Here is a 56,825-nt window from a genome sequence, read left to right on the forward strand (position 1 = left end):
CGCGGTGCCGGTCACGTTGTTCACACCGTCGGTCAGGGTGATGTCGGCCGGGCAGGCGGCGATGCCGGACCCGCCGACATCCGTGCAGGTGAAGTCGACTTTCACGAAGCTCGTGTACCAGCCGTCGGCGTTCGCGTCGGCCGGGTCGAGCGTGTACGAAATCGTCGGGTCGACGGTGTCGACGGTGATCCCGGACACCGTCACGGACGCGGTATTACCGGCATTATCGGTCGCGGTACCCGTCACCGACTGGTCCGCACCGTCCATCAGGATCACGTCGGCCGGGCACGTGGCGATGCCGGATCCTCCGACGTCTTCACACGCGAAGTGGACCAGGACGCCCGAGTCCGTCGTGTACCAGCCATTGGTACCGTCGGGGTCTACCGGGTTGAGCGTGTATCCGATGGTCGGGTCGACCGTGTCGACGACCGTGTAGGTCACCGTCGCCGTTGGGGCGTTGAGCCCGCCGGCGTCGGTGTAGTCGCAGGTCGTGGTCTGGGTGCCGAGTCCATTCAGCAGCGCCCCGGTGGTCACGGAGGCGGCCGTGGGGTTGACGTCTTCGGCGTCGACCACCAGGCAGGTGGCGGTCGGCACGGTACCGATTTCATAGCTGGCCCCGTTGCTCACCCCGTTGACCGAGACCGAAGGCGCGGTGTTCGTCGGGACCGGCTGGGTGATGATGATGGGGATACCGACCTGGTTCTTGAATTCTCCGCCGCCGGCCGGCTGCGCCAGGATGAGGACCGTCACGGTACCGCTCTGGGCAGCGGTGCCCGCTGTGAAGCTGACCGGGAAATCGTCGGTGCAGTTCGTGATGACCACGGGGTTGGGGCTGGCCGTGACGCCGGAGGGTGCGACCACGGTGAGTTTCAGCGGGCTCTCCCCCGCATCAATGTTGCATCCGATGTCGCCGTCACTCTTGCCGTTGGCGTTGAGCCTCATCGTGGCGCTTCCGGCCGTTTCCGATCCCGCAACGAGGGTGACACTGGCCGAACCCACGATGCTGTCCTGAATGATGTCCGCGTAGGCAACCCCACCGAAGGCCAGGACGCTCACCGCCGTGATGGCGGTGATCGTTGTTGCGATGCCCGTTCGCTTCAATACTCGTTTCATGGTGGCTGCCCCTGCGCTCGGCGGGAAGACCCTCGGGTGGGCCATCCCTCCAACGAAGGTATGTCTGCGCCGGATCCTCGGGAACGGCGGGTGCGTTCAAACAGCTAAACGCATGGTCCCTGGAGCGTTTGAATCCCTAAACGCGTCCGAACCTCGGCGCATATACCCGGTCAGGGGCGCCCGCACCATAATGGTGCCATGGCCGAAATGAAGACGCAGCCGACGGATGCCTCCGTCGAGGACTTCCTGGAGGCCGCGACGCCCGCCCGCCGCCGCGCGGACGGCATGGCCCTCGACGCGCTCTTCCGCGAGGTGACGGGCGCCGACCCTGTCCTGTGGGGTCCATCAATCGTGGGCTACGGCAGCTACCGCTACGTGTCGCCCGCGAACCCGCGCAACCGCGGGGACTGGCCGAAGACGGGGTTCTCTCCGCGCAAGGCGCAACTGTCGATCTACGGGCTCAAAGACCTCCCCGAGGGCGCCGAGTTCCTGCCACGGCTCGGCGCGTACACGGAGGGGGCGGGGTGCGTCTACGTGAAGAAGCTCGACGACATCGACCTCGGTGTTCTGCGCCGGCTGGTCGCGATCGCCTGGTCCCGGGGCGACGACCCCGCGCCGCCGGCGGCCAAGGAGTAGGCCCCCGGCCCGCACCCCGCCGAAACAGACAGTTCCGGTCGAGTTCGCCCGGCATAGCGGGCGATCTCGACCGGAACTGTCGACGTCGGCGGTGCGGTCACACGACCGGGACTAGAAGTCCCAGTCGGCGTCTTCCGTGTTGACGGCCTTGCCGATGACGTAGGACGAGCCCGACCCGGAGAAGAAGTCGTGGTTCTCGTCGGCGTTCGGCGAGAGCGCGGCCAGGATGGCCGGGTTCACGTCGGTGACGGTCTTCGGGAACATGGCCTCGTAGCCGAGGTTCATCAGCGCCTTGTTGGCGTTGTAGTGCAGGAACTTCTTGACGTCCTCGGTCAGCCCGTGTTCGTCGTAGAGGTCCTGGGTGTACTGGATCTCGTTCTCGTAGAGCTCGAACATGAGATTGAAGGTGTAGTCCTTGATCTCATCGCGGCGCTCCTGCGAGGCGGCCTCGAGCCCCTTCTGGAACTTGTAGCCGATGTAGTAACCGTGCACGGCTTCATCCCGGATGATCAGACGGATGAGGTCGGCCGTGTTGGTGAGGCGGGCGCGGCTGGAGAAGTACATCGGCAGGTAGAAGCCCGAGTAGAACAGGAACGACTCGAGCAGCACCGAGGCGACCTTGCGCTTGAGCGGGTCGTCGCCCTGGTAGTACTTCATGATGATCTCGGCCTTGCGCTGCAGGTTGACGTTCTCCGTCGACCAGCGGAACGCCTCGTCGATCTCCTTCGTCGACGCGAGGGTCGAGAAGATCGACGAGTAGCTCTTGGCGTGCACGGACTCCATGAACGCGATGTTCGTGTAGACGGCCTCTTCGTGGGGCGTGATCGCATCCGGAATCAGCGACACGGCACCCACTGTGCCCTGGATCGTGTCGAGCAGGGTCAGCCCGGTGAACACCCGCAGGGTGAGCAGCTGCTCCGCCGGGGTGAGCGTGGCCCAGGACTGCACGTCGTTGGACAGCGGCACCTTCTCCGGCAGCCAGAAGTTGTTCGTGAGGCGGTTCCACACCTCGACGTCTTTTTCGTCTTCGATCTTGTTCCAGTTGATCGCGTCAACGTGGGAGACGAGCTTGAGCTTGTCAATCATTGGTTGTTCCTTAGTCGGCAGTGCACAGGCGGTTCAGTAGTCGAGAGGCTCAGCACGAACTCACTCAGAGAGCGCAGGAAACACAACCCTCGACCTCGGTGCCCTCGAGGGCCATCTGGCGCAGACGGATGTAGTAGATGGTCTTGATGCCCTTTTTCCACGCGTAGATCTGCGCGCGGTTGATGTCGCGGGTGGTGGCGGTGTCCTTGAAGAACAGCGTCAGCGACAGGCCCTGGTCGACGTGCTGCGTGGCGGCGGCGTAGGTGTCGATGACCTTCTCGTAGCCGATCTCGTAGGCATCCTGGTAGAACCCGGTGTTGTCGTTCGTCATGAACGGCGCCGGGTAGTAGACGCGGCCGAGCTTGCCTTCCTTGCGGATCTCGATCTTCGACGCGATCGGGTGGATCGATGCGGTCGAGTTGTTGATGTAGGAGATCGACCCGGTCGGCGGCACGGCCTGCAGGTTCTGGTTGTAGATGCCGTGCTCCACAACGGATGCCTTGAGCTCGGCCCACTCGGCCTGCGTGGGAATGTGCACGTCGGCCTGCGCGAACAGCTCGGCGCCGCGCGCGGTGGCCGGCTCCCAGATCTGGTCGGTGTACTTGTCGAAGAACGTCCCGGAGGCGTAGGTGGAGTCCTCGAAGCCGACGAACGCGTGGCCGCGCTCGATGGCCAGCTTGTTCGAGGCGCGGAGGGCGTGGAACAGCACCGTGTAAAAGTAGATGTTGGTGAAGTCGATGCCCTCGTCACTGCCGTAGTAGATGCGCTCCCGGGCGAGATAACCGTGCAGGTTCATCTGGCCCAGGCCGATGGCGTGCGACTTGTCGTTGCCGTCTTCGATCGAGCGCACGGAGGAGATGTGGCTCTGTTCCGACACCGAGCTGAGGCCGCGGATGGCGGTCTCCACGGTCTTGCCGAAGTCGGGCGAGTCCATCGACAGGGCGATGTTCATCGACCCGAGGTTGCAGGAGATGTCTTTACCGATCTGGTCGTACGACAGGTCCTCGTTGTACGTGGTCGGGGTGTTGACCTGGAGGATCTCCGAGCAGAGGTTCGACATGTTGACGCGACCCTTGATCGGGTTCGCCGCGTTGACGGTGTCCTCGAACATGATGTACGGGTAGCCGGACTCGAACTGGATCTCGGCGAGCGTCTGGAAGAAGTCACGGGCCTTCATCTTGGACTTTTTGATGCGCGGGTCGTCGACCATCTCGTGGTACTTCTCGCTGACGGAGATGTCGGCGAACGGCACCCCGTAGACGCGCTCGACGTCGTAGGGCGAGAACAGGTACATGTCCTCGTCTTTCTTCGCCAGCTCGAACGTGATGTCGGGCACGACCACGCCGAGGGACAGCGTCTTGATGCGCACCTTCTCGTCGGCGTTCTCCCGCTTGGTGTCGAGGAAGCGCATGATGTCGGGGTGGTGCGCGTGCAGGTAGACCGCGCCGGCACCCTGACGGGCACCGAGCTGGTTGGCGTAGCTGAAGGAGTCTTCAAGCAGCTTCATCACGGGGATGATGCCGCTGGACTGGTTCTCGATCTGCTTGATCGGTGCACCGGACTCACGGATGTTGCTGAGCAGCAACGCGACGCCGCCGCCCCGCTTCGACAGCTGCAGCGACGAGTTGATGCCGCGGGAGATCGACTCCATGTTGTCTTCGATACGGAGCAGAAAGCAGGAGACGAGCTCGCCGCGCTGCGCCTTGCCGGAGTTCAGGAAGGTGGGGGTGGCCGGTTGGAAACGCCCGGCGATGATCTCCTCAACGAGGGAGATCGCGAGCTGCTCGTCACCCTGAGCGAGGCCCAGCGCGGTCATCACGACTCGGTCTTCGAAACGCTCGAGGTACCGTTTTCCGTCAAACGTCTTCAGCGTGTACGAGGTGTAGTACTTGAACGCGCCGAGGAAGGTCTGGAAGCGGAATTTCTTCGAGTACGCCAGCTTGTTGAGGTCGGTGATGAACTCGAACGAGTACTGGTCGAGCACGGCCTGCTCGTAGTATTCCTTCTCGACGAGGTAGTCGAGGCGTTCGCGCAACGTGTGGAAGAACACCGTGTTCTGGTTGACGTGCTGCAGGAAGAACTCCCGCGCAGCCTCGCGGTCCTTCTCGAACTGGATTTCCCCGTTCGGGCCGTACAGGTTGAGCATGGCGTTGAGGGAGTGATAATCCATCGCCAGGCCGGGAGCCGGGTGAGCCATAGTCTTCACGGCTGTTGCTTCCAAAATGATTCCAATCCGTCGTGGACGATGCGCACATCATCCGGAGTTCCAAATACTTCAAAGCGAAACATGTGGGGCACCTTGCACTTCTGGGCGATGATGTCCCCGGCGAGGCAGTAGCCGGTGCCGAAATTCGTGTTGCCCGCGCCGATGACGCCGCGGATGAGCGAGCGATTCTGCTCGTCGTTCAGGAACGTGATGACCTGTTTGGGCACCGCGCCCTTGCTGTCGCCGCCGCCATACGTCGGCACGACCAGCACGTAGGGTTCGCTGACCCGGAGCGGCTCATCGCGTGCGTAGAGCGGGATGCGAGCGGCCGGGCGACCCAACTTCTCAATGAAGCGGTGCGTGTTGCCCGAGGTGCTGGAGAAATACACGATATCGGTCATGGAACACCTCCTGTTGCTGAGAAGTCGGCACGCCAAACGACGCTTTTTTACGGTCTGTTGCGACGCCACCCCCTGGCGCCGCGGCGCTACGCGAGGCGCTGCGCGAGTTCGTTGATCTTGTCGGGGCGGAAGCCCGACCAGTGGTCCTCGTCGGTGATAACGACGGGAGCCTGCAGGTAGCCCAGGGCCTTGACGGCCTCCAGGGCGTTCTCGTCGAGCGAGAGGTCGAGGATTTCGTATTCGATGCCCTTGTTGTCCAGGGCGCGGTACGTCGCAGTGCACTGCACGCAGGAGGGCTTGGTGTAGACCGTGATTGCCATGGAGGGCCTTTCTCGTCGTTCAGGGATCAGTATTCAAAATCGGTTCAAACATCAGTGCTCAAAATCGGTTTTCATGTGAAATCTGAAGTTCAAGACGTGCTGTGTGTTGAACTTCAATACTACATCTAGTGATGCTCGAAGGGAATGGCCACTACATACAGTAGTTACAAGTATGTAGTTATCCACCGACATTCCACCGGTTGTGCACAGCCCCCCGGATGCGAGTCGAGCCGAATCACGCGGAATGCGTCAAAGTTATCCACAGGCAGCGCAGGGAGCAGAACTCAAGCCTGTGGAAACCCTGTCGGCGTGTCGCTCGCCGCGACGCGGACGCTCGTGCCCCCTTCGGGGCGGCCGGGCGGCGAGGCGGCCGGCGGCCGGGCGGCCGGCACGTCACCCGGGGCGCACCCCGTGGAAGCGCTGCGGCGAGAGCGCGGTCGCCCAATCCCAGCGGTCGAAGCTGTTGGAGTGGTGACGTAGCGCATCCTCCCGGCGCTTCTCCTCCCAGACGACCTCCCCCGGATCCCGATCGCCGAGCACCGCGCCGCGCGTGCACTTGTGCTTGCCGTCGAACTCCCCGATCTTGCGGATGCGGCGCCAGTAGAAGTCCACCCAGTAGTCGTGGCCGTCGATGGCGGGAAAACCGACCTGCAGTTCGGGCACCTCGAAGCCGAGCTGGAACATCCGCACCCGACTGAGGGACTCGCCGCCGTTGGCCGACAGCCCGTTCCCGAAGGCGATGGCCCGCTCGGCTAGCCGCGCGCCGGCCCGCGGGTTCACCGCCACAAGCTCTGCGAACAGGTCCTCCCTGGTGAGGGCACGGCGACCACGGATGCCCCGCCGCGCCTCGGCCGCGGCCCGCTCCCGCTCGACCCGCAACGCATGGTCGATCATGGTGACGCCCACGAGAAAGCTGGTGCTCGCCGCGACGTCGACCAGGGTGCGCGGCAGCAAGGTCACCGCGATCCCGCCGAGGAGCGCCGGCTCCGAGGCCGGAGCCCCACGATGGCTGGTCGTGAACCGTGCGGTGCTGCCACCGAAGGCATCCGGATCGATCGTGTGCACCGTGCGGGGCCAGGTGCCGATGTGCGGCAGCCCGTGCATCACCGCCGCGGACGCATGCGACAGCACGAGCGGCCGGCCCGAGGCCAGGGCCGTCGAGAGCACGAACAGGCGGTAGCACTGATCGGGATCGGCGGCGCGCCACAGCTCCCCCGACACGTAGATGCCGCGGCGCGTACGCACGAGTTCGCCACGACGGATCAGGGCATCCACGGAGTGCGAGTCGAGGCCGCGCTCCCGGAGCGTGGCATAGGCGATGAGCCCGTCGTGGCGGGCGCTGACGAGGTCCAGGAGTTCGCTCATGCCTCACCCTGTGGGCGGCGGGCCGGCCGGGGCAGGTGCGCCCGGGCATCCGTGGATAAACCCGGGAGTCCCTGCCCCTGGGGACGACACGGCGCGGCGGCCCCCCACACCCGACCGGACACACGAGAGGGCCGGCTCCGTGAGGAGCCGGCCCTGGTGTCGAGATGCTGTGATGCAGGTGTACTGCCGGGTTGTTACTCGGTCAGCGGGGCGAGGTTCGGGTCGTTCGCGTATGCCTCGGCCGCGTTTTCCTTGGTCACGATGACCGGGGGCAGCAGGTAGGCCGGGACGACGATCTTGCCGTTGTCGTAGGACTCGGTGTCGTTGACCTCGGGGGTGTCGCCCTTCTGGAGAACGTTGACCATCTCGATGGCCTTGTCAACGAGCACGCGGGTGTCCTTGTTGATGGTGGAGTACTGCTCGCCGGCCATGATCGACTTGACCGACTCGACCTCGGAGTCCTGCCCGGTGACGATCGGGATGTCCTTACCGGCGGCCTTCACCGAGGTGATGATCGCACGGGCGAGGGTGTCATTCGGGGAAAGAACGCCATCGAGCGTCTTGTCGCTGTACGTGCTGGTAAGCAGCGCGTCCATGCGGCTCTGAGCGTTCTCGGCCTTCCAGCCGGCGGTTGCCGTCTGCTTGATGTCGGTCTGGTCGGAGGCGACGACGAGGGTTCCGTCGTCGATCTTCGGCTGCAGGACGCTCATCGCGCCGCCGAAGAAGACGGCGGAGTTGGCGTCATCCGAGGAACCGGAGAACAGCTCGATGTTGTACGGGCCTTCCGGCTTCTTCGTGGCCAGTCCGTCCAGGAGCGCCTGGCCCTGGAGCTCGCCGACATTGAAGTTGTCGTAGGCGACGTAGTAGTCCACGGCCTCGGTGTTCAGGATGAGGCGGTCGTAGGCGATCACGATGGCGCCGGCGTCGCGGGCCGACTGCACCTGGGTGGCGAGCTGGCCACCGTCAGCGGCACCGATGATGATGACCTTGGCACCGTTGGTGACCATGGCCGAGATCTGGTCCTGCTGGTCCTTGACCGTGGTCGAGGCACCGGCGTACTGCACGTCGCCCTTGTAGCCGGCCTCCTTGAGGCCGTCTTCGAAGAGCCCGCCGGCGAGGACCCAGTTCTCAGAGGTCTTCGAGGGGAGGGCGATGCCGATGACCGAATCCTGGGCGAAGCCGGCAGCAGCGCCGTCTTCGCCGGCGGTGTCCGTGCGGGTGGAGCAACCTGAGAGTGCCATCAAGGCCACTGCGGCGATCGCAGTTGTCGCAAGAATCTTTCGCATTGTCGATTACTTTCTGTTCGTTGTGGTTTGGTGAAGGGGAAATCTGGGCTAGTTGGGCCGCGTGGCCTGCGGCCGCGCGCTCTCCGGGGTGCCCGCGTCGGGCACGACCAGAGGTGGCTCCGCCGGGAATTCGGCAGTCTTCTTCTTCCGGGTCAAGAGGCCGATGATGGAGGGTCGACCCTGGCTCTTGTTCCACACGTCGACACCCACGGCCACCAGGAGCACCATGCCCTTGATGATCTGAACCCAGTCGGAGCCGACGCCCAGCAGCTGCAGGCCGTTGTTCAGCACCGCCATGACGAGACCACCGATGATGGAGCCGACGACGGTTCCGATTCCGCCGGACACGGCCGCGCCACCGATGAACACGGCGGCGATCGCGTCGAGCTCCCAGCTGAGGCCGTCCTGCGGGCCGGACGCCACCGAGCGGGCCACGAAGATCATGCCGGCCAGGGCCGAGAGGATCGACATGTTCATCATGACGAGGAAGTTCACGCGACGGGACTTGACCCCCGAGAGTTCGGCGGCGAGCTTGTTGCCGCCGACCGCGTAGACGTGACGGCCGAAGATCGTGTTCCGAGTGACGAACGCGTAGAAGAGAACGAGCACGCCGAGGATGATTCCGGAGACCGGGAAGCTAGTGCCGACACGGCCACCGGCGAAGAGGACGGATGCGTAGACGATGACGGCACAGAGAAGGGCGACTTTCACGATGCTTACCCAGAGCGGTGCTGGCGTCGAACCCATGATCTTCTGAACCCGGCGGGCCCGCCATTCGGAGTAGACGACCGCGACCACGATGATGAGCCCCAGCAGCAGGGTCAGGTTGTTGTAGCCCGTGTTCGGGCCGACCTCGGGAAGGTAGCCGGAGCCGATGATCGTGAAGCCGTCAGGAACGGGGACCGTGTTGGCGTTGCCGATGACCTGGTTGCCGCCGCGGAAGATGAGCATGCCGGCCAGGGTGACGATGAAGGCGGGAACCCCGACATAGGCAACCCACGCACCTTGCCAGGCGCCGATCAGCATTCCCACGAACAGCCCAAGCAGGATTGCCAGCGGCCACGGGAAGTTCCAGTCCCGCATCGCGGTGGCCACCACGATGCCGACGAAAGCGGCAACGGATCCGACCGACAGGTCGATGTGGCCGGCGATGATTACCATGACCATGCCGATGGCGAGGATGAGGATATAGGAGTACTGGCTGACCAGGTTGATCAGGTTGCCGGACGACAGCGTCAGCCCGTCGGTCAGGTACTGGAAGAGCAGAATGATGGCGATCAGGCTGAAGAGGATGCCGAACTGCCGCAGGTTCGAGCTGCCGCTGCCGAAGATCCTTTTCAGATCACCGAGAGCGCCTTTGCGGGTACTCGTGTCTTCACTCATATGCTCTGAACCTTCTTCCGTGCGGAGGTCATACTTTTCATCAGGGTTTCGGGATCGGCGGACTCCGCCGGGATGCAGTCGGTGATCGCTCCCTCGAAGACCGTGTAGATCCGGTCGGCGAGGCCGAGGAGCTCCGGGAGCTCAGAAGAGATCAGGATGACTCCCTTGCCCTGTTCGGCGAGCTGCTGGATGATGCCGTAAATCTCGTATTTCGCGCCGACGTCGATGCCACGGGTCGGCTCGTCCAGGATCAGCAGGTCAGGGTCCGTGAACATCCACTTGGCCAGAACGACCTTCTGCTGGTTGCCGCCGGAGAGTTTGGAGACGCCCGCATTGACGCTGGGTGTCTTGATCCGCAGGCTTTTGCGGTACTCCTCTGCGATTCCGAATTCTTTGGAGTCGTTCACGACCTGCCCGGCCGAGATCTTCGAGAGCTTGGCCGAGACGACGGAACGCTTGATGTCGTCGAGCAGGTTCAGGCCGAGTGCCTTGCGGTCCTCGCTCACGTAGGCGAGGCCGTTATCGATCGCGTCGGCCACGCTTTTCAGGACGATTTCCTGTCCGTCCTTGTAGAGGTGGCCGGAGAGGAAGTTGCCGTAAGAGCGCCCGAAGATGCTCATCGCCAGTTCGGTGCGCCCGGCGCCCATCAGGCCGGCAATGCCCACGATCTCACCCTTGCGTACGTTCAGGCTGGAACCCTTCACGACCATGCGCTCGGCGACCTGCGGGTGCTGCACGGTCCAGTCACGCACCTCGAAGAAGACCTCGCCGATGTGCGGTGTGCGGTCCGGGAAACGGCTCTCCAGGCTGCGCCCGACCATGCCCCGGATGATCCGGTCTTCGTTGACTCCGTCGGCCACGACATTCAGGGTTTCGATCGTCTTGCCGTCGCGGATGATTGTGATCGAGTCTGCGACCTGTTCGATCTCGTTGAGCTTGTGGGAGATCATGATCGAGCTGATTCCCTTGCCCTTGAGCCCGCGGATCAGGTCCAGCAGATGCATGGAGTCCGACTCGTTCAGGGCCGCGGTCGGCTCATCGAGGATGAGCACCTTGACCGACTTGTTGAGGGCCTTGGCGATCTCGACCAGCTGCTGCTTGCCGACGCCGATGTTCTTGATCAGGGTGTCGGGGTCGTCCCGCAGCCCGACGCGCGCCAACAGCTCGAGTGCCGTCTTCTTGGCGGTGATCCAGTCGATTGCACCCCACTTGGTCGGCTCGTTGCCGAGGAAGATGTTCTCGGTGATGGAGAGTTCCGGGATGAGCGCCAGTTCCTGGTGGATGATGACGATGCCCGCTTCTTCGCTCGAGCGGATGTCCTTGAAGTGCACGTTCTGACCTTGGTAGATGATGTCGCCCGTGTATGTGCCGGAGGGGTAGACCCCGGAGAGCACTTTCATCAGGGTGGATTTGCCGGCACCGTTCTCACCGCAGATCGCGTGGATCTCGCCGTGATTCACCGTGATGGAGACGTCAGACAGGGCCTTGACCCCGGGAAACTCCTTGGTGATGGAACGCATCTCCAGGATTACGTGGTCAGTGGACATCGTTGGACTCCTCACGCCCGGGGCCGCTGCCGGTATCCCCTATCGACAACGAGATGGACGCGCGAAGGCTCATCCCGCTCCCGCTCAGCAGGGCGGCAGCGGAGCTGCCGGGCAGGTGAAAAAGTGTGCTCACAAGCTTGACCTCAATGTCATGCGTTTGAAAAAAAGTGTTGGATTCGGGTCCATGTGACCGATCACATTGACACTATAGACCCGGTGACAGTCCCGGTGTCAAGTTTCGTTTTGTCACGCTTGCGTAACAGGCTGTTGCTCCGATGAGCGGGGTCGGAGGTCAGGACATTCCGCCGAGCCCAGCCGGCTCACGGACGGTCCCGGCGGTGCGGCATACGGCTTCTGTAACGCTGGGCGGAAACAGGGAAATGCTCGAGAATGCGCTCACAGAACTCCGGGGAAAGATGCGGAGGCAGGCGAACCAGTCACCGGTGATCGCGGCGAAGTCGCGCATGTTCCGAATTCAGAACGCGGGCGGTGCGGTCGAGCCGCGCACGATGAGCTCGGGAACGATCGGGTCGCTCCGCTCGATCGGCACGCCGCCGCTAAGGTTGCTGAGCAAGAGGGCGATGCACCGCCGCCCGAGTTCGGCGAAGTCTTGGCGCACTGTCGTGAGCGGTGGCCAGAAGTGTGCCGCTTCGGGAATATCGTCGTAGCCGACGATACTCATGTCGCGGGGCAGGTCGAGGCCCGCCTCCCGGCAGGCGTGCATGAACCCGAGCGCCATCAGATCATTCGACGCGAAGATGGCCGTGAAGTCCCGCCTCCGGAGCAATTCCCGTCCGGCACGGTATCCGAAGTCGGCGGTCCAGTCGCCCAGAATCGGCGCCATGGTCGGCACATCCATTTCCCACATCTCGTCGAGAAAACCACGCATTCGGGCCTCGGCCTCGATCCAGTCCTGGGGTCCGGCAAGGTGGTAGATACTCCGATGACCGAGGTCGATCAGGTGCCGCGTGGCCTGTCTGGCACCGGTCATCTGGTCGACGGACAGGGAATTATCGAAGCGGCCGGTGGACTGCAGGGTAACGAACGGCACGTCGATGGACAGCTGTTCCAGGGCGTCGAAAACCCGCACCTGCGGCGCGATCACGACGATGCCCTCCACGGACTGGTTCATCAGATGCTCCAGCGCCGCCTCGATCGACTCCGTGTCGACGGATGTGAGGTTCGCGGTGTTGACGTAATAGCCGGCTTCCTGGGCAGCGTCCTGAATGGCGGCGATGCTGCTGGCCGGCCCGTAGGCACTCTCCGCCGAGAGCAAGCCGATGGTGCGCGAACGCCCGCGCGACAGCGCGCGGGCCGCCCGGTTCGGCCGGTACTGCAGGTCTTCCATGACCTGCAACACCTTCGCCTTGGTGGAATCACGGATGCTGGGATGGTCGTTGAGCACGCGCGAAACGGTCTGATGCGAGACCCCCGCGAGGCGCGCCACATCACGGATGCTCGGGGCACGCCCCTTGGGCAGATCGATAGTCACAGGAAGACCTCGTCGGCATGTGCACGGTCACAATTGTGAACGCAGATCAAGTATGCACTCCGAAGAGGCTGCGCGAGGCACCTCACTGCGGCCCCCTACCGCGCCCCCTGCGACGGGGTGACCGGGCAAACGCACCGGATCGACGACGAATGCCAGTGGGGGCATGGTGGGCCGGGATTGATTCATCCAGCGGAATACGATGCCTTGCGCGCCGACGGTCACCGGTCCTCATCATCCCCGGCAGCCAGGGCCGCCGCGGCTGTACGGACCTGTCCGCCTAAACGGCCGCGAGCGCCCGGTCGATGTCGTCGATGAGGTCGGCGACGTCTTCGATGCCCACGGACAACCGGATGATGTTGTCCGCCACTTCGAGTTCGGTGCCGCGCACCGACGCGTGAGTCATCTCGGAGGGATAGTTGACCAGCGATTCCACGCCGCCGAGCGATTCGGCCAGCTGGAACAGCTGCGTGGCCTCGGCGAAGGAACGCGCCGCGGCCGCGCCGCCCACGAAGGAGATCGACAGCATGCCGCCGAAGCCGCTCATCTGCTTTTTCGCCAGCTCGTGGCCCGGGTGCGTCGGCAGGCCGGGGTAGTAGACCCGGTCGATCGCCGGGTGGCCCTGCAGGTGCTCGGCGATCGCCTGGGCATTGCTGCAGTGGCGGTCCATCCGCACCGAGAGGGTCTTGATTCCGCGCACGGTGAGCCAGGCATCCATCGGGGCCGAGACGGGACCGGCGGCGAACTGCAGGAACTGGGCCTTCTCGGCGAGCTCGTCGTCGTTGATGATCAGGGCGCCGCCGAGCACGTCGGAGTGGCCACCGAGGTACTTCGTGGTGGAGTGCACGACGACGTCGGCCCCCAAGGCCAACGGCTGCTGCAGCGCGGGCGAGGCGAACGTGTTGTCCACGATCACGGTCACGCCGAAACGGTGGCCGATCCGGGCCAGAGCGGCGATGTCGCAGACCTTCATCAGCGGGTTGCTGGGCGTCTCCACCCAGAGGATCTTCGTCTCGCCCGGAATGATGGCCTGTTCGACGGCGGCGAGGTCGCTCATCTCCACGGTGGAGTTGAGGATGCCCCAGGCACCGTGCACCCGGTTGATCAGCCGGTGCGTGCCGCCATAGACGTCGTTGCCGAGCACGATGTGGTCGCCCGGTGCGAGCAGCGCGCGCAGGATGGTGTCCTCCGCGGCGAGCCCGCTGGCGAAGGAGAGGCCGTGCTTTCCGCCCTCCAACGCGGCCAGCAGGGTCTCAAGCACGGTGCGGGTCGGGTTGCCACCGCGGCTGTACTCGTAGCCGCCGCGCAGGTGACCGATGCTCTCCTGCACATACGTGGACGTCTGGTAGATGGGCGGGATCACGGCGCCGGTCGTCGGGTCGAATTCCTGCCCGGCGTGGATGGCGAGGGTGTCGAAGTTTCGTGTGCGAGCCATTGATTCGTCCTTAGTCATGCTGTTCAGGCGCTCAGGTAGGTGAGCAGGTCGTGGCGGGTGATGACGCCGAGAGGTTTGCCACCGTCGGTGACGAGCAGCGCATCGTGGCCGGCGAAGGCGGCGCGCGCGGCCACGACGGGCTCGTTCACCCCGATCAGCGGGAGGGAGTCGCCGACGAACTCGCCGACGCGGTCCGCCAGTTTCGCTTCGCCGGAGAAGACGAGTTCCATCAGCCGGCGTTCGTCGATCGCACCGACGACCTCACCCATCACCACCGGGGGCTTTTCGGTGAGCACCAGCACCTGGGAGACGCTGGCCTCGGTCATGACTCCGATGGCGTCGTGCACCGTGGCGCTGGGGTGCACGTAGACGAACGGCGGCAGGGCGCCGGTCTTGGACGAGAGCAGGTCACCGACCGTGTGCCCGGCGGGCGCGTTGCTGAAACCGTAGCTGCGCATCCAGCCGTCATTGAAGATCTTGCCCAGGTAGCCACGCCCGCCGTCGGGCAGCAGCACGACGATGGTGTCGTCGGCGCCGAGGGTTCTCGCCGCGCGCAGGGCGGCGACGACGGCCATGCCGCTCGAACCGCCGACCAGAATGCCCTCTTCGAGGGCGAGCCGGCGGGTCATCGCGAAGGAGTCGGCGTCGGAGACGGCGATCACCTCGTGCACGACCTCCGGGTCGTAGGCGCCCGGCCAGAAGTCCTCGCCCACGCCCTCGACCAGATACGGCCGGCCGGTGCCGCCGGAGTACACCGAGCCCTCCGGATCGGCGCCGATGATGCGCACGCTCTCTCCCGAGACCTCGCGCAGGTACCGTCCGGTACCCGTGATGGTGCCGCCGGTGCCGACGCCCGCGACGAAGTGGGTGACCGTGCCGTCGGTGTCCCGCCAGATCTCGGGCCCGGTCGTCTCGTAGTGGCTGAGCGGGCCGTTCGGGTTGAAGTACTGGTTGGGCTTGAAAGCCCCCGGGATCTCCCGGGCCAGCCGGTCGGACACGCTGTAATAGGAGTCCGGGTGGTCGGGGGCGACGGATGTCGGGGTCACCACAATCTCCGCGCCGTAGGCCGTGAGCACGTTGCGCTTGTCCTCGCCCACCTTTTCCGGCAGCACGAACACGCACTTGTAGCCGCGTTGCTGGGCAACGAGAGCGAGGCCGACGCCCGTGTTGCCCGAGGTCGGCTCGACGATGGTGCCGCCGGGGAGCAGGAGGCCGTCCCGCTCGGCGGCATCGATGATGCGCACCGCGATGCGGTCCTTCGCTGAGCCGCCCGGGTTCAGGTACTCCAGCTTGACCAGCACGGTGGCGCTGATGTCAGCCGTCACCTTGTGCAGCCTGACCAGGGGGGTGTCACCGATGAGGTCGAGAACGGTGTCGGCAATTTTCATCGAGAGTCCTTCATCGAGGGTTCTTCGTCACGGATTCGAGCCGTGTCAACTCTATCGGCGTGGGCGGCGTGGGCACCGGCGACGTGACCTGCTTCGAGTACAGCCGCGCGTAGACGCCGTCGTCGGCGAGCAGTTCGGCGTGGGTGCCCCTCTCTACGATCCGGCCGGCGTCGACGACGAAGATGACGTCGGCGGACACGATGGTCGACAGCCGGTGCGCGATGGCGATTGTCGTGCGCCCGCGGGAGGCGGTGTCCAGGGCGGCCTGAACGACGCGCTCGGAGATGGCGTCGAGGGCGCTGGTGGCCTCGTCGAGGATCAGCACCTCGGGGTCTTTGAGCAGCACCCGCGCGATGGCGATGCGCTGCTTCTCGCCGCCGGAGAGCCGGTAGCCGCGCTCCCCCACCAGGGTGTCGTAGCCGGCGGGGAAGGATGCGATCGTGTCGTGGATGCTCGCCGATCGGGCGGCGGCCTCGAGCTCGGCATCCGTCGCGTCCGGTTTCGCGTAGCGGAGGTTCTCGGCGATGGTCGCGTGGAAGAGGTAGGTCTCCTGGCTGACGATGCCGATGTGGGAGACGAGGGACTGCTGCTGGAGGCCCTGCACGTCGACGCCGGAGAAGAGTACCCGCCCGGCCGAGGCCTCGTAGAAGCGCGGGATCAGATAGGACACGGTGGTCTTGCCTGCCCCGGACGGGCCGACGAAAGCCGCGAACTGGCCGGGCTCGATCGTGAAGGAGACGTCGTCCAGGGTGGGGCGCGATTCCGCGCCGGCATCCGGGTAGGCGAAGGTGACCCCGTCGAAGGCGACCCGGCCGACGGCCTCGCCGCGGGCCGGCACGGGAGCGGCGTCGGGGGCGTCGCGGATCGCGGGCCGGAGGTCGAGGTACTGGAAGATGCGGGCGAACAGGGCGCTCGAGGTCTGCAGGTCGAGGGCGACGCGCATCAGGCCGAGCAGCGGGAACAGCAGCCGTGACTGCACGGTCGTGAAGGCCACGATCGTGCCCGCCGTGATGTCGGTCGTTCCGCTGCCCATCAGCAGACCGGCCACGAGGTAGACGATCGCCGGGATGCTGGAGAGGAAGATGCTCACCATGGCGAAAAACCATTGTCCGCTCATCTGCTGGCTGATCTGCAACGTGACCTGGTTGGCGTTTTCGTCGGCATACCGATGGATCTCGGTCTTCTGGCGGGTGAAGCTTTTCGAGAGGAGAATGCCGGACACGCTCAGCGTCTCCTGCGTGATCGCCGTCATATCCGAGAGCGACTCCTGCGTCCTGGACGCGATGCGGGCCCGCACCTGGCCGACCCGGCGCTGGGCAAAGACGAGCACGGGCATCAGAATGATGGCGACGATCGCCAGCTGCCAGCTCAGCAGGAGCATCGCGACGAGCGCCGCGATCACGGTCACGGCGTTGCCGAGCAGACTGGAGATGGTGTTGGTGAGCACGCTCGCGACGCCGCCGACATCGTTCTGCAGCCTGGATTGGATGACGCCCGTCTTCGTTCGCGTGAAGAAGCTCAGCTCCATCGCCTGCAAGTGGGTGAACAGGCGCACCCGGAGGGCACCCATCACCGAGTTGCCGACCGTGGCGGTGAGCCAGGTCTGCCAGACACCGAGCAACTGCGTCCCCAGGTAGATGGCGATCATCACCCCCACGAGCACGGCGAGACGCTGCACGTCCGGGCTGCCGCCGGGCGGGAAGAGCCCCTCGTCGAAGGCCCGCTGCACGAGCAGGGGCGGCACGACGGAGAGCGCCGCGCTGATGAACACGAGAACCACGGTGACCGTGAGCTTCGCGCGGTGCGGCGCGAACAGGCCGATGATCCGGCGCAGCAGATTCGGGATGCGCGGGGCCTCGGCGTTCTCGGCCCGCTGAGCCACGACATCCGCGCCGCTGACCCGCCCCCGTCGGCCGCCGCCACCGTGCATTCCACTCATGAATTCACTCTAAACTCCCGCGCGGCACACAAATGTGCCCGTTCCGGACGGCAACGGCCCGGGTGGGCGCCAGCGGCGGAACGGGCACAGTCGCTGATGCGGCTAGCCCTTCGTCGAACCGGCCAACAGGCCGCGCACGAAGTAGCGCTGCAGGGAGAAGAACACGATCAGCGGGACCAGGATCGAGATGAACGCGCCGGCCGTGAGAAGGTGCCAGTCCTGGCCTCGGGTACCGGTGATCTCGGCCAGCAGCTTGGTCATCGGGGCCACCGCACCGTCCGCGAAGATCAGCGCCACGAGCAGGTCGTTCCAGACCCAGAGGAACTGGAAAATGGCGAAGGATGCGATCGCCGGCATGGTCAGCGGCAGCACGATGCGGAAGAAAATCTGCCCGTGACCGGCGCCGTCCACCCGCGCCGCCTCGATGACGTCGGCAGGAATCTCCGATACGAAGTTGTGCAGAAGGTAGATGGCCAGCGGCAGGGCGAACATCGTGTGCGCGATCCACACCTGCGAGTAGCCGCCGGCGTCGCTGATCGAGGAGACCACCGGGAAGCCGAAGACCTCACCCCGCGAGAAGAACTGCAGGAGCGGCACGAGGGCCATCTGCAGCGGAACGATCTGCAGCGCGAACACCGCGATGAACAGCACGTTCTTGCCGCGGAAGTCTATCCAGGCGAATGCGTAGGCGGCGAGGCTGGCGATGATCAGCGGCAGCAGTGTGGCCGGCAGGGTGATCGCGATCGAGTTGATGAACGCACCGGCCAGATTCAGCTGACTGTTGCCGGCCTGGAGCACATCGCTGTAGTTGTCGAGGGTCAGACCCCAGTTCGAGAAGAGCGTCCACCAGCCGGTGGTGCGCACCTCCTGCGCCGGGCGGAAGGAGGAGACGAAGAGCCCGAAGGTCGGAACGGTCCAGAGCACGGCGATCACGAGCGCCGCGATCGTGGCGCCCCGGCTGGTCAACCGCTTCTTGGTGCGCTTGGCCGCCGCGAACTCCTGGCGGCGCTCGCCTCGGCGAATTTGGCTCTTGGTGTTCGTGTCGACGGGGAGCTCAACCGGAAGAATCGCGCTCATCGGATTTCCCTCTGCTTCTGAATCTGGCGGGCGTTGTAGACGACGATCGGGAGCACGAGCAGGAACAGGATCACGGCGAAGGCGGCGGACCGGCCCTGCTCGAAGTTCTTGAACTGCGTGTACATCTCGTTCGCGATGACGCTGGTGTCGTTGGCGCCTGCGGTCATGGTCCGGACGATGTCGAAGACCTTGAGGGAGGCAATGGAGATCGTCGTCAACACGACGACGAGGGCGCCGCGGATGCCGGGCACCGTGACGTTGGTGAACTTCTGCCAGGCGTTGGTGCCGTCGAGTTCGGCGGCCTCCATCTGCTCGGCAGGCACACCCTTGATGGCGGCGGAGAGCACGACCATGGCGAATCCGGTCTGCACCCAGATCAGCACGACGATCAGGAAGACCGTGTTCCAGGGTGCGTTGGCGAGGAAGTCGACGGGCTGGCCGCCGAACCACACCACAACCTGGTTGAGCAGGCCGATCTGGTTCTGGTCGGCCGGCCGGGCCGTGTACACGAAGCGCCAGATGATGGACGCCCCGACGAAAGAGATGGCCATGGGCATGAAGACCATGATCTTGAAGTACTTCTCGCCGCGGCTCTTGTCGATGAATACCGCGTAGGCCAGGCCGGCGACCGTGGACACGAGCGGAGTGATGAGCACCCAGACGATCGTGTTGAGCACCGTGCGGATGGCCTCCGGCTGGGTGAACACCCAGACGAAGTTGTCGAGGCCGATGAACTCGGTTCCGCGGGAGTTCATGAACGCCTGCACCGTGGTCTGGATGGTCGGGATGATGAGTCCGACGATGAGGAGCAGGATGGCCGGTGCGAGGAAGCCGAAGAGCTGGAAGAGGTAGCCGGCGCCGGAGCGTGAACGGTAGTCGACGATGAAGAAGACTCCGCCGAGAACGGCGGCCGCGGCGATGGCCCACCAGTACGATCCCGCGGCGAGCAGGATGAGCAGCGGTGCGGCGACGCAGACGGCGAGACGGATGACGGTGAAGCCGGTGCCCTTGCGCGGGGCTATCTCGACGAAGAACAGGATCGCGGCCACCAGGGCGACGAACGCGAGGATGATGATGGGGACTTGGACCAGGGGCGGCAAGTCAGCCAGCCAGGCAAGGAACGCCGACATATGAAACCTCTCGAGTACGACTGCGGGCTCACAGTTTGCTGGTGGGGCGGAAAACTACCGCCACGGTACACCAGCAGGGGGGTGCGGGTCGCCCCTTTTCAGAAGGACGACCCGCACGGTTGTGGTGCTGTTAGTTGGGCTGGTTCCGAATCGAACTAGCTGGAGGGCCAGCCGGCTTCGATGCTGGTGAGCACCTCGTCGGTCGGGGCTCCGTTGATCCAGTTGACCATTCCCTTCCAGAAGGTGCCGGCGCCCACGGAGCCGGGCATCAGGTCGGAGGCGTCAAAGCGGAAGGTGGTCTCCGGGTCCTGAAGGATCTTGATGGCTTCCTGCAGGATGGGGCTCTTCGCGTTGGCCGGGTCCAGACCCGAGTTGGCGCTGATGACTCCACCAAGGCTCACCCGGCTGTTCGCCCAGTCGTCGCTGGAGAGGTACGTCTGAACGGCCTGGGTGTCGGCATCATCCGCGAATGCGGCGACGATCTCGCCACCACCGGTCACGGCCTGGCTGCCGGCCTCTTCGGCCGGGGTGATGAAGGCCCAGACGTCACCGTCGGGACCGACCTCTCCGCCGGCATCCGTGATGAAGCCGTCGAAGAAGGATGCCTGGTGGTGCAGCGCGCAGGTTCCGGCGGCGAGCGGCGTGGCCACGTCACCGAACGGGGTGCTGTTGATCGAGCGGACGTCACCGAACGTGGCGTTGACGTTGGCCGGGTTCAGCAGGATTTCTCCGACGGAGTCGAAGGCGGCCTTGATTGCGGGGTCCGTGAACGGGATCTCGTTGGCAACCCACTTGTCGTAGGTCTCCGCTCCGGCCTGACGCAGGACGAGGTCTTCGACCCAGTCCGTGCCCGGCCAGCCGGTGGCGTCGCCCGAGCCGAATCCGGCGCACCACGGCGCGCTGCCGGTCTTCTCCTGGATGGTCTTCGTCACGGCGAGGAGTTCGTCCCAGGTCTCGGGAACTTCGACACCCCACTCGGTGAACTTAGCCGGGGAGTACCAGATGAAGCCCTTGACGCTGGCCATCAGTGGCGCGCCGTAGAACGTGTCCCCGACGGTGCCGTAGGCCTTCCAGTCCTTGGACCAGAACTCGTCGACGTTGTCTTCGACGGCCTTCGGGGCGGGCTTGAGGAAGTCGCGGCTGGCAAGGTCGGCCATCAGGCCGGGCTGCGGGAAGATCGCGATGTCGGGAGCACTGCCACCCTGGGCGCGGATGGCGATCTGGGCCTCGAACTCCTTCGACGCCTCGTACTGGATGTCGATGTTGTTCTCTTCTTCCCAGGCAGCCCAGGACTCCTCGAGGAGCTTGGCCTCGGTGTCACCGATGGTGCCGTAGACGGAGACGACGCCGTCGCCTTCAGCTCCGGAGTCGGTGTTCGTGCTGCCGGGGCCACCGGAACAGCCGGCCAGGGTCAGACCGGCGATCGCCGCAATGGCGATGGGTGCTGTGATTCGGCGGTGGAATGACCGCATTTTTCCTCCTCGTTGAGTTTGATGAAGATGCGCCGGGGATATCCCCGGACAAACACCCAGGTGCTGCAGGAACAGCTTGTGTGCCGAAAACGATCAGATAAGGAACCGGTTCCACACCACAAGTTACGGTACGCCGGGCCGAATCGCAAGATCAAATTTGTCACGGAATGGCAAAGATCGCACTCCCGCCACGTAACCTTCGAAAGTTCGTTCGCCGGGACGTGTCGCATTCCGGCGCATATAGTGGAACCGGTTCCAGCGGGCCTGCCAGAGCTGTACAGTGTTGGAAACGGGTCCAAGGGCGGAGGCTGGAATGAGCGCAATTGCGGATGTCGCACGCCTCGCCGGCGTCGCGAAGGCCACAGCCTCCCGTGCCCTGAGCGGTCGTGGCTATGTATCGGAGCAGACCCGGATCAAGGTCATCGCCGCAGCCAGGGAGATCGGTTACGTCGCGTCACCCAACGCGGCCAGCCTCGTCACCGGCCGAACCAAGAGCATCGGCGTGATCATCCCGTTCATCAGCCGCTGGTTTTTCTCCGAGGTTCTGGAAAGCATGGAACAGGCGCTGCTGGACGAGGGATACGACATGACCCTCTACAACCTGCCGGCACCCTCACCCGAACGGGAGCGGGTCTTCGAGTACTTCCTCGCGCGCAAACGCTTCGATGGAGTCATCTCGGTCGGTGTGGCGCTCAGCGATGAGGAGGTCACCCTGCTGCACCGCCTGGGCCGCCCGCTGGTTGGAATCGGCGGACCGATCCGCGGCGTGGACACGATCGCCATCGACGACGTTGCCGCGGCCCGGCTCGCCACCGAGCACCTGCTCAGCCTGGGGCACACGGACATCGTGCACATCGGCGGCAGCAAAGAAGACGAGATGGACTTCCAGGTGCACAGCAACCGGCTCACCGGTTTCTACGCCGCCATGAGCGCCGCCGGCCTACCCACCGAACGCTCGGGCCTGTTCTACGCCTGCGAGTTCACGATGCCGGGCGGCTACGACGTGGGCCTCGCCGTGTTCGGCGACCCGCGCACCCGCCCCACCGCGGTCTTCGCCGCGAGCGACGAGATCGCGATCGGTTTGATCATCGCCGCCAGGGAACTGGGCATCCAGGTGCCGGCCGACCTGTCCGTGATCGGGATCGACGGACATCCGTATGCCGATATGTTCCGTCTGACCACCCTCGAGCAGCACCCGCGCACACAGGGCCGGCTCGCGGTGCAGGCCCTCCTGGCGGAATTGGAGAACCCCACTCAGCACGGCGACGAGGATCACCTGACCCGGCTGCCCACGAACCTGGTCATCCGCTCGAGCACCAGCGGCCCACGGCTCACCCACGGGGCCTGACCGTGCGTCGGGCCTGACGGAACGGGCAGAACGACAGAAGGCGCCGCATCCGATGGATGCGACGCCTTCTGTGTGAGCACGGCTTGCGCCGTCACGCCTCTACGAGAAGTAGAGAACCCCTCGCGGGGCCCCGACTACTTGAGGACGGCGGTGGCGCCGGCAGCTTCGAGAGCAGCCTTGCCCTTTTCAGCGGCTTCCTTGGAAACGCCTTCGAGGACGGCCTTCGGCGCGCCATCGACGACGGCCTTGGCCTCGCCGAGGCCCAGGCTGGTGAGCTCGCGCACAACCTTGATGACCTGGATCTTCTTGTCGCCGACAGCCTCGAGGATGACGTCGAAAGCGGACTGCTCTTCGACCTCTTCAGCGGGGGCGGCGGGACCGGCAGCGCCGGCAGCGGCGACCGGTGCAGCGGCGGTGACCTCGAAGGTCTCCTCGAACGCCTTGACGAACTCGGAGAGTTCGATGAGGGTGAGGCCCTTGAACTGTTCGAGCAATTCCTCGGTGGAAAGCTTTGCCATGATTTTTCTCCCTATAGTTTCTTAGTTACTCACCGCGATGCCAGGCAGATGCCTAGTTCGCGGACTCCTGCTTCTCACGCAGCGCGTCGATGGTGCGAACAGCCTTCGACAGCGGTGCGTTGAACAGATATGCGGCTCCGAACAGCGAGGCCTTGAATGCGCCGGCCAGCTTGGCCAGCAGCACTTCGCGGGACTCGAGGTCGGCGAGCTTGCCTACCTCTGCGGCGGTGAGCGGGTTACCGTCGAAGTAACCACCCTTCACTACCAGGAGAGGGTTTGCCTTGGTGAAGGCACGCAGGGTCTTCGCAACGGCGACAGGGTCTCCGTGAACGAATGCGATTGCGGACGGACCGACAAGCTCGTCGTCAAACGACGTGATGCCGGCGTTGTTCGCCGCAATCTTGGTCAGCGTGTTCTTCACCACGGCGTACGTGGCGTCCGCACTGATGGAAACGCGCAGCGACTTGAGCTGCGCAACAGTGAGACCGCGGTACTCGGTGAGCAGAACGGCGGTCGAGCTCTGGAATTTCTCCGTAAGCTCGGCGACCGTTGCTTCCTTGTTCGCCATGGCGCTCCTCTTGGTTTCATGTGCCGGTAGCCCGGGGAGCAGACATGAAAAAAGCTCCGACGCAGGCGCCGGAGCTGGGAGCGCATTCCGGAGGAATGCAGTCTGACTTCGAATCCTGCGCGGGCCGTTCACGTGAATGAACCTTCGATTGCCTGTGCATTTCTACACGGCAATAACCGGCGGTCTTTGGCTGTCGCCCACGATACGGGATGGAGGAGGCCGGTGCAAATCGGCATCCGTTGCCCCTCAGCTCAGGAGAGGGGAAGGGTGACGCGGAAGCAGGTGAAGCGCGGGCGGCTCTCGACCTCGATCTCGCCCTGGTGCGCGGCCACGACCGCGTGGACGATGGCCAGGCCGAGGCCCGTGCTGCCTGTTCCCCGGTAGCGCGTGCTGTCGCCGCGGGCGAAACGCTCGAACAGTGTGGACCGGAGGTTCTCGGGGATGCCGGGGCCGTCATCCGTCACCGTCACGATGACGCGGTCGTTCTGGCGAGCGAGGGCCACGTCGACCGTGGTCTCGGGGGGCGTGTGGATGCGCGCGTTGGCGAGCAGGTTGGCGAACACCTGGTGCAGCCGCGCGGCATCACCGACGATTTCCACCGGCTCGTCGGGCAACTCCAGGCCCAGCACCCGTCCCGGGCCGGCGGCGTGGGCGTCACTGACGACGTCCACGAGCAGGCTGGTCAGGTCGACCGGGCCGCTGACCAGCTCCCGGCCCTCGTCGAGACGGGCGAGGAGCAGCAGGTCTTCGACCAGGCCGGTCATCCGCACCGACTCCGACTCGATCCGCCCCAGGGAATGCAGCGCGTCCGGCGGCAGTTCCTGGTCGGAGCGGCGGGTGAGTTCGGCGTAGCCGCGGATCGACGCCAGTGGCGTGCGCAGCTCGTGGCTGGCGTCGGCGACGAACTGGCGCACCTTGCGTTCGCTGGCCTGACGGGTCTCGAGCGCCACGTCGACGTGGTCGAGCATGCGGTTCAGCGCCGATCCCACCCGGCCGACCTCGGTGCGGGGGTCGGTGTCGGCGACCGGTACCCGGTCGACGAGCGAGACCTCCCCCCGGTCCAGGGGGAGCTCGGACACCCGCGCCGCCGTCTCGGTCACGCGCACCAGAGGGCGCAGGGCGAGCCGCACGATCCAGGTGGCCAGAATCGCGACGATGAGGATTCCGACCAGGGAGACCACCGCGATGATGATGCCCAGCTGGGTGACCGTGTTCTGCACCCCGGAGAGCGGCAGGCCCACCAGGTAGAGGGTGCCGTTACCGTTCGTGTCGGCCCTGACCCGGTAGCTGCCGGCGTCTTCGCCGAGGTGCACCGTCACCGCGGTCGATTCCCGTACCTGTTCGGCCAGCAACTGCACCTGCTCACCGGTCAGCTTGGCGATCTCCCCGCTCTCCTCCTCCGTGTAGCCGGCCGTGACGGTCGAGCCGTCGTAGACCAGGGCCAGTGTTCCGGGCTGCTGGGCCGGACCGGACAGAATCATTTGCGCCGTCGGTGTGATGAATGCCCCGTTGCCGCCCTCGTCGTCCGCATCCCGACGCACGTCGATCACGGCGCCTGAACGGTCCGACGCGCTTTGCAGCTGCTGGTCGAGGCCGTCGATCAGGGAGGCACGGAGAATGGCGACGCTGACCATCCCGATACCGATGCTGACCAGGGCTAGGAGGCCGACGACGGCGAGCACCAGCCGCCGGCGCAGGGTCCACGGCGCGCGTGGCCGGCGAGCGCCCGGCTCGCGGGGAGAATTCGGGGTCACGAGGCGGTCTTCAACATATAGCCGGCGCCACGCACCGTGTGGATCATCGGCACGCGGCCGGCATCGACCTTCTTGCGCAAATAGGAGATGTAGATCTCGACGACGGAGGATTTGCCGCCGAAGTCATAGCTCCACACCCGGTCGAGGATCTGGGCCTTACTGAGCACCCGCCGGGGGTTGCGCATCAGGAAGCGCAGCAGTTCGAATTCGGTGGCGGTCAGCTCAATCACGTCTCCCCCACGAAACACCTCGTAGCTGTCCTCGTCGAGGGTGAGGTCGCCGACCGAAATGCGGGGATCCATAGAGTCGGCCACGGTGAGGGTGGACCGGCGGATGAGCCCGCGGAGCCGGGCGACGACCTCTTCGAGGCTGAACGGTTTGGTGACGTAGTCGTCGCCGCCGGCCGTCAGGCCCTTGAGCCGGTCGTCGAGGGAGTCCTTGGCCGTGAGGAAGAGCACGGGCGTCTCGTGGCCGGTCGCCCGCATGCGCTGCAACACCTGCAGGCCGTCGATGTCGGGCAGCATGACGTCGAGCACGATCGCATCCGGCCGGAATTCGCGGGCGATCGTGAGCGCCTGACGCCCCTCGCCGGCCGTGCGCACCTCCCAGCCCTCATAGCGCAGCGCCATCTGGAGCAGATCGGTCAGCGTGGGTTCGTCGTCGACCACGAGCACCCGGATGGCGCTGCCGTCCGCCCTGGTCAGTCGCGGTGAGCGGACCGCTCGCTCGTTCTCGCTCGTGCTCATGATCACCAGTATCCGAGTGTTGGCTATGAATCGGCTATGCGCAGTCTTGGTGTCTGCTGTGACGCGAAACCGTCATCCGTCCGCTGTCGCCCCGCAGCCAGAGCGCGACGGCTGATGCCGCCCGGCGTGGGCAGGCCCAGCGAACAGGCACAATGGAACAGTGACGAACCAGCTGCTCTCCCTGTTCGATGAGGAGGTGCATCCGTCGCCCGCCGCCGCCCGGCCGGTGGCGCCCCTGGTCGCCGCGGCGCACCTCCGGCGCATCGTTGCCGATTCCACCGACCGGGTGACCTGGCTGCGGGCCCGCGCCCAGGGGATCACGGCCACGGATGTCGCCAAGCTCGCCACCCCGAAATCGCTGCAGACCGCGGTCTACGACAAGCTCAACGGCAGCAACTTCAACGGCAACAGCTTCACGGAACACGGGCGCGCCCGGGAGCCCGAGATCGCGGCCTGGGTGCTCGGGCGCTACGGCATCGAGCCCAGCACGGCCCTGTTCCACGCGGCCCACCACCGGCGGCACCTGGCCACCCCCGACGGCGTCGGCACCGGTTCGGGCCAGGGAGCCGGCGGCCTTGAGCTGGCCGAGATCAAGACGACGAGCAAGGCCTGGCGCAGCATCCCGCGCTCGTACCTGCGTCAGGTGTGGTGGCAGCAGTACGTGCTCGGCGCCGAGCGCACCCTGCTCGTCTGGGAGCAGCACCAGGACTTCGTGCCCGTGAACGCCGAGCCCGAGTGCCGGTGGATCGACCGTGACGAAGACCAGATCGCGATCCTGGTGGGGTATGCCAACAACCTGATCGCCCTGCTCAACCAGCAGACCACCTCGGGTCCACCGCCCGCGCAGGCCTGACCGGTCGTCCACCGGTGTCGCAGCGCGCGGATGCCCGCGGGAAAGCCGCGTGCCGGGTGTCGCAGGCGGCTTTCCCCTCGGCGTCACGCCACTACTGATCGAGCAAGTTCGCGCCGCTTCGGGTGCGGTACGACTTTTTCAGAAGAGCCGGGCGGAGTGCTGAGTACTGGCTCGGTGGGGGTACGGACCGAACCCAAGAGAGACCGGATGCGGGAAACCAGGGACTCTTCCTCACACCGGGGTCGGTCCCCCTTTATGTGGACAGACTATGCGCCCGGCCCCCCTTCCAGCCAGACCTCCCCGCCACCAGATTCGGCCTCCTGCACCCCCAATTCGAGGCACACCGGGATGGGCCTGTTTGTTCCGGTTGTGCCCCGGCGACGTGCAACCCACGAGAGAATGGGCAGATGGGAAACGCCACGAATCACCCACCGACCATGCGCGCCCTCGTGATCGACCGCCCCGGCCCGGCCGACGAGCTGCACCTGGCCGAGGTGGACGCCCCGATCGCGATTTTCGATGAACTCCTGGTGCGGGTCGTCGCCGCCGGACTCAACCCGATCGATGCCAAGACCAGGGCCGGCGGCGGCGTCACCAAGGCCATCCCCGCCTACCCGGCCGTGCTCGGACTCGATTTCAGCGGCGTCGTGGTCAGCGCGCCCTACGAGGCGTTCCCGTTGCAGCCCGGGGACGCGGTCTTCGGGATCGCCCGCGTGCCCCGCACCCCCGGCAGCTACGCCGAGCTGGTGACCGTCTCCAGCCTGAACGTCACCCGCAAGCCCGTGCGGCTCAGCCACGTCGAGGCGGCCGCCGTACCGGTGGCGGCGCTCACCGCGTGGGGCATGGTCGTCGACCTGGCCGCGGCGGCTCCCGGGCAACGGATGCTGATCCACGCCGGCAGCGGCGGGGTCGGCCATTTCGCCGTGCAGTTCGCCAAGGCCTTCGGCGCCCACGTGACCGCGACCGGGTCGACCCGCAACCTCGATTTCCTGCGCGAGCTCGGCGCCGACGACGTCATCGATTACACCCAGACCCGATTCGAGGATGTGCTCTCCGGGCTGGACGCGGTGATCGACCTGGTCGGCAATGTGCACGACGACACCGGCACCCGGTCGCTCGGCGTGCTGCGCCCCGGCGGCATCCTGGTGAACGCGCCGACCGGAAGCTGGCCGACCATGGCGGCGGAGGCCGCGGCGGCAGGAATCCGTGCGACCGGTTTCAAGGTGGCGCCCTCCGGGCACACCCTCGACTTCATCACCGAACTCATCGACGACGGTGCCGTTCGGGTGCACGTGGACCGGGTGTTCCCACTCGCGGACGGCGCGGCGGCGCACCGCCTGATCGAGGAGGGGCACACCCGCGGCAAGATCGTGCTGCGGGTGACGGATGACCCGACCGGCTCTTCTGCCGGCTCCGACTCCGCCGGGCCGCGCTCGTGAGCGGCGACGGCCCGTCCCTCGTCTGGTTCCGAGACGACCTGCGCCTCGCGGACAACCCGGCCCTGCAGGCCGCGCTCGAACGCGGCAAGCCGATCGTGACGGTGTACGTGCTGGATGAGGAATCCGCCGGGATCCGGCCGCTCGGCGGCGCCGCCCGGTGGTGGCTTCACGAAGGCCTCACCTCACTGGCCGACTCGCTGGAACGCCTCGGCGGCCGGTTGACGCTGCGCCGGGGGCCGGCCGAGGACATGATCATGGCGCTCGCGGCATCCGTCGGCGCCGACGCCGTCTTCTGGAACCGCCGCTACGGCGCCGCCGAGCGCGAGGTGGACACCCGGATCAAGTCGGGCCTCACCGCGGCCGGAACGGAGGCTCGCAGCTTTGCCGGCGCGCTCCTGTTCGAGCCGTGGACGATCCAGACCGGCCAGGGCGGCACCTACTCGGTGTTCACCCCCTTCTGGCGGGCGTGCACGGCCGGCCCGCCGCCGCGCGCACCCTACCCCGCACCCGAGTCGATCCCCGGATTCCCCGGAGAGATCTCCTCCGACGCACTCGACGACTGGGGCCTCCTGCCGACCCGGCCCGACTGGGCGGCCGGGCTGCGGGCCACCTGGCAGCCCGGCGAGGACTCCGCTCACCGCCTGCTCGAGATCTTCCTCAGCGAGTCCCTCAGCCGATACGGCGACGAGCGTGACGAGCCGGCGCAGGCCGTCACCTCGCGACTCTCGCCCCATTTGCGCTGGGGCGAGATCAGTCCATTCCAGATCTGGCATGCGACCGAGCGGGCCCGGATCGGCCTCACCGGGCCCGCCCAGGCCAGTGCGACCCGATTCCTTACCGAGATCGGCTGGCGGGAGTTCAGCTACCACGTGCTGTTCACCAACCCCACCCTCGCCACCGTCAACCTGCGGCCCGAATTCGACGCTTTCCCCTGGCCGAAACTTGACCAGCGCGTGCTCGAAGCCTGGCAGCGCGGCCGCACCGGGATCTCGCTCGTCGACGCCGGCATGCGAGAACTCTGGCGCACCGGCAGCATGCACAATCGAGTGCGCATGGTGACGGCATCGTTCCTGATCAAGAACCTGCTGATCGACTGGCGGCTCGGCGAGCAGTGGTTCTGGGACACCCTCGTCGACGCCGACGCCGCGAGCAACCCGTTCGGCTGGCAGTGGGTGGCCGGTTCCGGCGCCGACGCCGCCCCCTTTTTTCGGGTCTTCAACCCGGAGCTGCAGGCGAAGAAGTTCGATCCAAACGCGGAGTACATCCGTCAGAACGTGCCGGAATACGGCACGGATGCCTACCCGGCCCCGATCGTCGACCTCGGCGAGACGAGACGGGCGGCCCTCGCCGCCTACGAGCAGATCAAGGGGATGAAGGAGCAGTCGATCGCGGCCCGCGCGGCCGGGGCGGAGGGCACCGGTTAGAGCGCCCGCTCCAACACGAAGTCGTCCTCGTACCGTTCGCCCACCAGGAAGCGCTTCTCGCCGACCGTGACGAACCCGTTCTTCTCGTAGAAGCGAATGGCCCGAGCGTTCTCCTGGTTCACGCCCAGCCAGCTGCCGGCCGCGCCCCGCGCCCGGGCGGCGTCCAGGGTCGCGTTCATCAGGGCCGCCGCCACCCCGCGGCCGTGCGTCTCGGCGCGCAGGTAGCACTTGCTCAGTTCCGCCGTGGGTCGGATCGTGGCCGCCGCCCGCGCATCGTCATCGGCCGGCTCGGCGAATACGAGCATCGTGTAGCCGAGCATGACCCCGGCCTCCCCGGCCTCCCCGGCCTCCCCGGCCACTTCGGCCACGAGAATCAGCCGGTCCGGGTCGGCCAGGTAGGCGTCGAAGTTGCCCTCCGCGAGCACGTCACGCAGGAACGCGGCGATGGCCTCGGCCGAGGTGTGTGGCGGGCAGGCGAGCGCGAAGGTGGCGACGGCCAGCTCGGCCAGCGCCGCGGCATCCGTCGCCATCGCCGTGCGAATCTCGATCACCGATCCAGCTTATCGACGCCCCCACCAGCCCACCACTGCACGCGAGAGCGCGCACGATGCCCCCTCAGTAGTGCTGAACGGGCTGAGTGCGCGCTTTCGCGGCCAAGGGCTACAGGTAGCGGGCGTACGCTCCCACGGTCAGGAACGTCGGGAACTCGGGCTCGAGCGCGCATGCCCGGAACACCTCAAGCGCGTCGTCGAACCGGTCTCCGGGCGTGCGCTCGAGTGCCTCGTACACGTCGACGAGCTGTTCCTCGACCCAGGTTTCGTCGATCCGGATGCCCTCGGCGGTGATCGCGTTGTGGTGGATCCACTGCCAGAGCTGTGAGCGGGAGATCTCCGCGGTCGCGGCGTCCTCCATCAGGTTGTCGATGGCCGCCGCGCCGACGCCGCGCAGCCAGGACTCGATGTAGCGCAACCCGATCGTGAGGTTGTCGTGAACGCCGGCCTCGGTGATCTGCCCGCCGACGGACTCCACGTCGAGCAGCTGGGCGGCCGTGACGCTCACCTCGGCGCGGGTGCGGTGCAGCTGGTTCGGCTGGTCGCCGAGCACCTGGTCGAACTCGGCCTGCGCCGTCGGGATGAGGTCCGGGTGCGCCACCCAGGTGCCGTCGAAGCCGTCGGTGGCCTCGCGCTTCTTGTCGGCGGCCACCGCCTCCAGGGCACGCCGGGTGACCTCCGGATCCCGCCGGTTCGGGATGAACGCGCTCATCCCGCCGACGGCATACGCCCCGCGCCGGTGGCAGGTCGACACCAGCAGCTCGGTGTACGCGCGCATAAAGGGCACGGTCATCGTGATCTGCTTGCGGTCGGGGAAGACGAACCGGCTCCCGCGGGTGCGAAACGTCTTGATGATGCTGAAGATGTAGTCCCAACGCCCGGCGTTCAGGCCGGCGCAATGGTCACGCAGCTCGTAGAGGATCTCCTCCATCTCGAACGCGGCCTGGATCGTCTCGATCAGCACGGTGGCGCGGATGGTGCCGTACTCGATGCCGAGACGGTCCTCCGAGTGACTGAAGATGTCGTCCCAGAGACGGGCCTCGACGTGGCTCTCGAGCTTCGGCAGGTAGAAGTACGGTCCGCTGCCGCCCGCGATCAGGTGCTGCGCGTTGTGGAAGAAGTACAGCCCGAAGTCGACGAGGCTGCCGGACGCGTTCGTGCGGCGGTTCGCGCGGTCGACGAACGTCAGGTTCTTCTCCACCAGCTGCCAGCCGCGCGGGCGCATCACGATGGTGGGCGTGGCGCCGGTGGCGTCGCCGGTGACGGCGTACTCCTTGCCCTCCGGGCTGGTGAAGCTCAGCTGACCGCGCACCTGGTCGAACAGGGTCAGCTGGCCCTCGACGACGTTCGCCCAGGTGGGGCTGGTGGCGTCTTCCTGGTCGGCCAACCAGACCTTCGCGCCGGAGTTCAGCGCGTTGATGGCCATCTTGCGGTCGGTCGGCCCGGTGATCTCCACCCGGCGGTCCACCAGCCCGGGGCCCGCGCCGGCAACCGTCCAGGTGAGGTCACGACGGATGTGCGCGGTCTCGGTGAGGAATCCCGGGTCGCGCCCGTTGGCGGCATCCACGCGCTTGCGCAGTCTCGTCGCCAGCAGGTCCTGCCGCGTACCGGCGAACCGGTCGTGCAGCTCGGCCAGGAATACCAGCGCCTCCGGCGTGAGGATCTCCTCGTAGCGCGGACCGAGATCGCCGGTGATCTCGAGGTGCGGTTCGATGGTGGCGAAACTGCCGGTGTTCGTGGTCAGACTGGCGGCCTGGACCTGGTCGGATGTCGCCAGGGGCGGGGTGTTCATGGGCTGAGCTCCTTCGGAAGTTGAACGGGGAGTGCTGCGTGACTGGCGCCGCCTGGGGAGAGCGCCATTGCTTGCCTGATTCCCACTGTGGACCAGGGGACCCGGTCACGCCGTTGCCGGCATAACAGAAGAACAGCAGTTCTTCTGGCTACGAGAAGTTATCCCCGGAGTGTGTGAGCATGGGGCATGGTCACCGTCGATCCCGCCCTCCGCTCCTCCCTGTCCGCGGCCCCTCCCGAGGAGGCAGGGCTCGATGCGCTCACCCTGGGGCGGCGCATCCGTGAACTGCGCACGAACCGGCGGATGACCCTGGACACACTCGCGGCCGCCATCGACCGGGCACCCTCGCAGGTGTCGATGATCGAGAACGGCAAGCGCGAGCCGCGCCTGTCGATGCTGCGCACCATCGCGACCGCTCTCGGCACCACGGTGGACGATCTGTTGAAAACGGATGCCCCGTCCGAGCGGGCGGCGCTGGAAATCGCCGTCGAGCGGGCTCAGCGGGGCCCCGTCTTCACCGCCCTCGGACTGCCGCATATCCGCGTTGGCCGGGGAACGAGCGACGAAACATTGCAGACACTGCTGAGCCTGCACAACGAGATCCTGCGCCTGCACCGGGAGCGGGCGGCAACCCCGGAGGAGGCCCGGCGAGCGAACGTGGAGCTGCGAGCCACCATGCGGGCCCGGGACAATTACTTCCCCGAGCTCGAGGCTCAGGCGCAACGCCTGCTCGCCGCGGTCGGCCACACCGGAGGGCCGGTTTCCCACCAGGTGGTGGCCGATATGGCGACCCACCTCGGCTACTCGCTGCACTACGTGGGCGACCTACCGAACTCGACCCGCTCGGTGACGGACAAGCGCAACCGGCGCATCTACCTGCCCACCGAGCAGTCGGCGTCCCGCGACTCCCGCTCCCCCATTCTGCAAGCGTTCGCCACCCTGCTCTGCGAACACGAGGAGCCCGGAAACTATGCGGAATTTCTGTCTCAGCGGGTGGAGACCAACTATCTGACCGCGGCCATCCTGCTGCCCGAAAAAGACACCGTGAAACTCCTTACCGAGGCGAAGACCCTGCGACGTATCTCGATGGAGGATCTGCGGGACGCCTTCGCGGTGTCCTATGAGACGGCGGCGCACCGGTTCACGAACCTCGCCACCGCCCGGCTCGGCATCCCGGTGCACTTCATGAAGGTGCACGAGTCCGGCACCATGATCAAGGCGTACGAAAACGATTCGGTGCGCTTCCCGAGTGACGCGCTCGGCGCGGTCGAGGGCTCGACGGTCTGCCGCAACTGGACCGCACGCACGGTCTTCCACGTCGCCGACCGGTTCAGCCCCTGGTACCAGTACACCGACACCCCGAGCGGTACCTTCTGGTGCACCTCGCGGATCGAGAAGGCCAAAGAGGGTGACTACTCGGTCAGCGTGGGCGTGCCGTTCACGCACGTGAAGTGGTTCCGCGGCCGCGAAACCACCAACCGGGCCGTGTCCACCTGCCCCGACGAGTCGTGCTGCCGCCGCGCGCCGGACGAGCTCTCGGAGCGCTGGTCCGGGCAGTCCTGGCCGGCCGCGCGCACGCCCACCAGCCTGCTCGCCGCCCTGCCCACGGGAACCTTCCCGGGCGTCGACCAGACCGAGGTGTTCCAGTTCCTGGAGTCGCACGCGCCAATGAGATGAGGGCGGGGCGGGCGCATGGCCGACGGGGCCGCGCCTGAGATGATGAACGAGTAGCAGAGCCGCGCCGGACAAAGGACGATCCGTGGGAACGACCATTTTCGAGCGGGCCAGGCCCGCCGCATCCGTCATCGCAGGCGCCCTCGCCGACACCCGCTCCGCGCCGTTCTGGCTGGACGACGTGTCTCCGCAGACCGGCTACCCGACCCTCCTGGCCGACCTCGACTGTGATCTCGCCATCGTCGGCGGCGGCTACCTCGGACTCTGGACCGCCGTGCTGGCTCAGCAGGAAAACCCGGGCGCTCGCGTGGTGCTGCTCGAGGCGCGCACGATCGGCTGGGCTGCGTCGGGCCGCAATGGCGGTTTCTGCGAGGCCAGCCTGACCCACGGCGAGGAGAACGGCCGACGCCGCTGGCCGACGGAGATCGACCGGCTCACTGAACTCGGCCTCAAGAACCTCGACGAGATCGAGCGGGCCGTCACCGAGCTCGGGCTGAACTGCGACTTCGAGCGCACCGGCGCCATCGACCTGGCCGTCGAGGAGCACCAGGTCGACTGGCTGCGTGGGGAACCGACCGGATCTGACAGCGTATTCCTGAATGCCGCGGCCCTGCGCGCCGAGGTCGGCTCGCCCACATACCTGGCCGGCATCTGGCACAAGCGAAGCAACGCGCTCGTGCACCCGGGCAAGCTGGCCACCGAGCTCGCCCGGGTCGCCACCGAACTCGGGGTCGAGATCTTCGAACACACCCCGGTGACGAACCTGGACACGCAGGGACTCACGCCGGCGCAGGGCACCCGGCTCCGCACCGAGTCGGCTGTGGTGCGTGCGACGAAGACCGCACTGGCGACCAACGTTTTCCCCTCGCTGCTGGCCCGCAACCGCCTGTCCACGGTGCCGGTCTACGATTACGTGTTGATGACCGAGCCGCTGTCGCCCGTTCAGCTCACCGCCATCGGCTGGCAGAACCGGCAGGGGCTGAGCGATCTGGCCAACCAGTTCCACTACTACCGGTTGAGCGCCGACAACCGCATTCTCTTCGGCGGCTACGACGCGATCTACCACTACGGAGCCCGGGTGCGGAGCGGCTACGAGAACCGCCCGGAAAGCTTCCAACGACTGGCCGGCCACTTCTTCACCACATTTCCGCAGCTGGCCGGGCTGCGCTTCAGCCACCAGTGGGCCGGCGCCATCGACACGTCGACCCAGTTCTGCGCGTTCTATGGCACGGCCCGCGGCGGACGGATCAGCTACGCCGCCGGGTTTACCGGCCTGGGCGTGGCCGCGACGCACTTCGCGGCGAAGGTCATGCTCGACCAACTGGCGGAGCGCAGGACCGAGCGCACCCAGCTGGAGATGGTGCGCGGGCGGCCACTCCCGTTCCCACCGGAGCCCCTCGCTTCGATGGGCATCCAGACCACGCGCTGGTCACTCGACCGCGCCGACCACAACCGAGGCCGCCGCAACATCATCCTGAAGACGCTCGACGCGCTGGGCCTCGGCTTCGACTCGTAGGGCTCGACAGCGCGCGTCGCACTCGGTGCGCGGCGCACGAACTGGTCAGCCGAACTGACCGCACCCCAGCTCGGGGCGCGCCCCGTCCGGCACGTCCAGCCCGTCCGGCACGTCCAGCCCGTCCGGCACGTCCCACCGCTCAGCGGCCCGGTGTTACCGGAATCTTTTTCCCACAAGACACCAGAGTTGTATGCAACAGTGCCCCAATTCAGGGTTCAACTCAGAGAAATATGGAATTCTGAGCACGGGGATTCGAGGAGATTGCATACAGTAAAACCCAATGGATCGAGTTCGGAACGGAGGGATGAGTCGTGAAGTCTTCCCTCCCCTCCTGGCAACCCCCCGGCGCACCTCATTGCTCCCCCGCCCCGTCGGCCCCGACGTCGGCCGACGATGAGCCCGTTCCCTCCGACGGATTCCGCGCCACGGCCCTGCTCGACCTGCGCGGTCTGCAGATTACCGAGAGCACCCAGACGGATGCCCCGGTCCTGGCCACGGGCATCTCCCTCTCGGTGGCGCGGGGTGAGGTCATCGGCCTGGTCGGTGTCACCGGTTCCGGGGCACGCGAGATCGCCCTGGCCATCGCGGCCCGGCTGCCCGAGCCGGCGGTAATCGCGGCCGGCTCCATCCTGATCGACGGCATCGAGCTTGTCGGGGCATCGCGGCGCACCCTCAACCGGCTGCGCGACACGAAAATCTCTCTCATTTCCCCTGCCGCGCCGACGGGCCTGGCCCCGGACCAGGTCATCGGCCGCCAGCTTGCCCGAACCCTGCGCCCGACAGGGGGTCTTTCCCGAACGGATGCCGCCCGGCATGCGCTGGAACTCCTCGAGATGGTCGGGCTGCCGGATCCGCAGGCGACGTCGCTGGTGGTTCCGACCCAGCTCGAACCGACCGCGCTGCTCCAGGTGACGATCGCGTCAGCGCTCTCACAGCACCCGGACATCCTGATCCTGGACGAGCCGACCCGCGCCGTCGAGGCTGCGGGCGAGCCCTCCGCACTGGAGGTCTGCCGCGGGTTCCTCCAGGAATTCGGACTGTCGATCATCGTGGTCTCCCGGAACCTCGGCCTGGTGGCCGCCACCTGCGACCGAATAGCGGTCCTGGAAGCGGGACGGGTCGTCGAGCAGGCTTCGGCGGCCGAGATCCTCGCTTCACCGCGGCATCCGCACACCCACAGCCTGCTCGAGGCGGCCCCCTCCGCGCGCGGCTGACTGGTTCCGGTTAGGCCGGTTCCGTCCCCGATCCGGACCGACCCGGCGACACGGCGTTGCGCGCTGCGAGGATGTGCGAGCGCATGGCGACTTCGGCCCAGAGTGCGTCTGCCGACCGCAGCGCCGTGAGGATGTCGCGGTGCTGGTGGTTGCTGCCGGCCCGGAAGGCGGCGGCGTCGCGGCGGAAGAGCGAGGCCATCATCGGGGCGCGGCCGACGGACGCGGTCAGGACCATCAGCTGGGTGACGCCCGACGCGGCCACGATGATGCGGTGGAATTCGGCGTTGAGCACGCCCAGCCGGTCGATGCCCTCGGCGTCGGCCCGGCACACGAACTTTTCCATGGCGTCAATCAGGAGGGCCAGCCGGTCGAGGTCGGCCGGCTCGATCCGCGCCGCCGCGAGGCCCGCCGCCCTGCTCTCGAGGGCCGCGCGAAGAAAATACGTCTCGCGGATCTGCTCGGTGGTCCATTCCACGACCGTGGCACCCCGGTTCGGCACGAACTCCACCAGGCCGGCCTCGTCGAGGCGGCGCAGCGCCTCGCGCACGGGGGTGCGGCTGACGCCGAGTTCCTGGGCCAGCGCCGTCTCCCGCAGCGTGGCCCTGGCGGGCAATTCCCCCGAGAGGATGCGCGCACGCAGGTTCGCGAACACGGTCTGTCCCCCCGTCACCCCCACTGTGCCCCTCCCCCGTCGATTGGCCTGACGGCCAATCCGCTTGCCACTATGTCACATCGCGGCCTCAGGAGAACGCGTTCAGGCCGGTCAGGGCCCTCCCAAGCACGAGCTGGTGGATTTCGTCGGTGCCCTCATAGGTGCGCACCGATTCCAGATTCGCCAGGTGGCGCATCACCGGGAATTCGCTGGTGATGCCGTCGCCGCCGAGGATGACGCGGGCCTCGCGGGCGATCTGGATCGCCTCGCGTACGCTGTTGAGCTTGCCGATGCTGATCTGGGTGGGGGTCAGCGTGCCGCGCTCCTTGAGCCGACCGAGGTGCAGGGCCAGCAGCACCCCCTTCTCGTATTCCACGAGCATGTCGGCGAGCTTGGCCTGGATCAACTGGGTGGCCCCGATCGGTTTGCCGAACACCTCACGGGTCTTCGCGCGCAGGATGGCGGCGTCGAGGCAGCTGCGGGCGGCGCCCATGGCCCCCCAGACGATGCCGAAGCGCGCCTCGTTGAGGCAGCCGAACGGCCCGGACAGCCCGGCAGCGCCGGGCAGGATCGCATCGAATGGCACCTGCACGGCGTCCAGGTGCACATCGCACTGGATCGACGCCCGCATCGAGAGCTTCTTGCCGATGGGGGTGGCGGTGAAACCGATACTGTCGGTCGGAACCAGGAAGCCGCGCACACCGGCATCCGTTTGGGCCCAGACGATCGCGACGTCGGCGATGCTGGCCAGGCCGATCCAGCGTTTGGCACCCTCGATCACCCAGCCGTCGGCGCCCCGGGTGGCGGTGGTCGTCATCGCGGCCGGGTCGCTGCCACCGGTCGGTTCGGTCAACGCGAAGCAGCCCACGAGCTGGCCGGCGGCCATGCCCGGCAGCCAGCTCTGCTTCTGCTCCTCAGACCCATACTTGTGGATGGCCGACATCGCCAGCGAGCCCTGCACCGAGACGAAGGTGCGCCAGCCGCTGTCAGCGGCCTCCAGCTCGAGGCAGACCAGCCCGTAGCTCACTGCCCCCGCGCCGGCGCAGCCGTACCCGGTGAGGTGCATGCCGAGGAACCCGGCCGCCCCGAGTTCTGGGATCAGCTCGGCCCGGAAGTGCTTCTCCTCGAAGTCGTCCTCGATGGTCGGAAGGATGCGATTGGTCGCGAAAGCGCGCGCCGCGCGCGCCCAGACGATCTCCTCCGGCTCGAGCAGGGCATCGAAGTCGAAAACGGTGTCGACCAGCGGGCTGGGCACAAGCGGGGTGGGGCGGGCTGCGGCGGTCACGAGAGTCCTTCGGGGGTCGGCGGAACACGAGCGAGATCTGGGCCTGGTACGGGGGCGAGCCAGTCGGCGCCCTCGTGCTCGCCCAGCCGCGGCGGGCACAGGCGGTAGGCGGCCGGGCGACCGGCGAGGTGGATGGGGTTGGCAACCTGGCGGCTGGTGCGGCCGGGCGCACCCAGTTCCACCACCGGGTCGAGCCCCAGCGCGGCGGCGAAGGCGAACGCCTCGTCGAGGGTGTTGATCTGGCCGGCCGGCACGCCGGCATCCGTCAGAACGCCCACCCAGTGCGCCGCTGGCTCGGGCCGAAGCCGGTCCTCAAGCATCTTTTTCAGCACCGTGCGGTGCCGCACCCGGTCGGCGTTACCGCGGAACCGGTCGTCGTCGGCCAGGGCGGGAGCCCCGAGCAGTCGCACCAGGGTGCGGAACTGGCGGTCGTTGCCCACCGCGATCACCAGCGGCCGGTCGGCGGCGTCGAACAGCTCGTAGGGCGCGATGCTCGGGTGCGCATTGCCCATCCGGGTCGGTGACTGCCCGGTCGCGAGGGTGCCCGAGGCCTGGTTGGTCAGGGCGGAGAGGAGGGTGGTCAGCAGGTCCACCTCCACCCGGTGGCCGGCGGTCCCGCTCGCGTCGGTCGCGTCACGCGCACGCAGGGCGAGCAGGATGCCGCTGACCGCATTGAGTCCGGACAGCACGTCAACGAGGGCCACCCCCACCTTGCTCGGCTCTTCGTCCGGGCGACCGGTGACGCTCATCAGCCCGCCGACAGCCTGTACGAGCAGGTCGTAGCCGGGCAGGCGGGCGCCGGCCCCGGCACCGAAGCCCGTGATCGAGCAGTAGACCAGGCTCGGATTGACGGCCCGCAGCTGCTCGAAGCCCAGAGCAAACCGGTCCATCACGCCGGGCCGGAAGTTCTCCACCACGACGTCGGCGGTCTCGGCGAGTCGCCGGGCCACGGCCAGTCCCGCATCGGTGCCGAGGTCGCAGACGACGCTGCGCTTGTTGCGGTTCACCGACCCGAAGTAGGTGGAGTCCCCCTGCGCGTCGACCGGCGGCAGCCACTGCCGGGTGTCGTCGCCGGCCGGGCTCTCGATCTTGATCACGTCAGCGCCGAAGTCGGCCAGCATCATGGTGGCGTAGGGGCCGGCCAGTACCCGGGAGAAATCCGCGACCCGTAGGCCCGCCAACGGCTGCCCGGTTGCGTCCTGCGGCACGACCCACCTCTGTCCCCGTCGACTCGGACCACGGGACTCCGCCAGTGGCCGCTCTGAATCCGATCCTACCGGGCGGGTCGTGACCCGGAGGCAGGAACTGCGAACGGGAACTCTCGGTGAAAGTTGGATCCATCGGTTCCGCGCGTTCGCTCGCGGACAGCACTATGGTGAGCACATTCTCGCTCTCCGGCTCGATCGGAAAGGTTCCCATGTCATCACACGCGTCATCCCAGAAGAAAGGGCTCGGCGACGCCGAGCACCTCAAGGCCCTCGGCTACGAAGACACCTTCCATCGTTCGATGTCGCTCTGGGGCAATTTCGCCCTCGGCTTCACCTACCTCTCGCCGCTCGTCGGCGTCTACTCGCTGTTCGCCCTGGCCCTGAGCACGGGCGGGCCACCCTCGATCTTCTGGCTGGTGATCGTGGGCACCGGCCAGCTCCTGGTGGCACTGGTTTTCGGCGAGGTGGTGTCCCAGTACCCGATCGCGGGCGGTATCTACCCGTGGACACGTCGTCTCTGGGGCAAGAGGTACGCCTGGATGACCGCCTGGGTCTACGTCTGGGCGATGCTCGTCACGATCACCGCCGTCGCGGAATTCGGCAGCGGGTTCCTCGCCAGCCTGATCAACGCGCCCGTCACCAAAGAGGTCACGCTCGGGCTCTCGGTGCTCTTTCTCGTCGTGGCCTTCGCGTTCAACTTCTCCGGCACGAAGATGCTGGCCCGCGCGGCCCGGATCGGACTCGCTGCGGAATTGATCGGCGTGATCGGTCTCGGCCTCTACCTACTCCTTTTCCAGCGCAAGCAGGAGTTCAGCGTCTTCTTCGACACCCTGGGAGCCGAGGGTGACGGCAGTTACGCCACCGCGTTCCTCGGGGCCGCGCTCGCCGGACTGTTCCTGTTCTACGGCTTCGAAGCCTGCGGCGACGTGGCCGAGGAGGTGCCCGACCCGGCCAGAGGTATCCCCCGGGCCATGATCCTCACCATCCTGGTCGGCGGCGTCTCCGCCCTGTTCTCGTTCGGCGGATACGTCCTGGCCGCGCCGGACCTGCAGGCCGTGGTCGACGGGACCGACATCGACCCGATCCCCGCGATCCTGGACGCGACCCTCGGCACGGTCGGTGCCACTCTGTTCCTCATCGTGGCGATCACGGCCTTCCTGTCCTGCGTGCTCAGCCTGCAGGCCGCGGCCAGCCGACTGATCTTCTCTTTCGCACGAGACGGGATGGTCCCCGGCAAGACCTGGCTGGGCCAGGTGTCCCCGCGCACGGCAGTGCCGGTCAACGCACTGATCGTCGCGTCCACGATCCCGCTGTTGCTCTGCGTTCTGATCTACCTGGGCGGCAGCACGATCCTGACCCAGATCACGGCCTTCGCGGTGCTCGGCATCTATGTCGCATTCCAGGCCGTGGTTCTGGCCGCGCTCCGCCAGCGCTTCAAGGGGTGGCGTCCGGCCGGGCCGTTCAGCCTGGGACCACTCGGGTTCATCGTGAACATCATTGCCCTTGCCTACGGGATCTCCGCCATGATCCTGCTGGCGCGCCCGGGCACGACCGGGGTGTTCCTCGACGACTGGATCGTGCTGATCGGTTTGGCTGTTGTGATGGGCAGCGGCCTGCTCTACCTCTTCATCGCGAAACCGCACACCACCTCGCACCAGCCGGAGGGCGACGCGATCGCGGTCGCCGCGATGCTTCGCGCGCACCCGCAGAACACCGATCGGGACGACGCCGCACGCACAGACGCACGCCCCACGATGGCCAGCGAGTGAGCATCCGGTATTAACGAGGGAAGGGCCCAGTCTTTCGACGGGCCCTTCCTGGTGCAGCCGGGCTGCGGTGGAACTGACTAGATGCTGTTCACATCGAGCGCGATGCCGGGGCCGAACGTGGTCGAAACGGCACCCTTCATGATGTAGCGGCCCTTGGAGGAGCTGGGCTTGAGGCGAACGATCTCCTCGAGAGCGGCGCTGATGTTCTCATTCAGCTGCTCGGCGGTGAAGGACACCTTGCCGACGACGAACTGCACGTTGGCGTGCTTGTCGACGCGGAACGCGATCTTTCCGCCCTTGATGTCGGACACGGCGCGCGCGACGTCAGGCGTCACGGTTCCGGTCTTCGGGTTCGGCATGAGGCCGCGCGGGCCGAGAACCTTACCGAGACGCCCGACCTTGCCCATGAGCTCCGGAGTCGAGACGGCGGAGTCGAACGAGGTGTAGCCGGCGGCCACCTTCTCGATGAGCTCGTCGCCACCGACCTCGTCGGCACCGGCAGCGATTGCCGCTTCGGCCGCGGGGCCCGTTGCGAAGACGATGACGCGGGCGGTGCGACCGGTGCCGTGAGGAAGGATGACGGTACCGCGAACCATCTGGTCAGCCTTGCGAGGGTCGACGCCGAGCTTGAGGGCGACCTCGACGGTCGAGTTGAAGTTCGCGGAGCCGGTCTCCCGGGCCAGGGTGACGGCCTCGGTCGGGGTGTAGAGCTTGTCTGCGTCGATCTTCTCGGCCGCGGCCCGGTAGGCCTTTGACTTCTGTGCCATGTTGAATCTCCTGTAAAACGAAATTGAGAGTGTGGTGCGAGCCTGGCTGGCTCTTCCACGTACTGCTGGTGGCGGGATGCCTGGGGAGGTGGTTAGGCCTCGACCGTGATGCCCATGGAGCGGGCGGTGCCGGCGATGATCTTCGACGCTGCGTCGATGTCGTTCGCGTTGAGGTCAACCATCTTGGCCTCGGCGATCTCGCGGACCTGGGCCCGGGTGAGCTTCGCAACCTTGACGGTGTGCGGGGTACCACTGCCCTTGGCGACGCCGGCCGCCTTCTTGATGAGCTCCGCCGCCGGCGGGGTCTTCAGGATGAAAGTGAATGAACGGTCGTCGTAGACGGTGATTTCCACCGGGATGACGTTGCCGCGCTGGGATTCCGTCTGAGCGTTGTACGCCTTGCAGAATTCCATGATGTTGACGCCGTGCTGACCCAGCGCCGGCCCGATGGGCGGTGCGGGGTTGGCGGCGCCGGCCTTGATCTGAAGCTTGATCAGACCGGTTACCTTCTTCTTCGGTGCCATTGTTCTTCCTTACTTTGTAATGACGAGCAGCCAGGGGCCGCTCTCCCGGTGGCCCGGACGGGCCCCGGTGAACTTGAATCCGTGGGGAGGGTGTTCAGACCCTTTAGAGCTTGGTGACCTGGTCGAAGCTGAGCTCGACCGGGGTTTCGCGCTCGAAGAGGGAAACCAGCACGATGAGCTTGCCGCTTTCCGCCTTGATCTCGCTGATCGATCCGGGCAGGCCCGCGAACGAGCCTTCCTTGATCGTGATCGTCTCGCCGATCTCGTAGTCGATCTCGGCCGGGAGGGCGCGGGTCGGGACCTTGCCGCCGTGTCCGCCGGTCTTGGCGGTGGGGACGTCCTGGATCTCGACGAGGCTCTTCAGCATGCCGAAGGCTTCCTCGAAGCGAAGCGGCGTGGGGTTGTGCGCGTTGCCGACGAACCCGGTGACGCCGGGCGTGTGACGCACCACGGACCAGCTGTCTTCGTTGAGGTCCATGCGGACGAGCACGTAGCCGGGGATGCGCACGCGGGTGACCATCTTGCGCTGGCCGTTCTTGATCTCGACGACGTCTTCCATCGGAACCTCGACCTGGTAGATGAAATCTTCCATGGCCATCGACTGCTTGCGGTTCTCGATGTTCGACTTCACGCGGCGTTCGAAGCCGGCGTAGGAATGAATGACGAACCACTTGCCGGGCTGGAAGCGCAGTTCCTTGCGGAATTCTTCGTAGGGGTCTTCGGGGGTCTCATCCGCGGCGGCCTCGGCATCGACATCCGTTGCCTCTTCAACGTCGACTGCAACTTCGTCTTCCACGGCCTCGACGGCGGCCTCGGCCTCGACGGCGGAGTCGATGTCGAGGGCCTCATCGACGAGAGCGTCGGCGTCGGGGTCAGCGGACTCGGCCAGCGCGTCGAGCGCGGCGTCGAGATTGACTTCGACGCCCATGCTCGGGTCGAACACGTGCACGGCGACCTGCTCGGCGGCCTCTACGGAGTCTTCTTCAGCGGCGAGGGTGTTGCCCTCCTGCGCCTCGTCCTCGGTGGGGGACTGCTCGGCGGCGGTGGCCCAGTCGACATCGTCGTGATTCGTGTCAGTCACTAAATTTCAATCCTTTTCTATTGCATGGGCACGAAACCGTGACCCAAACAGCGTTTGCCCTGAATTCTGCGGTGACTCTTCTTCTCTGATGCGTGGCTGCGACCGCTGGAAGCGGATGCGGCACCGGAAGCTGACTACCCGCCCGGCGTTCCGAACACGTAGGTGACGGCGAGCGCGAACACCCAGTCGAAGGCGGAAACGATGGCCATCATGATGACGACGAATACCAGCACGACACCCGTGTAGCTGAGGAGTTCCTTGCGGGTTGGAGTGACGACCTTGCGGAGCTCCGCCATGACCTGCTTGATGAACAGGGACATCCGAGCGAAAGGACCGCGCTTGGAATCGAGCGCGAGTTTCGCGTTTGCGACGATTTCCTCACTGGGTTCGTCGACAACTTTTCGGGCCACCAGATTACACCTTTCCTGTGCCGACGGAATGCCACCGACTTGCAGGGCGGACAGGACTCGAACCTGCAACCTGCGGTTTTGGAGACCGCTGCTCTACCAATTGAGCCACCACCCTATGGAACGAAATCAAGACTACCTCGTTACACTCGGACCTCGGAATGAACCGACAAGCGGGCGCAAAAAAGCATGGCAGAATTCAATTACCTCGACGAGTCTAGGTCACCCGGGGGCCACTGTAAAGCCGAGACAGCCCCAGCAGAACGAGGCGGCCCCGTATGCTCGAAGCGTGGCCCACGAATCCAAGCGCATCTCTACCCGAATCGGCTCCATTGCGGAGTCCGCGACCCTCAAGGTGGACGGCAAGGCGAAGGCCCTGCAGGCCGCCGGCCGGCCGGTCATCAGTTTCGCCGCGGGCGAGCCTGATTTCCCCACCCCGGAGCACATCGTCGAAGCCGCCCTACTGGCGGTCCGCGACCCGAAGAACCACCGGTACACTCCGGCGGCCGGGCTGCCCGACCTGCGTGAGGCCATTGCGGCCAAAACGCTCCGTGACAGCGGCCTGGCGATCTCGCCCAGCCAGGTGGTCGTCACCAACGGCGGCAAGCAGGCCGTCTACCAGGCCTTCGCCACGCTGCTCGACCCGGGCGACGAGGTGCTTGTGCCCACCCCGTACTGGACCACCTACCCGGAGTCGATCCGGCTGGCCGGCGGCGTGCAGGTCGACGTCTTCGCCGGCAGTGATCAGAGCTACCTCGTCACCGTCGAGCAGCTCGAGGCGGCGCGCACGCCGCGCACCAAGGTGCTGCTGTTCGTGTCGCCGTCCAACCCCACCGGAGCCGTCTACTCCCCCGAGCAGACGAAGGCCATCGGCGAGTGGGCCGAGGAACACGGCCTCTGGATCGTCAGCGACGAGATCTACCAGAACCTCACGTATGACGGCGTGCGGGCGACCTCGATCGTCGAGGCCGTCCCCGCGCTGGCCGACCGCACCATCCTGGTCAACGGCGTCGCCAAGACTTACGCGATGACCGGCTGGCGGCTCGGCTGGATGGTCGGCCCGCAGGACGCGATGAAGGCCGCCGCCAACCTGCAGTCGCACCTGTCGTCGAACGTGTCGAACATCTCCCAGCGCGCCGGGATCGCCGCACTCAACGGCCCTCAAGATGCCGCGATCGCCATGCGGGATGCCTTCAACCGCCGCCGACAGGTCATCGTCGCCGAGCTGAACATGATCCCCGGCATCGTCACGCCGACGCCGCAGGGGGCGTTCTACGTCTACCCCGACATCACCGGCCTGCTCGGACGCACCTGGGGCGGCGTCACCCCGACCACCTCCCTGGAGCTGGCCGACCTCATCCTGGACCAAGCCGAGGTGGCCGTCGTGCCCGGCGAGGCGTTCGGCCCCAGCGGCTACCTGCGCTTCTCCTACGCGCTCGGCGACGCGGCCCTGCTCGAGGGCGTGCAGCGCCTCCAGCGGCTCTTCGCCTAGCCCAGCGCGCCTAACGGCTCGCCGGTGAACCGACAGCTTTGGAGGGGGGGTCCGGAGCCCTCCTGCCCCCCCTTCCTGTAGGTTCGGCCGGGGCTGTGGACAATCTCCGGCACCCTGTCCGCGCTCGAGCGCCGCACCGCCATCCTGCGACGGATACCGCCCGGCGCCTTCCTCAGTCATCACACCGCCGCCCTGATCGTCGGCATTCCGCTGCCGCTGGTCATCCCCATCGTGCTGATCCTGCAGTTCATCTCCGGCGTCTACCTGCAGTTCTACCTGCTGCCCGACTGGCTGCAGAACGCGGCCAGCGTATTCCCACTGAAGTGGATGGCGCAGGGCGTGCGCGGAGTGTTCCTGCCCGACAGCTTCGCGAACCTCGAGCAGAGCGGTTCTCGGGACTTTCCGCTGATCGCGCTGAGCCTGCTCATCTGGCTGGTGGTGGGGCTCGTGCTCAGCCGGTTCACGTTTCGCTGGATCCGCAAGGACACCTAGGAGCGTGATTCCTGAACGGCTTGTTGTGTCGCTCGCGGAAGGTCAGAGCTGACCGCACCGCGTGGACACTGTCCATCACAGGATGAGCACCGGGCCCGGCGTCGAACCAATTCGACGGAGATTTTGGGCCAAACACCCGTTTTTGAGCCCAAACGCGCTGTTCAGAGTGAAATCTCCGTCGAATTCGTTCGGGACGAGTCGCGGCAGGACCCAGACTCCACCGACATGGCGTTTGCAGCGCACGTCCATCCCGCGTCGCGGTCCGCTGCGCGCCTGCGTCGGCCTCCAGAACAACCGCCTCGGAACCCCGAGCCGCGAACCCCCATCGCCCGCAGCCATCAGGACTCACTCACCGAACGACACCCGGCATTGTCGGCTCGGGTCACCGCGAGCACACTGGCAGCATGACCGACGTACCCGAGAGCCAGACGACGCCGTCGGCCGCGGGGCCCGGCACTCCCCCGACCCCCTCCGACGGGAGCAACGACTTCTTCGCCGCAATCCGTTCCACGGGGGTCGTGCGCGGGAGCGACCGCTGGCTGGCCGGCGTCTGCGGCGGAGTCGCACTGCGAGCTGGGCTGAACCCCACGCTGGTGCGAGTTGTGACCATCGCGCTGGGCGTCCTCGGCGGTCCGGTTCTGTTCGCGTACGCGGTCGGCTGGGCTCTCCTGCCCGACCCGACCGGTCGCATCCATGCCGAGCAGGCCGTTCGCGGCGTCTTCGAGCCCGTCATGATCGGGATCATCGCGCTGGTGGGCATCAGCTTCGCCTCCTACACGCGCGGCCTGTGGCGGCAGAGCCCGACGGCCGTGCTGCCCGACTGGCTGGCGACCACACTCGCGGTGGGCTGGAGCGTCGGGGTGACGATCGGGCTCATCTGGCTGGTGTTCTTCCTGGCCCGACGCACCACGTCGCCGGCCGGCGGGTCCCCGCACAGCACCGCCGCGGAAGATATCGGGGCCGGTGTCGCTTTCGGGGCCGTGCAGCCCGCCGAAGCAGCGGGCAGCTCCGGGACAGCCGGGGCAGCCGGCGGCGCCGTCACCGTCGGCGGCCCTATCGCGCCACCACCCGGACGCGGCTTCTGGCGCGATCTTCGCCCCGGGGCCGGCTTCAGCGCGATCGTGCTCGGGTCGGCATTGCTCTGCGGCGCGGTCGCCGCCGGCGTGTGGTCGGGCGGCAACAGGTCGGATGCCGCGCTGGTGCTGGGCCTGGCCGTCACGCTGGGGGTGCTGGCCGTTGGCATCATCGTGTCGGGCATTCGCGGAAAGCAGAGCGGCGCCCTGGGTGGGTTCGCCTTCCTCGCGGCGGTGGCCCTGGTGCTGCTGGGCCTTTTCCCGAGCGGCACCGCGTTCTTCCCGGTCGGCGTCCCGGTCTGGACGGTCAGCGCCGATGCCGACGCTGCTCCCCCGGGCTATGCCGTGCTCTCCGGCCGAGCCACCATCAACCTCACCGCCCTCAACGCCGCGAGCGCGGAGGACCGCCCGATCGACATCTGGATGGGCGTGGGCGTCACCGAGCTGATCCTGCCCCGCGACCGGGCCGTGCTGGTGGAGACGAATGCGCTGGCCGGCGGGATCGACTACGTCGGCGGCTCGGTCGCCGTGCAGCAGGGCGGCGCCTTCTACTCTGACTCGCGTACCTTCAACGACGACGGCACCGGCACCGTGGCCCGCATCCGCGTCTGGACGGTGCTCGGCCAGGTCACCGTCGTCGGCCCCTCGCGTCTGGAACCCTGATGACCACGACCCCCGACCCGAACCAGCCGCCGAACCCGCCGCCGGACCCGCCGTTCGCCCGGCCGCTCGACGATCAGCCCACGGATGCCGTCACGTCCGTGACGGCATCCCCTGACCCCGCGCCCGCCGAACCCGAGGGCCATGCAGAGAACGGTCACGAGGTGGAGGTTGAGACCACCCGTGCAGCCCCGGCTCACACGGTCGCCTATCCGAGCCCCATCCCCGACTACGCGATGGAGCCCTCCGTCGAGCCGCCAGCGACGGCACCGGCGTTTCTCGCCTCGGACCCGCCGTTTCCGGTCGCGCCGGTGCCGATGGCCCGCGCCGCGGCCCCGACCGCCGAAGCCGCGGAACCGGCGTACCCTGAGGCATCCGTGCGGCCCCTCCGCCGCCCCCTGTTCGGCACGATCGTCTGGGGAGTGATCCTGCTCGCCCTGGCCGGCTACGTGCTGCTCGGGGTGCTGGTGCCTGCTCCCGCCGATCCCACGCTCTGGCTGCTCGGCGGCGTGATCGTGATCGGGCTCCTGCTCATCGTGGTCGGCATCATCGCCGCGCTCCGCCGAGCCGGCTGACGCCCCCGCCCGCGCTCACACCCCGGTTTGACGGTTTCAGGCCCGCGGGAGCGGCGCGGGCCTCGCTAGGCGTCGAGCCCGACCAGCACGGGCTCGGGCTGCAGGATCACGCCGAACTCGGACTGCACGCGAGCCTCCACCAGCCGGGCGAGCTGCGCGATCTCGTCGGCGGTGGCCCCGCCAGTGTTGGTCAGCGCCAGGGTGTGCTTGCTGGAGATCGCGGCGCGGGAGCCCGGCAGCCGGAAGCCGCGCGAGATCCCGGAGTGCTCGATCAGCCAGGCGGCGCTCAGCTTCACGAGCGGCACGGACCGTTCCCCGGGGATCGGCCCGACGCCGGCATACTCGTCGAGCGGGATCACCCGGTCGGGGAGTTCCTGCTCGCCGATCGGCCAGCGGGGCACGGCGTCCGGCAAGGTGCGCGAAAACGCCAGCGACACGATCGGATTGGTGAAGAAGGAGCCGGCGCTGCGGGTGTCGGCGTCATTCGGGTCGAGCACCATGCCCTTCCCGGCGCGCAGGGCCAGGACGGCGCCCCGCAGCTGCGCGAGCGGCACCCGGTCACCCAGCTGCACGCCGAGTGCGGTCGCGAGCTGCGGGTAGGACACCGGCCGGCTCAGCGCGCCGCCGAGAACGGATGCCTCGCTCTGCGTGTCGTGCAGGTTCAGTTCGACCGCGATCACCAGACCGCGGAGCCCCTGTTTCAGAGCCGAGGTGCGGTAGCCCAGTTCGAGCTCGCCAGCCTCCATCCGTCGCCGTTCGCCACTGTCGTAGTCGAGGAAGTCGATGGCCGCCAGGCTGTTGCCCAGTTCCTGGCCGTAGGCGCCGATGTTCTGCACCGGGGAGGCCCCGGTCGAACCGGGGATGCCGGAGAGTGCCTCGATACCGGACCAGCCCTGCGCCACGGTGTAGGCCACCAGCTCGTCCCAGGGCTCGCCGGCCTGCACGCGCAGCACCAGCCGGTCCGGGTCATCAGACGGCGAGGGGGACGCGGGAGAGGAAGCCGAGACAAGCTCCACCCCGCGGGTCAGCACCCGGATCACCGTACCGTCGAAGCCCTCGTCGGCCACGATCGTGTTCGATCCGCCGCCGAGCAGCAGCCACTCATCGGCCGAGGCCCACACGATCAGGGTCTGGTCGACAAGGTCCTGCTCGGTGGCGGGCGACACCATCCGGGCGGCAGGGCCGCCGACGCCCATGGTGGTCAGGTCGGCAAAGGTTGGTGCGGAGGCAGCGGGGCTCGTCATCGGGAACGACCACTCAGACCAGGCGCACGCGTGCCTGCGCCTTGCCCAGCACAGTCACCTCGCCCGACGACACAATGAGGTCGATGCGGGCGACGCCGGCATCCGTGTCGATGGCGCCGACCTTGGCGACCACGGTCACGACCGCCGCGCCGTCGGCCGGCACGAGCACGGGGCGGGTGAACCGCACCTGATAGTCCACGATGCGGCCGGGGTCGCCGACCCAGGCGACGACCGGCTGAACGGCGAAGCCCATGGTGAGCATGCCGTGCGCGAGCACGCCGGGCAGTCCCACGGACACGGCCACGTCGTCGCGGTAATGGATGGGGTTGAAGTCACCGGATGCCCCGGCGTAGCGCACGAGGGAGTCGCGCGCGAGCGGGAACGTGCCTTCGGCGACGACGTCTCCGACGGTCAGGTCGGCGAGGCGGGGCGCAGCGATAATGGTCATTCGTCTCCCCTGACGACAAGGGTGGAGGTCGCGGTCACGACGTGCGCGCCGGCGGCGTCGACGATGGTCGACACGGCCGTCACCATGGAGTGGCCGCCGAGGCTCTTCACGCCGGCCACGTGGAGCGTGGCGGTGAGTTCGTCACCGGCCACGATCGGGCGGCTGAACATGAACCGCTGGTCTCCGTGCACGACGCGGGTGAAGTCGATGCCGGCATCCGGGACGGCCAGAAGCTGCGCCAGGGTGGCCTCCTGAACGACCACGGCGAACGTGGGCGGGGCGACGACGTCGGCGTAGCCCGCGGCGCGCGCGGCCTCCAGGTCGAGGTTGATCGGGCTGGTGGCAAAGACCGCGCGGGAGAACTCACGCACCTTCTCCCGGCCGACGAGATAGGGGGCGACGGGCGGGAAGACCCGGCCCTGCAGTTCGGGGTTGACAGACACAGGCCGAGTGTACCGGCCTCGGCCGGGGACGGCGCCATCGGGCAGACTGGCTGGTGTGAAGATCAAGCACGTGCGTCTGGGTGACCCTGAGGTGGCCCCGCTCCTGGCCGACCTGGCGCGGGAGTATGACGAGCGGTACGGCGACGGCGACTCGGTGCACGACGTGCCGGCGGATGCCTTCGCCCCGCCGAGCGGCACCTTCCTCGTGCTGCTCGATGAGGGCGTGACGGTGGCGGGTGGCGGCATCCGTCGCCTGAGTGACACGACCGGCGAGGTGAAACGGATGTGGACAAACCCGGCCTACCGCCGGCAGGGCCACGCCGTGGCCCTGCTCGCCGCCCTCGAGGAGGTGGCGCAGCAACTCGGCTACCGGCACCTGCGCCTGGAGACGGGCCACGCGCAGCCGGAGGCGCTCGCGTTGTACCGGCGCCTCGGCTACCGGGAGATCGGCAACTACGGGATCTACGAGAACGCGACCGGGTTCGAGCGCACGTTTGCCTCCCCGGAACGCCCCGCCTGACAGTCCGGCATTGGTCTGCGCCACGCCCGCTTGCTAGCGTAGACACGTCATGTCTAACAAATTAGAGCCACACCCCGACCTTCCCATCGACCTGCCCACGGCCGAACGCATCCATGCGGCCGTCGCGCACTATGGCGAACAGGCCGTCATCGACAATTCCGTCGCGCTACTTCGCGCCAAGAACGCCGGCAAGGACTTCCTGCTCTACGCCGGCGGACGCCACGCCCTGGGCATCCTCGAAGGCGCCCCCGCCCTCTACTGGCCCGAGCTGTGGGGTGCCCGTGCGCTGCTCTACGTCTGGGGCGAAACGGCGGCACCGTACATCGTCGTCGGCATGAACAACCAGGCTTGGCGAGTGCGCGAGATGTGCGCCAAGGTCGTCCTGCTGCGCGGCCTCGAGGTGGCACCCAAGCTGGTGCGCCTGACCACCGACGAGGTTCCGCGCGTGCGCGCCGCGGCCCTGCACGCGCTGGCCGCCCAGGGCACCGCCGACCACCTCGCCACCATCGTGCAGCGTCTGCGCGACCCCGACAAAGAGGTACGCCGCGCGGCCCAGCAGGCCCGCGACGTGCTCAACGCACGGTGGAACCTTACGGTCGAGCAGGGCCAGGGCACCGAGCAGACCCACGGAACCCGGCACACCCACCCGAGCGAGTAGCCGAGCCCGGGACCGGGACACACACACAGTACCGAGACGGGGGGTCCGGATGTTCCATCGCTTTGTGGCCATGGGCGACAGTTTCACCGAAGGCGTCGGCGACGACCTGCCGGGCGGCCAGGTGCGCGGCTGGGCCGACCTGGTCGCGCTCGGGCTCGCCGCGGCATCCGCTCACCCCGTCTCCTACGCCAACTTCGCCGTGCGCGGTCGGCTGCTCGGCCCGATCGTGGCGGAGCAGCTCGAGCCCGCGCTCGCGCTCGGCCCCGACCTGCTCAGTATCTGCGGCGGCGGCAACGACGTGATGCGGCCGCGGGTCGAGATCCCCTATGTGGTCAACCTGATGCGGAAGGTCGTCGACCGGGCCGAGGCGCAGGGCGTGCACGTGCTGGTGCTCAGTGGCGGCAATCCCTCGCACCACCTGCCGCTCGGCAACCTGATGCGCCGGCGCGGCGATCAGCTGGCGGATGCCGCGCGCGCCGCCTTCGACCGGCCGGGCGTCACGCTCGTCGACAATTGGGCCGACTCCGAGCTGGAGCACAAGCGGTTCTGGTCGGTCGACAAGCTGCACCTCAACGCGCTCGGGCACACCCGGGTGGCCACAAACGTGCTGGCCGAGCTGGGGGTGCCGGTTCCGGTGGAGTGGCTGGATGCGCCCGCCGCGGCCGACGAGCAGGTGCAGAGCACGGCCGCGTACTACCGCGAGTTCGTGCTGCCGTGGATCGGACGCCGACTCACCGGACGCTCCTCCGGAGACGGCCGCCCGCCCAAGCGACCCACCCTGGAGCCGGTCGACGCCGCCTGAGTGAAGTGGGCCAGCTTGGATTGACGATGATCGATCTTTAGCGGTAGATTACATCGATAACCATCAATGTATTCAGGACTCAGTCGAGGGAGAACGCCATGAGCGAGAACAGCAACTCGGTGCGCGACGAGGTGCGGGCCCGCTACGCGAGTGCGGCCCTCTCGGTCACGAACGAGGGGCGTCGGTCTCTGCTCTCCGCCGCGCCCGACGTCACGTGTTGCGGCGGCGACGCTACCGCCTCGGCAACGGATACCGCCACCGGCTGCTGCGCGCCGACCGCCATCGACGAGAGCCTGGTCTTCGGCTCCGCGCTCTATGACGACGCGTCGACCCAGGACCTCCCGGGCGCTGCCCTGCTCGCCAGCCTCGGCTGCGGAAACCCCACGGCCGTCGCCGACCTTCAGGCCGGCGAAACCGTGCTCGACCTCGGCTCGGGCGGCGGCATCGACGTGCTCCTCTCCGCCCGCCGGGTCGGTCCCACCGGCTTCGCCTACGGCCTCGACATGACCGACGAGATGCTCGACCTGGCCCGGCACAATGCGGTCGCAGCCCAGGCGCAGAACGTCCAGTTCCTGAAAGGCACGATCGAGGAGATCCCACTGGGCTCCGGCAGCGTCGACGTCGTCATCTCCAACTGCGTGATCAACCTGTCGACGGACAAACCCGCCGTGATCGGGGAGATGTTTCGCGTGCTGCGGCCCGGCGGCCGCGTCGGAGTGTCCGACGTCGTGGCCGAGAACCACCTCGCGCCCGCCCAGCGGGCCGAGCGCGGCTCCCACGTGGGCTGCATCGCCGGCGCGCTCTCGATCACGGAGTACGAGTCCCTGCTCGCCGCCGCGGGCTTCGAGCAGGTGAGCGTCACTCTGACCCACGAGGTGACCGACGGGATGCACGGCGCCATCGTGCGGGCGGTCAAGCCGGCCAGCGCCGCCTAGACCGGCCAGCGCCGCCTAACCCGCGGTGGGTACGCGCAGCAGGGCACCCTCCCGGCGGCAGGTGGCGGCCGCGATCAGCATGGCGTCGGCCAGCAGGGCCTGCCAGCCCGCGGCATCCGTGGGCACGCCCCTCGTCAGCATAGTCTGCACGGCCCCGGCGAGGGTGGCGTCGCCCGCGCCCATGGTGTCGACGACGGCGCCGGGAAGCACGGCGATCGGCTCGCTGACCCGCAGATCGGCGCCGCAGGCAACGGATGCCCCCGCGCGCCCGGCCGTGGCCAGCACCGTCTGCGTGCCGGCAGTCAGCAGCCGCTCCTGCAACTCCTCGAGGGTGCTGCGGTAGAGCAGCTCGGCGTCCTCGTCCCCCACCTTCGTGAGGAGGCTCCGGGCGGCGATTCGTTCGAAGTTCGCCACGAACAGGTCGCCGTCGGCGAGCATGCCCGAACGCGGGTTCGGGTCGATCACGAGGCGGCGTTCCGGCTCCGCGACCGCGGCGATGAAGGCATCCGTCTGGGCCGTGTCGTCGAAAGGGAAGCAGCTCACGACCACGAGGCGGGCGTCGTCCAGGGCCGCGCGCTCGGCCGGGCCGAACTCGATGCGGCGCTTCTGCGCGGCCTCGTTGAAGGCGTAGGTGGGCTCGCCGTCGGTGCGGTCGGAGGTAGCGCGGGAGCTGCCAAACGGCCCGGGTGTGGCGACCAAAGTCACGTCGTGCGCGGCGAGGAACTCGCGCAGCCGGGCGCCGTCGGCGTCGTCGCCGACCATGGCGATCAGGGTGGTCGGCACACCGAGCACGGCCAGGCCGACGGCTACGTTGAGGGCGGCGCCGCCGGGGAACTCCAGGCGGGACCCGGGGCTCAGCATCTCGTCGATGAGTGCGTCGCCGACCACGACCACCCGGTTCTGGCCAGTCAGGCTCTGCTCAGTCAGGCTTTGGTCAGTCAGGCTTTGGTCAGTCAGGCTTTGGTCAGTCAGGTTCTGCTCCGTCATTCGGTCTCTCCCTTGCCCCTGCCAACAACCCCGTCACACCAAGCCTAGGTGCGTGAGTCCTCATCAATAGTGAACCGATGCGACGGAGATTCTCGTGCAGAACGGCTTTTTGGGCGCGTTCAGGGGCGATCCTCGCAAAATCGCCGTCGAATTCGTTCGGGGCGATACCCGGAGCCGGCCCGCGTCACCCGAGCCGGCCCGCGTCACCTTGCGAAACCAAATGCGGCCGCGTTCGTTCAGACCCTTCCGCCGGGCGCGGCATCGTCGTACGCTCGCATATAGGCAGGGTTGTTCCCCGAACACCGGTCCTTAGTCCCTGATTGCAGGGTCCGTATGAGACCGGAGCGAAGCACCCCTAGTCGGGGGCAGGACATCATCGGGGTGACCTGCCCCCACACTCCGACACGTACAGTCGGAGCATGGCTTCCGATGCACCCACCCCGTGGATCTCCGCCAGCGAGATCTTCGCCCGCGTCGGCGTCGGCTCCGCGGCACGTGCCCTGCAGTCCGCTGTGCGGGCTGGGCTCGACCCGGCGCTTGATTTCAGCCGCAGCAGCCTGCCCCTCGACCGGGGCCAGCTGCTGCTCATGCCGTCGCAGTCCGCCGAGTTCGTGGGCGTCAAGATCGCCACCGTCGCGCCGGGCAACGCGCAGCTCGGCCGGACACGCATCCAGGGCGTCTACCTGCTGATGGATGCGGCCACGCTCAGCCCGGTCGCCCTGCTCGACGGCATCGCACTGACGACCCTGCGCACCCCGGCGGTGTCGGCGGCCGTCGCCGACCTGCTCGCGCCCGCCGAGGTGGAGCACCTCGTGGTGTTCGGCTCGGGACCCCAGGCGCGCGGGCATGTCGAGGCGATGCGCGCCATCCGCCGGGTCGGCCGGGTCACCGTGGTCGGCCGACACCCGGGCCGCGCCGAGGCACTGGCCGAGCAGGTGCGGGCGGGCGGGCTGCCCGCACAGACCGGCACCGCCGGCGCCGTGGCCGACGCTCAGCTCATCGTCTGCGCCACCACCGCCCGCACCCCGCTGTTCGACGGGTCCCTGGTGCCGCGGAACTCCTGCACGGTGGCGGTCGGGTCGCACGAGCCCGACGCCCGCGAGCTTTCCAGCGCGCTGATCGGACGCGCGCAGGTCGTCGTCGAAGACAGCCAGGTCGCGCTGCGGGAGGGCGGCGACGTGCTGATCCCGCTCCGGGAGGGCGTGATCCAGGCCGATTCCCTGGTGCCGATGCGGGAAATCCTGACCGGCACGGTCGCCGTCGACCAGTCGCGCCCCCGCGTCTTCACGAGCTCCGGCATGTCCTGGCAGGACCTGGTGGTCGCCCAGGCCGTCTTCCGTAAGTAATCCCACCGCGCGTGTACGCCGTTCATCACGGAGCGCCGTGGGTAGCGTCGAACCAATTCGACGGAGATTTTCCCATCAGGGCGTTTTTTCTCAGAGGGATTGAGACCGTTTCAGGTAAAGTCTCCGTCGAATTCGTTCGGGCTGGATTTAGTGCAGGCGAGAGCGAGAGCGAGACCGCGCGCACGCCGAGCTGCAGCCAAACCCTGCTTTAGCCGACGGCCGCGGGCGACGGATGTGACGGCGCCGGCACCGCGAGCACGTCGGCCGCCGCCCGAAGTCGGTGCCCCCGCTCCACCCGCTGTCCCCACGAGGTGCCCGCGATGATCAGGCCTGCCCCGAGCACCGCAACCAGGCCGAGGTTCTCACTGCCGAGGCTCACCCCCACAACCACCGCCCAGACCGGTTCGGTGCCCATCAGCAGGCTGGCCCGCGCGGCCGAGGTGTGCCGGATCGCCCAGGTCTGGGCCAGGAACGCGAACACACTGCAGGCCAGACCGAGGTAGAGCACCCCCAGCCAGGCGGCCGGACCGAAGGCGCCGATCGCCCGAAGCGTGCCCGGGGCATCCGCTGCGGTGAACACCAGGGCACCCACGGCGGCCTGCACCAGCGTGATCGTGAGCGTGCCGGGCCGGCGGCCGGCGCCGGCGGCGCGGGTCACCCGGCCGACCATGGTGACGTGCAGGGCGCGCACGAGCGCCGCGGCGAGCATGAGTAGGTCGCCAGGATTCGGGGCGCGAAAACCGTTGCCGGAAACGAGCAGCGCCACCCCGACGACCGCGAGCACCGC

52 protein-coding genes and 1 tRNA gene (1 of these 53 running past the window's edge) are annotated in these 56,825 nt (G+C 67.2%); 18 read left to right on the forward strand and 35 right to left on the reverse strand.

From position 1 onward, the window contains the following. Window positions 1–1,113: hypothetical protein (locus E3O18_RS05150; RefSeq protein ID WP_198410887.1), on the reverse strand; the 1,113-nt coding region annotated here is incomplete at its 3' end. 198 nt (window positions 1,114–1,311) lie between these two features. Here E3O18_RS05150 and E3O18_RS05155 point away from each other — a divergent pair. Then, entirely contained in the window at window positions 1,312–1,749 is a 438-nt protein-coding gene (locus E3O18_RS05155; protein WP_134394887.1) for a DUF1801 domain-containing protein, read from the forward strand. 111 nt (window positions 1,750–1,860) lie between these two features. Here E3O18_RS05155 and nrdF read toward each other — a convergent pair whose 3' ends face one another. The 15 genes from nrdF to E3O18_RS05230 form a co-directional block, all read right to left on the reverse strand. After that, the gene (gene nrdF, locus E3O18_RS05160) at window positions 1,861–2,835 is read right to left on the reverse strand and encodes a class 1b ribonucleoside-diphosphate reductase subunit beta (RefSeq protein ID WP_134394886.1); all 975 of its coding nucleotides are present in this window, start codon (window positions 2,833–2,835) and stop codon (window positions 1,861–1,863) included. A 64-nt stretch (window positions 2,836–2,899) separates the two neighbouring features. Beyond that, a complete protein-coding gene (nrdE, locus tag E3O18_RS05165) occupies window positions 2,900–5,032 on the reverse strand; it encodes a class 1b ribonucleoside-diphosphate reductase subunit alpha (RefSeq protein ID WP_134394930.1) in 2,133 nt (710 codons plus the stop codon). A 5-nt stretch (window positions 5,033–5,037) separates the two neighbouring features. Then, window positions 5,038–5,442 (reverse strand): class Ib ribonucleoside-diphosphate reductase assembly flavoprotein NrdI, encoded by a 405-nt coding sequence (gene nrdI / locus E3O18_RS05170; RefSeq protein ID WP_134394885.1) that lies wholly within the window; start codon window positions 5,440–5,442, stop codon window positions 5,038–5,040. An 86-nt stretch (window positions 5,443–5,528) separates the two neighbouring features. Further along, window positions 5,529–5,762 (reverse strand): glutaredoxin-like protein NrdH, encoded by a 234-nt coding sequence (gene nrdH, locus E3O18_RS05175; RefSeq protein WP_104099275.1) that lies wholly within the window; start codon window positions 5,760–5,762, stop codon window positions 5,529–5,531. Window positions 5,763–6,155: 393 nt separating this feature from the next. Continuing rightward, entirely contained in the window at window positions 6,156–7,127 is a 972-nt protein-coding gene (locus E3O18_RS05180; protein WP_134394884.1) for a type IV toxin-antitoxin system AbiEi family antitoxin domain-containing protein, read from the reverse strand. 194 nt (window positions 7,128–7,321) lie between these two features. Further along, window positions 7,322–8,413 (reverse strand): sugar-binding protein, encoded by a 1,092-nt coding sequence (locus E3O18_RS05185; RefSeq protein ID WP_134394883.1) that lies wholly within the window; start codon window positions 8,411–8,413, stop codon window positions 7,322–7,324. A 48-nt stretch (window positions 8,414–8,461) separates the two neighbouring features. After that, window positions 8,462–9,796: a multiple monosaccharide ABC transporter permease gene (gene mmsB / locus E3O18_RS05190; RefSeq protein WP_134394882.1), complete on the reverse strand. Its 1,335-nt coding sequence runs from the start codon at window positions 9,794–9,796 to the stop codon at window positions 8,462–8,464. Beyond that, complete coding sequence (gene mmsA / locus E3O18_RS05195; protein ID WP_134394881.1) at window positions 9,793–11,343, reverse strand: multiple monosaccharide ABC transporter ATP-binding protein; 1,551 nt, start codon at window positions 11,341–11,343, stop codon at window positions 9,793–9,795. The genes mmsB and mmsA overlap by 4 nt, the downstream gene beginning before the upstream one ends. Before the next feature lie 475 nt (window positions 11,344–11,818). Beyond that, window positions 11,819–12,835, reverse strand: coding sequence for a LacI family DNA-binding transcriptional regulator (locus tag E3O18_RS05200; RefSeq protein ID WP_134417667.1), 1,017 nt, complete (start codon window positions 12,833–12,835; stop codon window positions 11,819–11,821). Window positions 12,836–13,112: 277 nt separating this feature from the next. Beyond that, window positions 13,113–14,267, reverse strand: coding sequence for a cystathionine gamma-synthase (locus tag E3O18_RS05205; protein WP_134394878.1), 1,155 nt, complete (start codon window positions 14,265–14,267; stop codon window positions 13,113–13,115). 23 nt (window positions 14,268–14,290) lie between these two features. Then, window positions 14,291–15,655, reverse strand: a complete 1,365-nt coding sequence (locus tag E3O18_RS05210) for a cystathionine beta-synthase (RefSeq protein WP_134417669.1) — start codon at window positions 15,653–15,655, stop codon at window positions 14,291–14,293. Window positions 15,656–15,665: 10 nt separating this feature from the next. Then, window positions 15,666–17,594 (reverse strand): ABC transporter ATP-binding protein, encoded by a 1,929-nt coding sequence (locus E3O18_RS05215; RefSeq protein WP_134417670.1) that lies wholly within the window; start codon window positions 17,592–17,594, stop codon window positions 15,666–15,668. Between the two features lie 102 nt (window positions 17,595–17,696). After that, the gene (locus E3O18_RS05220; RefSeq protein WP_134394875.1) at window positions 17,697–18,671 is read right to left on the reverse strand and encodes a carbohydrate ABC transporter permease; all 975 of its coding nucleotides are present in this window, start codon (window positions 18,669–18,671) and stop codon (window positions 17,697–17,699) included. Beyond that, on the reverse strand, window positions 18,668–19,801 hold the full coding sequence (locus tag E3O18_RS05225; RefSeq protein ID WP_134394874.1) for a sugar ABC transporter permease: 1,134 nt from the start codon (window positions 19,799–19,801) through the stop codon (window positions 18,668–18,670). Before E3O18_RS05225 ends, E3O18_RS05220 begins: the two co-directional genes overlap by 4 nt. A 155-nt stretch (window positions 19,802–19,956) precedes the next feature. Continuing rightward, window positions 19,957–21,273 carry an ABC transporter substrate-binding protein gene (locus E3O18_RS05230; protein ID WP_134394873.1) on the reverse strand — a complete coding sequence of 439 codons (1,317 nt, stop codon included), beginning with the start codon at window positions 21,271–21,273 and terminating at the stop codon, window positions 19,957–19,959. A gap of 313 nt (window positions 21,274–21,586) precedes the next feature. On the opposite strand from E3O18_RS05230, the gene E3O18_RS05235 reads away from it, so the two are divergent. After that, window positions 21,587–22,621: a LacI family DNA-binding transcriptional regulator gene (locus E3O18_RS05235; RefSeq protein WP_134394872.1), complete on the forward strand. Its 1,035-nt coding sequence runs from the start codon at window positions 21,587–21,589 to the stop codon at window positions 22,619–22,621. A gap of 134 nt (window positions 22,622–22,755) precedes the next feature. Here E3O18_RS05235 and rplL read toward each other — a convergent pair whose 3' ends face one another. From rplL to E3O18_RS05255, 4 genes are all read right to left on the reverse strand, one after another. Further along, window positions 22,756–23,139, reverse strand: coding sequence for a 50S ribosomal protein L7/L12 (gene rplL, locus E3O18_RS05240; protein WP_134394871.1), 384 nt, complete (start codon window positions 23,137–23,139; stop codon window positions 22,756–22,758). A gap of 52 nt (window positions 23,140–23,191) precedes the next feature. Then, a complete protein-coding gene (rplJ, locus tag E3O18_RS05245; RefSeq protein WP_104100771.1) occupies window positions 23,192–23,707 on the reverse strand; it encodes a 50S ribosomal protein L10 in 516 nt (171 codons plus the stop codon). A 251-nt stretch (window positions 23,708–23,958) separates the two neighbouring features. Then, window positions 23,959–25,461, reverse strand: a complete 1,503-nt coding sequence (locus E3O18_RS05250) for a HAMP domain-containing sensor histidine kinase (RefSeq protein ID WP_134394870.1) — start codon at window positions 25,459–25,461, stop codon at window positions 23,959–23,961. Continuing rightward, window positions 25,458–26,207 carry a response regulator transcription factor gene (locus E3O18_RS05255; protein WP_134417671.1) on the reverse strand — a complete coding sequence of 250 codons (750 nt, stop codon included), beginning with the start codon at window positions 26,205–26,207 and terminating at the stop codon, window positions 25,458–25,460. Before E3O18_RS05255 ends, E3O18_RS05250 begins: the two co-directional genes overlap by 4 nt. A gap of 235 nt (window positions 26,208–26,442) precedes the next feature. Between E3O18_RS05255 and E3O18_RS05260 the strand changes: the two genes are divergently transcribed. From E3O18_RS05260 to E3O18_RS05270, 3 genes are all read left to right on the forward strand, one after another. After that, window positions 26,443–27,060 (forward strand): YqaJ viral recombinase family protein, encoded by a 618-nt coding sequence (locus tag E3O18_RS05260; protein ID WP_241976473.1) that lies wholly within the window; start codon window positions 26,443–26,445, stop codon window positions 27,058–27,060. Between the two features lie 407 nt (window positions 27,061–27,467). Further along, the gene (locus E3O18_RS05265; protein ID WP_241978123.1) at window positions 27,468–28,499 is read left to right on the forward strand and encodes an NADP-dependent oxidoreductase; all 1,032 of its coding nucleotides are present in this window, start codon (window positions 27,468–27,470) and stop codon (window positions 28,497–28,499) included. After that, a complete protein-coding gene (locus E3O18_RS05270) occupies window positions 28,496–29,923 on the forward strand; it encodes a deoxyribodipyrimidine photo-lyase (protein WP_134394867.1) in 1,428 nt (475 codons plus the stop codon). The genes E3O18_RS05265 and E3O18_RS05270 overlap by 4 nt, the downstream gene beginning before the upstream one ends. On the opposite strand, the gene E3O18_RS05275 is transcribed toward E3O18_RS05270, so the two are convergent. Then, window positions 29,920–30,474, reverse strand: a complete 555-nt coding sequence (locus tag E3O18_RS05275) for a GNAT family N-acetyltransferase (RefSeq protein WP_241978124.1) — start codon at window positions 30,472–30,474, stop codon at window positions 29,920–29,922. The two genes, E3O18_RS05270 and E3O18_RS05275, sit on opposite strands and share 4 nt — an antisense overlap. A gap of 109 nt (window positions 30,475–30,583) precedes the next feature. Then, window positions 30,584–32,266, reverse strand: coding sequence for a malate synthase A (gene aceB / locus E3O18_RS05280; protein WP_134398387.1), 1,683 nt, complete (start codon window positions 32,264–32,266; stop codon window positions 30,584–30,586). Between the two features lie 186 nt (window positions 32,267–32,452). On the opposite strand from aceB, the gene E3O18_RS05285 reads away from it, so the two are divergent. The 3 genes from E3O18_RS05285 (at window position 32,453) to E3O18_RS05295 (ending at window position 36,670) form a co-directional block, all read left to right on the forward strand. Next, window positions 32,453–33,943 (forward strand): helix-turn-helix transcriptional regulator, encoded by a 1,491-nt coding sequence (locus E3O18_RS05285; protein ID WP_134417672.1) that lies wholly within the window; start codon window positions 32,453–32,455, stop codon window positions 33,941–33,943. A gap of 82 nt (window positions 33,944–34,025) precedes the next feature. Next, entirely contained in the window at window positions 34,026–35,456 is a 1,431-nt protein-coding gene (locus tag E3O18_RS05290; protein WP_134394863.1) for an FAD-dependent oxidoreductase, read from the forward strand. 311 nt (window positions 35,457–35,767) lie between these two features. Beyond that, entirely contained in the window at window positions 35,768–36,670 is a 903-nt protein-coding gene (locus tag E3O18_RS05295; protein ID WP_134417673.1) for an ATP-binding cassette domain-containing protein, read from the forward strand. Window positions 36,671–36,680: 10 nt separating this feature from the next. On the opposite strand, the gene E3O18_RS05300 is transcribed toward E3O18_RS05295, so the two are convergent. The 3 genes from E3O18_RS05300 to E3O18_RS05310 form a co-directional block, all read right to left on the reverse strand. Further along, entirely contained in the window at window positions 36,681–37,340 is a 660-nt protein-coding gene (locus E3O18_RS05300) for a GntR family transcriptional regulator (RefSeq protein WP_134394861.1), read from the reverse strand. Between the two features lie 70 nt (window positions 37,341–37,410). After that, entirely contained in the window at window positions 37,411–38,535 is a 1,125-nt protein-coding gene (locus E3O18_RS05305; RefSeq protein ID WP_241976474.1) for an acyl-CoA dehydrogenase family protein, read from the reverse strand. 68 nt (window positions 38,536–38,603) lie between these two features. Continuing rightward, on the reverse strand, window positions 38,604–39,815 hold the full coding sequence (locus tag E3O18_RS05310) for a CoA transferase (protein ID WP_174722032.1): 1,212 nt from the start codon (window positions 39,813–39,815) through the stop codon (window positions 38,604–38,606). Between the two features lie 209 nt (window positions 39,816–40,024). On the opposite strand from E3O18_RS05310, the gene E3O18_RS05315 reads away from it, so the two are divergent. Next, window positions 40,025–41,584 (forward strand): amino acid permease, encoded by a 1,560-nt coding sequence (locus E3O18_RS05315; protein ID WP_134417674.1) that lies wholly within the window; start codon window positions 40,025–40,027, stop codon window positions 41,582–41,584. Between the two features lie 77 nt (window positions 41,585–41,661). Here the strand turns inward: E3O18_RS05315 and rplA are convergent, their stop codons facing one another. The 5 genes from rplA to E3O18_RS05340 form a co-directional block, all read right to left on the reverse strand. Further along, window positions 41,662–42,351 carry a 50S ribosomal protein L1 gene (rplA, locus tag E3O18_RS05320; RefSeq protein WP_104100759.1) on the reverse strand — a complete coding sequence of 230 codons (690 nt, stop codon included), beginning with the start codon at window positions 42,349–42,351 and terminating at the stop codon, window positions 41,662–41,664. A 92-nt stretch (window positions 42,352–42,443) separates the two neighbouring features. Then, window positions 42,444–42,875 (reverse strand): 50S ribosomal protein L11, encoded by a 432-nt coding sequence (gene rplK / locus E3O18_RS05325; protein WP_134394859.1) that lies wholly within the window; start codon window positions 42,873–42,875, stop codon window positions 42,444–42,446. Between the two features lie 103 nt (window positions 42,876–42,978). Further along, the gene (gene nusG / locus E3O18_RS05330) at window positions 42,979–43,956 is read right to left on the reverse strand and encodes a transcription termination/antitermination protein NusG (RefSeq protein ID WP_134394858.1); all 978 of its coding nucleotides are present in this window, start codon (window positions 43,954–43,956) and stop codon (window positions 42,979–42,981) included. 134 nt (window positions 43,957–44,090) lie between these two features. After that, window positions 44,091–44,366: a preprotein translocase subunit SecE gene (gene secE / locus E3O18_RS05335; protein WP_104170385.1), complete on the reverse strand. Its 276-nt coding sequence runs from the start codon at window positions 44,364–44,366 to the stop codon at window positions 44,091–44,093. Window positions 44,367–44,408: 42 nt separating this feature from the next. Further along, window positions 44,409–44,481: transfer RNA gene (locus E3O18_RS05340), tRNA-Trp, on the reverse strand. A gap of 171 nt (window positions 44,482–44,652) precedes the next feature. On the opposite strand from E3O18_RS05340, the gene E3O18_RS05345 reads away from it, so the two are divergent. The 4 genes from E3O18_RS05345 to E3O18_RS05360 all read left to right on the forward strand — a co-directional run bounded on the left by E3O18_RS05345 (window position 44,653) and on the right by E3O18_RS05360 (window position 48,655). Further along, window positions 44,653–45,855 (forward strand): pyridoxal phosphate-dependent aminotransferase, encoded by a 1,203-nt coding sequence (locus tag E3O18_RS05345; protein ID WP_166784524.1) that lies wholly within the window; start codon window positions 44,653–44,655, stop codon window positions 45,853–45,855. A 231-nt stretch (window positions 45,856–46,086) separates the two neighbouring features. Next, window positions 46,087–46,347: a hypothetical protein gene (locus E3O18_RS05350; protein ID WP_134417676.1), complete on the forward strand. Its 261-nt coding sequence runs from the start codon at window positions 46,087–46,089 to the stop codon at window positions 46,345–46,347. 404 nt (window positions 46,348–46,751) lie between these two features. Continuing rightward, window positions 46,752–48,083 (forward strand): PspC domain-containing protein, encoded by a 1,332-nt coding sequence (locus E3O18_RS05355; protein ID WP_134417677.1) that lies wholly within the window; start codon window positions 46,752–46,754, stop codon window positions 48,081–48,083. Further along, on the forward strand, window positions 48,083–48,655 hold the full coding sequence (locus tag E3O18_RS05360; protein ID WP_134417678.1) for a hypothetical protein: 573 nt from the start codon (window positions 48,083–48,085) through the stop codon (window positions 48,653–48,655). Before E3O18_RS05355 ends, E3O18_RS05360 begins: the two co-directional genes overlap by 1 nt. Before the next feature lie 65 nt (window positions 48,656–48,720). On the opposite strand, the gene E3O18_RS05365 is transcribed toward E3O18_RS05360, so the two are convergent. From E3O18_RS05365 to E3O18_RS05375, 3 genes are read right to left on the reverse strand one after another with little or no spacing between them, the layout of a single operon-like run. After that, a complete protein-coding gene (locus E3O18_RS05365; protein WP_134417679.1) occupies window positions 48,721–49,899 on the reverse strand; it encodes a UDP-N-acetylmuramate dehydrogenase in 1,179 nt (392 codons plus the stop codon). A gap of 13 nt (window positions 49,900–49,912) precedes the next feature. After that, complete coding sequence (locus tag E3O18_RS05370; protein WP_134394852.1) at window positions 49,913–50,347, reverse strand: MaoC/PaaZ C-terminal domain-containing protein; 435 nt, start codon at window positions 50,345–50,347, stop codon at window positions 49,913–49,915. Then, window positions 50,344–50,790, reverse strand: coding sequence for a MaoC family dehydratase N-terminal domain-containing protein (locus E3O18_RS05375; RefSeq protein WP_134417680.1), 447 nt, complete (start codon window positions 50,788–50,790; stop codon window positions 50,344–50,346). The genes E3O18_RS05370 and E3O18_RS05375 overlap by 4 nt, the downstream gene beginning before the upstream one ends. 55 nt (window positions 50,791–50,845) lie before the next feature. Between E3O18_RS05375 and E3O18_RS05380 the strand changes: the two genes are divergently transcribed. The 4 genes from E3O18_RS05380 to arsM all read left to right on the forward strand — a co-directional run bounded on the left by E3O18_RS05380 (window position 50,846) and on the right by arsM (window position 53,705). Further along, entirely contained in the window at window positions 50,846–51,310 is a 465-nt protein-coding gene (locus E3O18_RS05380) for a GNAT family N-acetyltransferase (RefSeq protein WP_166784525.1), read from the forward strand. 49 nt (window positions 51,311–51,359) lie between these two features. Next, a complete protein-coding gene (locus E3O18_RS05385) occupies window positions 51,360–51,968 on the forward strand; it encodes a HEAT repeat domain-containing protein (RefSeq protein ID WP_134417681.1) in 609 nt (202 codons plus the stop codon). Window positions 51,969–52,017: 49 nt separating this feature from the next. Further along, a complete protein-coding gene (locus E3O18_RS05390) occupies window positions 52,018–52,770 on the forward strand; it encodes an SGNH/GDSL hydrolase family protein (protein WP_134394849.1) in 753 nt (250 codons plus the stop codon). A 98-nt stretch (window positions 52,771–52,868) separates the two neighbouring features. Beyond that, window positions 52,869–53,705 carry an arsenite methyltransferase gene (gene arsM / locus E3O18_RS05395; protein ID WP_134417682.1) on the forward strand — a complete coding sequence of 279 codons (837 nt, stop codon included), beginning with the start codon at window positions 52,869–52,871 and terminating at the stop codon, window positions 53,703–53,705. Between the two features lie 15 nt (window positions 53,706–53,720). On the opposite strand, the gene E3O18_RS05400 is transcribed toward arsM, so the two are convergent. Beyond that, the gene (locus tag E3O18_RS05400) at window positions 53,721–54,692 is read right to left on the reverse strand and encodes a PfkB family carbohydrate kinase (protein WP_134417684.1); all 972 of its coding nucleotides are present in this window, start codon (window positions 54,690–54,692) and stop codon (window positions 53,721–53,723) included. Between the two features lie 419 nt (window positions 54,693–55,111). Here E3O18_RS05400 and E3O18_RS05405 point away from each other — a divergent pair, with 419 nt between their 5' ends. Then, window positions 55,112–56,038 (forward strand): ornithine cyclodeaminase family protein, encoded by a 927-nt coding sequence (locus tag E3O18_RS05405; RefSeq protein ID WP_134417685.1) that lies wholly within the window; start codon window positions 55,112–55,114, stop codon window positions 56,036–56,038. Window positions 56,039–56,246: 208 nt separating this feature from the next. Here E3O18_RS05405 and E3O18_RS05410 read toward each other — a convergent pair whose 3' ends face one another. Then, a protein-coding gene (locus E3O18_RS05410; RefSeq protein ID WP_134398402.1) for a DMT family transporter crosses the window boundary here: on the reverse strand, window positions 56,247–56,825 show its 3' portion. It continues 390 nt past the right edge of the window; 579 of the gene's 969 nt are visible here — the last part of the coding sequence; its start codon lies off the right edge, out of view; it ends in the stop codon at window positions 56,247–56,249.

Source organism: Cryobacterium sp. TMT2-42-4 (assembly GCF_004402645.1).
GTDB classification, from domain to species: domain Bacteria; phylum Actinomycetota; class Actinomycetes; order Actinomycetales; family Microbacteriaceae; genus Cryobacterium; species Cryobacterium sandaracinum.

What these genes read in the sequence shown, in the direction of transcription:
- E3O18_RS05155 (WP_134394887.1), top strand. Translation starts at nt 1,312, where the DNA reads ATGGCCGAAATGAAGACGCAGCCGACGGATGCCTCCGTCGAGGACTTC.
- nrdF (WP_134394886.1), bottom strand. Translation starts at nt 2,835, where the DNA reads ATGATTGACAAGCTCAAGCTCGTCTCCCACGTTGACGCGATCAACTGG.
- nrdE (WP_134394930.1), bottom strand. Translation starts at nt 5,032, where the DNA reads ATGGCTCACCCGGCTCCCGGCCTGGCGATGGATTATCACTCCCTCAAC.
- nrdI (WP_134394885.1), bottom strand. Translation starts at nt 5,442, where the DNA reads ATGACCGATATCGTGTATTTCTCCAGCACCTCGGGCAACACGCACCGC.
- nrdH (WP_104099275.1), bottom strand. Translation starts at nt 5,762, where the DNA reads ATGGCAATCACGGTCTACACCAAGCCCTCCTGCGTGCAGTGCACTGCG.
- E3O18_RS05180 (WP_134394884.1), bottom strand. Translation starts at nt 7,127, where the DNA reads ATGAGCGAACTCCTGGACCTCGTCAGCGCCCGCCACGACGGGCTCATC.
- E3O18_RS05185 (WP_134394883.1), bottom strand. Translation starts at nt 8,413, where the DNA reads ATGCGAAAGATTCTTGCGACAACTGCGATCGCCGCAGTGGCCTTGATG.
- mmsB (WP_134394882.1), bottom strand. Translation starts at nt 9,796, where the DNA reads ATGAGTGAAGACACGAGTACCCGCAAAGGCGCTCTCGGTGATCTGAAA.
- mmsA (WP_134394881.1), bottom strand. Translation starts at nt 11,343, where the DNA reads ATGTCCACTGACCACGTAATCCTGGAGATGCGTTCCATCACCAAGGAG.
- E3O18_RS05205 (WP_134394878.1), bottom strand. Translation starts at nt 14,267, where the DNA reads ATGGCTCGCACACGAAACTTCGACACCCTCGCCATCCACGCCGGGCAG.
- E3O18_RS05210 (WP_134417669.1), bottom strand. Translation starts at nt 15,655, where the DNA reads ATGAAAATTGCCGACACCGTTCTCGACCTCATCGGTGACACCCCCCTG.
- E3O18_RS05215 (WP_134417670.1), bottom strand. Translation starts at nt 17,594, where the DNA reads ATGAGTGGAATGCACGGTGGCGGCGGCCGACGGGGGCGGGTCAGCGGC.
- E3O18_RS05220 (WP_134394875.1), bottom strand. Translation starts at nt 18,671, where the DNA reads ATGAGCGCGATTCTTCCGGTTGAGCTCCCCGTCGACACGAACACCAAG.
- E3O18_RS05225 (WP_134394874.1), bottom strand. Translation starts at nt 19,801, where the DNA reads ATGTCGGCGTTCCTTGCCTGGCTGGCTGACTTGCCGCCCCTGGTCCAA.
- E3O18_RS05230 (WP_134394873.1), bottom strand. Translation starts at nt 21,273, where the DNA reads ATGCGGTCATTCCACCGCCGAATCACAGCACCCATCGCCATTGCGGCG.
- E3O18_RS05235 (WP_134394872.1), top strand. Translation starts at nt 21,587, where the DNA reads ATGAGCGCAATTGCGGATGTCGCACGCCTCGCCGGCGTCGCGAAGGCC.
- rplL (WP_134394871.1), bottom strand. Translation starts at nt 23,139, where the DNA reads ATGGCAAAGCTTTCCACCGAGGAATTGCTCGAACAGTTCAAGGGCCTC.
- rplJ (WP_104100771.1), bottom strand. Translation starts at nt 23,707, where the DNA reads ATGGCGAACAAGGAAGCAACGGTCGCCGAGCTTACGGAGAAATTCCAG.
- E3O18_RS05255 (WP_134417671.1), bottom strand. Translation starts at nt 26,207, where the DNA reads ATGAGCACGAGCGAGAACGAGCGAGCGGTCCGCTCACCGCGACTGACC.
- E3O18_RS05265 (WP_241978123.1), top strand. Translation starts at nt 27,468, where the DNA reads ATGGGAAACGCCACGAATCACCCACCGACCATGCGCGCCCTCGTGATC.
- aceB (WP_134398387.1), bottom strand. Translation starts at nt 32,266, where the DNA reads ATGAACACCCCGCCCCTGGCGACATCCGACCAGGTCCAGGCCGCCAGT.
- E3O18_RS05285 (WP_134417672.1), top strand. Translation starts at nt 32,453, where the DNA reads ATGGTCACCGTCGATCCCGCCCTCCGCTCCTCCCTGTCCGCGGCCCCT.
- E3O18_RS05315 (WP_134417674.1), top strand. Translation starts at nt 40,025, where the DNA reads ATGTCATCACACGCGTCATCCCAGAAGAAAGGGCTCGGCGACGCCGAG.
- rplA (WP_104100759.1), bottom strand. Translation starts at nt 42,351, where the DNA reads ATGGCACAGAAGTCAAAGGCCTACCGGGCCGCGGCCGAGAAGATCGAC.
- rplK (WP_134394859.1), bottom strand. Translation starts at nt 42,875, where the DNA reads ATGGCACCGAAGAAGAAGGTAACCGGTCTGATCAAGCTTCAGATCAAG.
- E3O18_RS05355 (WP_134417677.1), top strand. Translation starts at nt 46,752, where the DNA reads ATGACCGACGTACCCGAGAGCCAGACGACGCCGTCGGCCGCGGGGCCC.
- E3O18_RS05360 (WP_134417678.1), top strand. Translation starts at nt 48,083, where the DNA reads ATGACCACGACCCCCGACCCGAACCAGCCGCCGAACCCGCCGCCGGAC.
- E3O18_RS05365 (WP_134417679.1), bottom strand. Translation starts at nt 49,899, where the DNA reads ATGACGAGCCCCGCTGCCTCCGCACCAACCTTTGCCGACCTGACCACC.
- E3O18_RS05370 (WP_134394852.1), bottom strand. Translation starts at nt 50,347, where the DNA reads ATGACCATTATCGCTGCGCCCCGCCTCGCCGACCTGACCGTCGGAGAC.
- E3O18_RS05385 (WP_134417681.1), top strand. Translation starts at nt 51,360, where the DNA reads ATGTCTAACAAATTAGAGCCACACCCCGACCTTCCCATCGACCTGCCC.
- E3O18_RS05390 (WP_134394849.1), top strand. Translation starts at nt 52,018, where the DNA reads ATGTTCCATCGCTTTGTGGCCATGGGCGACAGTTTCACCGAAGGCGTC.
- arsM (WP_134417682.1), top strand. Translation starts at nt 52,869, where the DNA reads ATGAGCGAGAACAGCAACTCGGTGCGCGACGAGGTGCGGGCCCGCTAC.
- E3O18_RS05400 (WP_134417684.1), bottom strand. Translation starts at nt 54,692, where the DNA reads ATGACGGAGCAGAACCTGACTGACCAAAGCCTGACTGACCAAAGCCTG.
- E3O18_RS05405 (WP_134417685.1), top strand. Translation starts at nt 55,112, where the DNA reads ATGGCTTCCGATGCACCCACCCCGTGGATCTCCGCCAGCGAGATCTTC.